Annotated in this window: 59 protein-coding genes (2 of these 59 only partly in view); 30 read left to right on the top strand and 29 right to left on the bottom strand. The window is 68.9% G+C overall.

The annotated features are described in order from the left end of the window. From ACH4YL_RS35225 to ACH4YL_RS35190, 8 genes are all read right to left on the bottom strand, one after another. On the bottom strand, positions 1-1,319 hold the 5' portion of the coding sequence (locus ACH4YL_RS35225) for an ATP-binding protein (RefSeq protein ID WP_398511593.1). The gene continues 97 nt to the left of window position 1, outside the view; the window shows 1,319 of its 1,416 coding nt (coding positions 1-1,319); the start codon lies at positions 1,317-1,319; its stop codon lies off the left edge, out of view. A 23-nt stretch (positions 1,320-1,342) separates the two neighbouring features. Next, positions 1,343-2,902, bottom strand: coding sequence for an SCO6880 family protein (locus ACH4YL_RS35220; protein WP_398511592.1), 1,560 nt, complete (start codon positions 2,900-2,902; stop codon positions 1,343-1,345). After that, positions 2,899-4,227, bottom strand: a complete 1,329-nt coding sequence (locus ACH4YL_RS35215; protein ID WP_398511591.1) for a hypothetical protein — start codon at positions 4,225-4,227, stop codon at positions 2,899-2,901. Before ACH4YL_RS35215 ends, ACH4YL_RS35220 begins: the two co-directional genes overlap by 4 nt. Next, a complete protein-coding gene (locus tag ACH4YL_RS35210; protein WP_398511590.1) occupies positions 4,217-5,080 on the bottom strand; it encodes a hypothetical protein in 864 nt (287 codons plus the stop codon). Before ACH4YL_RS35210 ends, ACH4YL_RS35215 begins: the two co-directional genes overlap by 11 nt. Before the next feature lie 217 nt (positions 5,081-5,297). Further along, on the bottom strand, positions 5,298-5,606 hold the full coding sequence (locus ACH4YL_RS35205) for a hypothetical protein (RefSeq protein WP_005315450.1): 309 nt from the start codon (positions 5,604-5,606) through the stop codon (positions 5,298-5,300). Between the two features lie 299 nt (positions 5,607-5,905). Continuing rightward, entirely contained in the window at positions 5,906-6,463 is a 558-nt protein-coding gene (locus tag ACH4YL_RS35200) for a hypothetical protein (protein ID WP_398511589.1), read from the bottom strand. Continuing rightward, positions 6,463-8,250 carry an alpha/beta hydrolase gene (locus ACH4YL_RS35195; RefSeq protein ID WP_398511588.1) on the bottom strand — a complete coding sequence of 596 codons (1,788 nt, stop codon included), beginning with the start codon at positions 8,248-8,250 and terminating at the stop codon, positions 6,463-6,465. The genes ACH4YL_RS35200 and ACH4YL_RS35195 overlap by 1 nt, the downstream gene beginning before the upstream one ends. Next, positions 8,247-8,663, bottom strand: coding sequence for a hypothetical protein (locus tag ACH4YL_RS35190; RefSeq protein WP_398511587.1), 417 nt, complete (start codon positions 8,661-8,663; stop codon positions 8,247-8,249). Before ACH4YL_RS35190 ends, ACH4YL_RS35195 begins: the two co-directional genes overlap by 4 nt. A 150-nt stretch (positions 8,664-8,813) precedes the next feature. Here ACH4YL_RS35190 and ACH4YL_RS35185 point away from each other — a divergent pair, with 150 nt between their 5' ends. Then, positions 8,814-9,614, top strand: coding sequence for an SAM-dependent methyltransferase (locus ACH4YL_RS35185; RefSeq protein ID WP_398511586.1), 801 nt, complete (start codon positions 8,814-8,816; stop codon positions 9,612-9,614). Positions 9,615-9,725: 111 nt separating this feature from the next. On the opposite strand, the gene ACH4YL_RS35180 is transcribed toward ACH4YL_RS35185, so the two are convergent. After that, positions 9,726-9,866, bottom strand: coding sequence for a hypothetical protein (locus ACH4YL_RS35180; protein WP_398511585.1), 141 nt, complete (start codon positions 9,864-9,866; stop codon positions 9,726-9,728). Positions 9,867-9,988: 122 nt separating this feature from the next. Next, on the bottom strand, positions 9,989-10,780 hold the full coding sequence (locus tag ACH4YL_RS35175) for a thioesterase family protein (RefSeq protein ID WP_398511584.1): 792 nt from the start codon (positions 10,778-10,780) through the stop codon (positions 9,989-9,991). Positions 10,781-10,953: 173 nt separating this feature from the next. Between ACH4YL_RS35175 and ACH4YL_RS35170 the strand changes: the two genes are divergently transcribed. Beyond that, positions 10,954-11,964, top strand: a complete 1,011-nt coding sequence (locus ACH4YL_RS35170; protein ID WP_398511583.1) for an NlpC/P60 family protein — start codon at positions 10,954-10,956, stop codon at positions 11,962-11,964. Between the two features lie 246 nt (positions 11,965-12,210). Beyond that, positions 12,211-12,963, top strand: a complete 753-nt coding sequence (locus ACH4YL_RS35165) for a phosphatase PAP2 family protein (RefSeq protein ID WP_398511582.1) — start codon at positions 12,211-12,213, stop codon at positions 12,961-12,963. A 16-nt stretch (positions 12,964-12,979) separates the two neighbouring features. Here the strand turns inward: ACH4YL_RS35165 and ACH4YL_RS35160 are convergent, their stop codons facing one another. Then, positions 12,980-13,189: a hypothetical protein gene (locus ACH4YL_RS35160; RefSeq protein ID WP_398511581.1), complete on the bottom strand. Its 210-nt coding sequence runs from the start codon at positions 13,187-13,189 to the stop codon at positions 12,980-12,982. A 148-nt stretch (positions 13,190-13,337) separates the two neighbouring features. Beyond that, complete coding sequence (locus ACH4YL_RS35155; RefSeq protein ID WP_398511580.1) at positions 13,338-14,915, bottom strand: FAD-binding oxidoreductase; 1,578 nt, start codon at positions 14,913-14,915, stop codon at positions 13,338-13,340. A gap of 363 nt (positions 14,916-15,278) precedes the next feature. On the opposite strand from ACH4YL_RS35155, the gene ACH4YL_RS35150 reads away from it, so the two are divergent. Both ACH4YL_RS35150 and ACH4YL_RS35145 read left to right on the top strand, forming a co-directional pair. Then, entirely contained in the window at positions 15,279-16,109 is an 831-nt protein-coding gene (locus ACH4YL_RS35150) for a hypothetical protein (RefSeq protein WP_398511579.1), read from the top strand. A 108-nt stretch (positions 16,110-16,217) separates the two neighbouring features. Then, the gene (locus ACH4YL_RS35145; protein WP_398511578.1) at positions 16,218-16,403 is read left to right on the top strand and encodes a hypothetical protein; all 186 of its coding nucleotides are present in this window, start codon (positions 16,218-16,220) and stop codon (positions 16,401-16,403) included. 18 nt (positions 16,404-16,421) lie between these two features. Here the strand turns inward: ACH4YL_RS35145 and ACH4YL_RS35140 are convergent, their stop codons facing one another. Beyond that, positions 16,422-16,814, bottom strand: a complete 393-nt coding sequence (locus ACH4YL_RS35140) for a metal-sensitive transcriptional regulator (RefSeq protein ID WP_398511577.1) — start codon at positions 16,812-16,814, stop codon at positions 16,422-16,424. Between the two features lie 197 nt (positions 16,815-17,011). On the opposite strand from ACH4YL_RS35140, the gene ACH4YL_RS35135 reads away from it, so the two are divergent. Both ACH4YL_RS35135 and ACH4YL_RS35130 read left to right on the top strand, forming a co-directional pair. Then, on the top strand, positions 17,012-17,632 hold the full coding sequence (locus tag ACH4YL_RS35135; RefSeq protein WP_307662564.1) for a DUF47 domain-containing protein: 621 nt from the start codon (positions 17,012-17,014) through the stop codon (positions 17,630-17,632). A gap of 5 nt (positions 17,633-17,637) precedes the next feature. Beyond that, positions 17,638-18,636 (top strand): anion permease, encoded by a 999-nt coding sequence (locus tag ACH4YL_RS35130; RefSeq protein ID WP_398511576.1) that lies wholly within the window; start codon positions 17,638-17,640, stop codon positions 18,634-18,636. 146 nt (positions 18,637-18,782) lie between these two features. Here the strand turns inward: ACH4YL_RS35130 and pstB are convergent, their stop codons facing one another. The 8 genes from pstB to mshD form a co-directional block, all read right to left on the bottom strand. After that, a complete protein-coding gene (gene pstB, locus ACH4YL_RS35125) occupies positions 18,783-19,559 on the bottom strand; it encodes a phosphate ABC transporter ATP-binding protein PstB (RefSeq protein ID WP_398511575.1) in 777 nt (258 codons plus the stop codon). A gap of 22 nt (positions 19,560-19,581) precedes the next feature. Next, a complete protein-coding gene (gene pstA / locus ACH4YL_RS35120) occupies positions 19,582-20,658 on the bottom strand; it encodes a phosphate ABC transporter permease PstA (protein ID WP_398511574.1) in 1,077 nt (358 codons plus the stop codon). Further along, positions 20,655-21,653, bottom strand: coding sequence for a phosphate ABC transporter permease subunit PstC (gene pstC / locus ACH4YL_RS35115; RefSeq protein WP_398511573.1), 999 nt, complete (start codon positions 21,651-21,653; stop codon positions 20,655-20,657). The genes pstA and pstC overlap by 4 nt, the downstream gene beginning before the upstream one ends. A 106-nt stretch (positions 21,654-21,759) precedes the next feature. After that, a complete protein-coding gene (gene pstS, locus ACH4YL_RS35110) occupies positions 21,760-22,893 on the bottom strand; it encodes a phosphate ABC transporter substrate-binding protein PstS (RefSeq protein ID WP_398511572.1) in 1,134 nt (377 codons plus the stop codon). A 223-nt stretch (positions 22,894-23,116) separates the two neighbouring features. Next, positions 23,117-23,533 carry an NUDIX hydrolase gene (locus tag ACH4YL_RS35105; RefSeq protein ID WP_398511571.1) on the bottom strand — a complete coding sequence of 139 codons (417 nt, stop codon included), beginning with the start codon at positions 23,531-23,533 and terminating at the stop codon, positions 23,117-23,119. A gap of 37 nt (positions 23,534-23,570) precedes the next feature. After that, positions 23,571-24,677: a CHAD domain-containing protein gene (locus ACH4YL_RS35100; protein WP_398511570.1), complete on the bottom strand. Its 1,107-nt coding sequence runs from the start codon at positions 24,675-24,677 to the stop codon at positions 23,571-23,573. Beyond that, the gene (locus ACH4YL_RS35095) at positions 24,664-26,892 is read right to left on the bottom strand and encodes an RNA degradosome polyphosphate kinase (protein WP_398511569.1); all 2,229 of its coding nucleotides are present in this window, start codon (positions 26,890-26,892) and stop codon (positions 24,664-24,666) included. The genes ACH4YL_RS35100 and ACH4YL_RS35095 overlap by 14 nt, the downstream gene beginning before the upstream one ends. 355 nt (positions 26,893-27,247) lie before the next feature. Continuing rightward, complete coding sequence (gene mshD, locus ACH4YL_RS35090) at positions 27,248-28,171, bottom strand: mycothiol synthase (RefSeq protein WP_398511568.1); 924 nt, start codon at positions 28,169-28,171, stop codon at positions 27,248-27,250. Between the two features lie 215 nt (positions 28,172-28,386). On the opposite strand from mshD, the gene ACH4YL_RS35085 reads away from it, so the two are divergent. Together ACH4YL_RS35085 and ACH4YL_RS35080 are read left to right on the top strand one after the other, a co-directional pair. Next, positions 28,387-30,189, top strand: a complete 1,803-nt coding sequence (locus tag ACH4YL_RS35085) for a bifunctional metallophosphatase/5'-nucleotidase (RefSeq protein WP_398511567.1) — start codon at positions 28,387-28,389, stop codon at positions 30,187-30,189. Between the two features lie 171 nt (positions 30,190-30,360). Next, complete coding sequence (locus tag ACH4YL_RS35080) at positions 30,361-31,239, top strand: phosphatidylinositol-specific phospholipase C (RefSeq protein WP_398511566.1); 879 nt, start codon at positions 30,361-30,363, stop codon at positions 31,237-31,239. 12 nt (positions 31,240-31,251) lie between these two features. Here the strand turns inward: ACH4YL_RS35080 and ACH4YL_RS35075 are convergent, their stop codons facing one another. From ACH4YL_RS35075 to ACH4YL_RS35055, 5 genes are all read right to left on the bottom strand, one after another. Then, positions 31,252-32,697, bottom strand: coding sequence for a sensor histidine kinase (locus tag ACH4YL_RS35075; RefSeq protein ID WP_398511565.1), 1,446 nt, complete (start codon positions 32,695-32,697; stop codon positions 31,252-31,254). After that, entirely contained in the window at positions 32,694-33,425 is a 732-nt protein-coding gene (locus ACH4YL_RS35070) for a response regulator transcription factor (protein WP_398511564.1), read from the bottom strand. The genes ACH4YL_RS35075 and ACH4YL_RS35070 overlap by 4 nt, the downstream gene beginning before the upstream one ends. Before the next feature lie 20 nt (positions 33,426-33,445). Beyond that, a complete protein-coding gene (locus ACH4YL_RS35065; RefSeq protein WP_398511563.1) occupies positions 33,446-34,501 on the bottom strand; it encodes a S1C family serine protease in 1,056 nt (351 codons plus the stop codon). Positions 34,502-34,613: 112 nt separating this feature from the next. Further along, the gene (locus tag ACH4YL_RS35060; RefSeq protein ID WP_398511562.1) at positions 34,614-35,636 is read right to left on the bottom strand and encodes a LacI family DNA-binding transcriptional regulator; all 1,023 of its coding nucleotides are present in this window, start codon (positions 35,634-35,636) and stop codon (positions 34,614-34,616) included. Between the two features lie 24 nt (positions 35,637-35,660). After that, positions 35,661-36,440, bottom strand: coding sequence for a response regulator transcription factor (locus tag ACH4YL_RS35055; RefSeq protein ID WP_398511561.1), 780 nt, complete (start codon positions 36,438-36,440; stop codon positions 35,661-35,663). 262 nt (positions 36,441-36,702) lie between these two features. Between ACH4YL_RS35055 and ACH4YL_RS35050 the strand changes: the two genes are divergently transcribed. The 8 genes from ACH4YL_RS35050 to ACH4YL_RS35015 all read left to right on the top strand — a co-directional run bounded on the left by ACH4YL_RS35050 (position 36,703) and on the right by ACH4YL_RS35015 (position 41,771). Further along, positions 36,703-37,518 carry an alpha/beta hydrolase family protein gene (locus ACH4YL_RS35050; protein ID WP_398511560.1) on the top strand — a complete coding sequence of 272 codons (816 nt, stop codon included), beginning with the start codon at positions 36,703-36,705 and terminating at the stop codon, positions 37,516-37,518. Positions 37,519-37,551: 33 nt separating this feature from the next. After that, entirely contained in the window at positions 37,552-37,806 is a 255-nt protein-coding gene (locus ACH4YL_RS35045; protein WP_398511559.1) for a MoaD/ThiS family protein, read from the top strand. A 10-nt stretch (positions 37,807-37,816) separates the two neighbouring features. Further along, positions 37,817-38,941, top strand: a complete 1,125-nt coding sequence (locus ACH4YL_RS35040; protein ID WP_398511558.1) for a hypothetical protein — start codon at positions 37,817-37,819, stop codon at positions 38,939-38,941. A 77-nt stretch (positions 38,942-39,018) separates the two neighbouring features. After that, positions 39,019-39,768, top strand: coding sequence for a DUF2993 domain-containing protein (locus tag ACH4YL_RS35035; protein ID WP_398511557.1), 750 nt, complete (start codon positions 39,019-39,021; stop codon positions 39,766-39,768). A 211-nt stretch (positions 39,769-39,979) separates the two neighbouring features. Then, complete coding sequence (locus ACH4YL_RS35030; RefSeq protein ID WP_350310325.1) at positions 39,980-40,060, top strand: putative leader peptide; 81 nt, start codon at positions 39,980-39,982, stop codon at positions 40,058-40,060. 139 nt (positions 40,061-40,199) lie between these two features. Next, positions 40,200-41,045: a sulfurtransferase gene (locus ACH4YL_RS35025; RefSeq protein ID WP_398511556.1), complete on the top strand. Its 846-nt coding sequence runs from the start codon at positions 40,200-40,202 to the stop codon at positions 41,043-41,045. A 30-nt stretch (positions 41,046-41,075) separates the two neighbouring features. Then, positions 41,076-41,363, top strand: a complete 288-nt coding sequence (locus ACH4YL_RS35020; RefSeq protein WP_329300438.1) for a DUF1416 domain-containing protein — start codon at positions 41,076-41,078, stop codon at positions 41,361-41,363. A 147-nt stretch (positions 41,364-41,510) separates the two neighbouring features. Next, a complete protein-coding gene (locus ACH4YL_RS35015) occupies positions 41,511-41,771 on the top strand; it encodes a DUF3099 domain-containing protein (protein ID WP_398511555.1) in 261 nt (86 codons plus the stop codon). A gap of 26 nt (positions 41,772-41,797) precedes the next feature. Here ACH4YL_RS35015 and ACH4YL_RS35010 read toward each other — a convergent pair whose 3' ends face one another. After that, complete coding sequence (locus tag ACH4YL_RS35010; protein WP_398511554.1) at positions 41,798-42,160, bottom strand: DsrE family protein; 363 nt, start codon at positions 42,158-42,160, stop codon at positions 41,798-41,800. 108 nt (positions 42,161-42,268) lie between these two features. Here ACH4YL_RS35010 and ACH4YL_RS35005 point away from each other — a divergent pair, with 108 nt between their 5' ends. From ACH4YL_RS35005 to ACH4YL_RS34980, 6 genes are all read left to right on the top strand, one after another. Further along, positions 42,269-43,117, top strand: a complete 849-nt coding sequence (locus ACH4YL_RS35005; RefSeq protein ID WP_398511553.1) for a hypothetical protein — start codon at positions 42,269-42,271, stop codon at positions 43,115-43,117. Continuing rightward, positions 43,114-43,890, top strand: a complete 777-nt coding sequence (locus tag ACH4YL_RS35000) for a hypothetical protein (RefSeq protein ID WP_398511552.1) — start codon at positions 43,114-43,116, stop codon at positions 43,888-43,890. Before ACH4YL_RS35005 ends, ACH4YL_RS35000 begins: the two co-directional genes overlap by 4 nt. After that, positions 43,887-44,768: a hypothetical protein gene (locus ACH4YL_RS34995; protein ID WP_398511551.1), complete on the top strand. Its 882-nt coding sequence runs from the start codon at positions 43,887-43,889 to the stop codon at positions 44,766-44,768. Before ACH4YL_RS35000 ends, ACH4YL_RS34995 begins: the two co-directional genes overlap by 4 nt. 230 nt (positions 44,769-44,998) lie before the next feature. Next, complete coding sequence (locus ACH4YL_RS34990) at positions 44,999-45,571, top strand: FABP family protein (protein ID WP_398511550.1); 573 nt, start codon at positions 44,999-45,001, stop codon at positions 45,569-45,571. A 145-nt stretch (positions 45,572-45,716) separates the two neighbouring features. Further along, a complete protein-coding gene (locus ACH4YL_RS34985) occupies positions 45,717-46,154 on the top strand; it encodes a Fur family transcriptional regulator (protein ID WP_398511549.1) in 438 nt (145 codons plus the stop codon). Between the two features lie 9 nt (positions 46,155-46,163). Then, positions 46,164-47,129 (top strand): YgfZ/GcvT domain-containing protein, encoded by a 966-nt coding sequence (locus ACH4YL_RS34980; RefSeq protein WP_398511548.1) that lies wholly within the window; start codon positions 46,164-46,166, stop codon positions 47,127-47,129. A gap of 35 nt (positions 47,130-47,164) precedes the next feature. On the opposite strand, the gene dtd is transcribed toward ACH4YL_RS34980, so the two are convergent. Then, positions 47,165-47,602, bottom strand: a complete 438-nt coding sequence (gene dtd, locus ACH4YL_RS34975; protein WP_398511547.1) for a D-aminoacyl-tRNA deacylase — start codon at positions 47,600-47,602, stop codon at positions 47,165-47,167. Positions 47,603-47,747: 145 nt separating this feature from the next. On the opposite strand from dtd, the gene ACH4YL_RS34970 reads away from it, so the two are divergent. The 3 genes from ACH4YL_RS34970 to ACH4YL_RS34960 are packed head-to-tail and all read left to right on the top strand — an operon-like array spanning position 47,748 to position 50,783. Then, complete coding sequence (locus tag ACH4YL_RS34970) at positions 47,748-48,470, top strand: hypothetical protein (RefSeq protein ID WP_398511546.1); 723 nt, start codon at positions 47,748-47,750, stop codon at positions 48,468-48,470. A gap of 54 nt (positions 48,471-48,524) precedes the next feature. Continuing rightward, complete coding sequence (locus ACH4YL_RS34965; RefSeq protein ID WP_398511545.1) at positions 48,525-49,517, top strand: asparaginase; 993 nt, start codon at positions 48,525-48,527, stop codon at positions 49,515-49,517. 24 nt (positions 49,518-49,541) lie between these two features. Beyond that, complete coding sequence (locus ACH4YL_RS34960; protein WP_398511544.1) at positions 49,542-50,783, top strand: GNAT family N-acetyltransferase; 1,242 nt, start codon at positions 49,542-49,544, stop codon at positions 50,781-50,783. 106 nt (positions 50,784-50,889) lie between these two features. On the opposite strand, the gene ACH4YL_RS34955 is transcribed toward ACH4YL_RS34960, so the two are convergent. After that, positions 50,890-51,057, bottom strand: coding sequence for a hypothetical protein (locus tag ACH4YL_RS34955; RefSeq protein WP_398511543.1), 168 nt, complete (start codon positions 51,055-51,057; stop codon positions 50,890-50,892). 252 nt (positions 51,058-51,309) lie between these two features. On the opposite strand from ACH4YL_RS34955, the gene ACH4YL_RS34950 reads away from it, so the two are divergent. From ACH4YL_RS34950 to ACH4YL_RS34935, 4 genes are all read left to right on the top strand, one after another. After that, complete coding sequence (locus ACH4YL_RS34950) at positions 51,310-52,230, top strand: GntR family transcriptional regulator (protein WP_398511542.1); 921 nt, start codon at positions 51,310-51,312, stop codon at positions 52,228-52,230. Between the two features lie 294 nt (positions 52,231-52,524). Next, entirely contained in the window at positions 52,525-53,241 is a 717-nt protein-coding gene (locus tag ACH4YL_RS34945; RefSeq protein WP_398511541.1) for an HAD family hydrolase, read from the top strand. A 191-nt stretch (positions 53,242-53,432) separates the two neighbouring features. Then, positions 53,433-54,377 (top strand): GntR family transcriptional regulator, encoded by a 945-nt coding sequence (locus ACH4YL_RS34940; RefSeq protein ID WP_398511540.1) that lies wholly within the window; start codon positions 53,433-53,435, stop codon positions 54,375-54,377. 28 nt (positions 54,378-54,405) lie between these two features. Further along, positions 54,406-55,389 carry the 5' portion of a phosphotransferase gene (locus ACH4YL_RS34935; RefSeq protein ID WP_398511539.1) on the top strand. 129 nt of this gene lie beyond the right edge of the window, so only the first 984 of its 1,113 coding nucleotides appear in the window; it begins with the start codon at positions 54,406-54,408; its stop codon lies beyond the right edge, outside the window.

Genomic DNA, 55,389 nt, shown 5'->3' with positions numbered 1-55,389 from the left:
TCGGGCAGTGCGGGCCCCGAGGATTCCGTCATGGCCCGGTCGGTGAAGACGAGTGGTCTCTCCGCCTCCGTCACCAGGTGTTTGACCACCTGCACATTGCCGTTGACGTCCCAGACCGCGATGCCCGGTGTGAGCGTCGGGATGATCTCGACCGCCCATCTGGGCAGGCCGAGCACCCGGCCCGTGGCACGGGCCTCGTCCGCCTTCTGGGCGTAGATCGTGCGCGTCGACGCCATCTTCAGGATCGCCGCCGCCTCCCGCGCCGCCGCTCCGTCCACGACGTCGGACAGGTGGTGGACCACGGCGACAAAGGAGAGACCCAGACGGCGGCCGAACTTCAGCAGTCGCTGGAACAGCTGGGCCACGAACGGGCTGTTGATGATGTGCCAGGCTTCTTCGACCAGGAAGATCCGTTTCTTCCGGTCCGGGCGGATCCAGGTGTGCTCCAGCCACACACCCACGATCGCCATCAGGATCGGCATCGCGATCGAGTTACGGTCGATGTGCGACAGGTCGAAGACGATCAGCGGTGCGTCGAGGTCGATGCCGACCGTCGTCGGGCCGTCGAACATGCCCCTCAGGTCACCGTCGACCAGACGGTCCAGTACCAGCGCGACATCCAGGCCCCAGGCCCGTACATCGTCGATGTCGACGTTCATGGACTCCGCCGACTCCGGCTCCGGGTGCCGCAACTGGTCCACGATGTCGGTCAGCACCGGCTGACGGTCGATGATCGTCTCGTTGACATACGCGTGCGCGACCTTGAGCGCGAAGCCGGAACGCTCGTCCAGGCCGTGGCCCATCGCCACCTCGATGATCGTCCTCAGCAGCGCCAGCTGGCCCGTCGAGGTGATCGCCGGGTCCAGCGGGTTCAGCCGGATGCCGCCGTCCAGTGCCGTCATCGGGTCGAGCCGGATGGGGGTTATGCCCAGCTCCTGCGCGATCAGGTTCCACTCGCCGACGCCGTCCTCGCCCTGCGCGTCCAGGACGACGACCTGCCGGTCCCGGAAGCGGAGCTGACGCAGTACATAGGTCTTCTCCAGCGCCGACTTGCCGTTGCCCGACTCGCCGAGCACCAGCCAGTGCGGGGCCGGCAGTTGCTGCCCGTACAGCTGGAAGGGGTCGTAGATATAGCCCTTTCCGCTGTACACCTCGCGGCCGATGATCACGCCCGAGTCGCCGAGGCCCGGCGCGGCGGTGGGCAGATAGACCGCCTGCGCCTGGCCCGTGGACGTACGCACGGGCAGCCGGGTCGTCTCCACCTTCCCGAACAGGAAGGAGGTGAACGCCTCGGTGAGGACGGACAGCGGATCTCGCATCAGGATCAGGGCCCCTATCAGCGCTAGCGGCGGATGCCGGTCGCGAACGGCAAGGTGTTCACAAAGGCCCGGTGGTGCTCGCGGTCGCACCACTCCAGCTTGAGGTACGACTTGCCGGCCGAGGCCCTGATCGTGCGCTTGTCCCTGGCCAGGGCCTCGGGCGAACGCGACGACACAGTGATGTACCCGACAAGATTGACACCTGCCGCACCGCTTGCGAGATCTTCACCCCGCTGGTCGAGCCGTCCGTGCGCGGCGATGTCGCGCGGGTCGACGGTGCGGTTCATCTTCGCCGCGCGTGAGGCGTCGGCCTCGTCGTTCGTCTTCTCCGTGAGCATCCGCTCGATGGCGACCTCGGTGGGCTCCAGGTCCATGGTGACCGCCACCGTACGGATCACATCCGGGGTGTGGACGAGCAGCGGGGCCAGGAAGTTGACGCCCACCGGGGTCATCGGCCATTCCTTCACCCATGCGGTGGAGTGGCACCACGGCGCGCGGGTGGATGACTCGCGGGTCTTCGCCTGGAGGAAGGTGGGCTGCAGGGCGTCCAGCTCGGCCGGCCAGGCGTTGCGTTTGGTCATCGCCTGGATGTGGTCGATGGGGTGGTCGGGGTCGTACATCGAATGCACGAGAGAGGCGAGCCGGCCCTGGCCGAGCGGCTGGCGGACCCGGATGTCGGCCTCGGCGAGGCGGGCGCAGATGTCCGTGAGCTCGCGGGCCATGACGACGGCGAGGCCCGCGTCCTTGTCGATTCTGCGCGCCTTCGCGCCGGTGGAGTGGCGGGCGGCGCGGGCCATGGCGTTGGCCTCGGCGGCCAGTTCGCGCGAGTAGTGCATGCAGGCGACGAGATACGCGCGGTGCTGCTCGCTGGAGGTGGAGACCATCGACTGGAGCTGCTCGTACGAGTCGCGCAGCCAGACCGGTGCCTGCTGGTCGCCGCGCTGGGCGACGTCCTTGGCGTGCGCGTCGGGGTCGGCGGGCAGCGTACGGGCCAGCATCTGAAGGCGCGTCACAAAGCCGTCGCCGTTGGCCACATGCTTGAGCAGGGTGCCGAAACGGTCGACGAGGGCTTCCTGGTCCTCGCTGTCGCGCAGTCCGACGCCGGGGCCCTCGATCTCGATGGCGGCAGTGACGGTGCGGCGGTCGGCGTGCAGCAGTACGGCGATCTCGTCGGGGCCGAAGGGTGCGGCGAGCCAGTTGATCCGCCCGATGCCGGGCGGCGGGCCGACCTCGACCTCACGTCCGTCGAGCCGGGTGCCGGCCTCGGCGACGACGGAGCGGTAGGTGGTGCCGCTGCGCAGGGTGCGCTTGTAGCTGCGGTTGATCTCGAACCAGCGGTAGATGGTGCGGTGTTTGTACGGGACGTACACGGCGGCGAGCGCGAGCAGCGGGAAGCCCATCAGCAGCACGATCCGCAGGGACAGGACGGGTACGAGCAGCCCGCTCATCATGCCGAAAAACGCGCCGGCGATGATCAGCGCGATCTCGCCGGTCTCGCGGTTCTTGCCGACGATCGCGTTCGGCCGGGCCCGGCCGATGAGATACGTACGGCGGGGCGCGATGGGATGGGACTGGGTCGTCAACGCCCTCCACCTCCTGTGCTCTTGCGGTTGCTGTGCGGGGTGCCGGAGCCGGGATTGCCGCTACGGGGCGGCGGAGCGGCGGACTGGCCGCCGGCGTTGCCCCCTCCCGGGTTGCGGGTGCTGTGCGCGGCGACGCCGCCGCTGATCGGGTTGGCGGGGCGGGGAGCGGCGCCGTTGCCGTCGCCGCCGGCGTTGCCGCGGCTGCTGTGGGTCTTGATGCCCTGGGAGACGAGAGCGGCGGGCGAGCTGATGACGGCGGCGGCCTTGCTCTCGGCGCTGTTCTGTATGCGGTTGTTGCGGGAGTTGGCGATCTCGTCGCCGAAGCCGGGGACAAAACGGTAGATCATCGCGGAGGCGAAGATGGCGAGCAGGATGATCGCGAGTCCCGTGACGATGGCCGAGAAGGAGTCCGGACCGTCGTCGCCGGCGAGTGCGCCCGCGAGGCCGAGGACGATGACGATGACGGGCTTGACGAGAATCACCGCGATCATGATCCCGGCCCAGCGGCGTACGTGACCCCAGAGGTTCTTGTCGACGAGCCCGGCGTAGACGACGACGCCGAGGAGGGCGCCGACGTACAGGAGAACGGCGCGGATGAAGAGCTCGAGATAGAGAATCCCCGCGGCGAGAACGGTCACGAGGGAAACGATGATCAGCATGATGGGCCCGCCGCTGATCTGATCGCCCTTCTGCAGGGCCTGTTTGAAGCTGCCGAAGAAGACATCGGTCTGACTGCCGGTGCCTTGCGCGATCACATCGGTGATCGCGTCGGTTGCGGAGACGAGGGTGTAGAGGATCAGCGGGGTGAAGGCGGACGCGAGGACGGTCAGCCAGAGGAACCCGATGGCCTCGGAGATGGCGGTCATGAGGGGCACACCGCGGATGGCGCGCTTGGCGACGGCGAGCAGCCAGAGGAGGAGGGTGAGGAAGGTGGCGGCGGCGAAGACGATGGCGTACTGGCCGAGGAAGGTGCCGTTGGTGAAGTCGACCTTGGCGGTGGATTTCACGGCCTTCGAGAGCTCGTCGATGATGGATACGGCGGCGTCGGCGCAGCCGCGGGCGAGGGAGGCGAGGGGGTCGAGGGCGTCGGTGGGGTTGTCCAGCCCCGGGGCGCGGCGTGAGGAGCCGCCGGGCTCGCCGGAGTCGCAGTAGTCACGGGCGGGGCCTGCGATCAGCCCGCACGGGTCATTGCTCTTGGTCGGCGCAGGCGACGGCGGAGGTGTCGGCGCTGCGGCAGCCCGGGCCGCGAACAGCAACGCCGCCGTGTGGACGGCAGCCACGGCGGTGAGGATGGAGCGAGCGCGAGAGGGAGGGCTAACGGGCATACGTGAACCCTCCGAATTCCTTGACCGCGTCGGCGATTTCGTCGGACCCGGAGACCGCGTTGTCGCCGGTGACCGGTGTCGGGCCGGTTTTCTGGGTGGTTTCCAGGACCTTCCAGTCGGATCCGTTCCACTTCAGCTTGACGCTCAGCGTGAACCAGCCGCTCGTCACCGGCTTGGTCGACTTCTCGCCCGTCAGCCCGAACAGGCCAAGGCACCAAACGTCGACGTCGGCGCTGTCGTTCGAGAATCTCTTGACCTTGGAACCGGCGGGCAGCGTGCGATTGACGAACGTCGAGCCGGCCGGGGCGCCGCCATCGGCGCTGAGCCCGATCTGCGCCAGGAACGCCGGGGAGTAGTCGGCGTCGAATCCGGACTGGAGCTTGTTGAGCGTGCTGGAGTCGGCGATGGCCTTCACGATTTCCTGGCGGCGCGCCTTGTTGAACATGCCGTCAGAACCCAGCGCCACCGCATAATTCGCCGCCGCGCTCTGCGCCCCCTGCTCATCCCTCGCAAACCCCGACGCCACCAGCCCCGTCTTCCCCTTCACCGGCGCAACCCCCGTCGCCGCCGTCGGTTCCGCCCCCGCCCCCTTCGCCGTTTGGCCGGAGGAAGCGTCACCGTCCCCGTCCCCGCCGCCTCCCCGGTTCGCGAAGGCGATCGCGGCGATCAGCAGTACCACCACACCGACCACCGTGATCAGTGAGCGCGAGCTGCGCACCGGGCGGCGGGCGCCGCCGTAGACGTCGGCGTCCGTGCCGGGGAGGCGTGTGCGTGTCTGGCCCGTGCCGCCGAAGCCGTCGTCCACGCGGCCGCCCGATTCGCCGCCGTAGCCGTGCTCGTCCCCGAGGCTCATGTCGCGTACTTCTCCTCGCTCCGCTGGGGGAGACGCCATCCCTCAACCGTTGGCAGTTCCGCCGACTCCGTGTAGTACGACGGTAGTCGTGCTGCTTCCCGCGCGGGCGCGGTGTGGTGACTCGACATCAGGGGGACGCAACCTCAAGGGGTGGGCCGGGCACTCGGGGAGAGGAGGATCGGAGGAAATCTGGGACCAGGGAACTGCGGCGGTCGGGTCAGACGGCCATCCCGTACACGATGGTGAACAGGGTTCCCAGTGACCCGATGATGAAGACTCCGGTCAGTCCGGCGACGATCAGGCCCTTGCCCTGTTCGGCGCTGAACGTGTCGCGCAGTGCCGTCGCTCCGATGCGCTGTTTGGCCGCGCCCCAGATCGCGATGCCGAGGCAGAGCAGGATGGCAATGGCCATCACCACCTCGATCATCACTCGTGCTTCGTTCCCCAGGCTCCCGAAAGGCCCCCAGTTGGGGGCGATTCCGCCGATGATGGTGGTGATGTCGCCCTTTTCGGCTGCCAGGATCATGTGTAACTCACCGCCCCTGTCGGGTTGTTCGGTGCCCATGCCCCTCGGCATGGGCCATCGCTCTATCTTCGCTGATGAAACCGCCCGCGTATGCCGACTTCGAGGGTCTCTTTACCCGATCTCCGCACGTATGACCGATCGCGCCGCCCTGACCTGCGTCGGCGCGGAGCCGGTGCGGTGCAAGAAGCGCGTATGGTTACTCTGTGTATCACGGAGGGTGACTCCGGGCAATGACTGTCGTTGTTCCACCTTTGGGGCGGTGCGAGGCGGTATGGACACGCCTCGCACACGGCCCGGCGTCAGTAGATGCCGTTGAGGTCGGTTCCCTCCGGCGCCCGGTAGCAGCCGGAGACCACGTTCACCAGGATCAGCGGCTGCTTCTCGTCCGCGCCGACGCGCAGCTCCGCGTTGACCGAGAAGTGTTCCTTCTCCGAGTCCGCCGTCAGCTCCAGGGTCTTCGCGGCGCTTTTGTTCGGGCCGTATTCGACGACCTTCCAGCCCTTCTTGGGGAGCGTCTCCCGCAGGCGCTGGAAGCCCTGCTCCAGTTCCGCGGCCGGGACGCCGTAGAGCGACCACGGGTGGCGGGAGAGGAAGAGGTGGTCCGGGTCCTGTTCGCAGGTGGAGACTCCGGGGCCGGGTTCCGTTGTCCTGGCCTGGCCGAGGCCGATCATGTCGAAGATCTGGCCGGAGACGGACTTGGTCTTCGCCCGCGCCTCGTCGACGCCGAGCGTGGTGGGTGTGTAGCCGAGATCGTCCATGTCCTTCGAGCATCCCGTCGCGATGGTTGCCAGGGCGAGGGCCGAGGCGACCGCGCCGATGGCGCGCCCCGCCCGGCCTCCGCTGCTGGTGCTGGTCACTAATCGTCCTCTTCCACACGGTGGTAGTCGCCGACGACGACAGCGGCCTGGTTCTTCAGGCTCTGCGAGCCACGGTTCCAGTAGTCGCTGTGTCCGCTGGTGTCGACGTCCATCCGGTGCGCCCCGAACGTCTCGTCCGACGGCACGACCTGGATGTATCCGGCGTCGTAGGGAATGCCGTTCCAGTACTGGACGCCCCACTTGTACCCGCCGAGTCCCGCGAGCTTGCCGCCGGCCGGCACCAGGTCGTCGCCGGCGGCCTCGGACCAGACGTGGCCCTTCGGGACGTCGAGGTCTTTCGCCTCGCCGACCATCATGCCGGGGCTGCCCGCCACCACGATGTCGTCGGCGGACAGGTCGCCCTTGTTCGAGGCGTCGCCGACGACCGTGGAGCCGTAACTGTGGCCGATGATGGTCGTGTGGCTCTTGTCCGCGCCGCCCTGGGCCGTTTCGAGGCCGTCCATGAAGTTGTTCAGCTTCGGTGAGCCGTTGTAGGCCCAGTCCTTCTCCATTGCTTCGGGCACGATGCTCTGCGGCGCGTCGTAGCCGAGCCAGGTGATCGTCGAGGTGGTCTCGCCCGGGGCCTGGGCGTTGGCCTCGCGCCACATCTCCGTCATCCGGTTGATGTCGCCGCCGATGCTCTCCAGCTTGGACGTGGTGCCGGGGACGTACACCGCCGTGTTGGTGGCCGTGTCCGGGTTGCCGTTGGCGATGATCGCCCGGCCGGTGCCCTTCTCGTCGAAGCTGAGCAGGTACGCCTCGGGAAGGCCTTCCGACGGCGGCGCGTCGAACCGTTTCTGGATCGCGTCCATGCCCTTGATCTGGGCCTGCAGCCGCGGGCCGCCGCCGTCGCTCCACTTGCGCCACTCGGGGTTGACGATGGCCGCGGGGTAGTTGCCGCTGGGGTTCTGGATGTACTTCTGCGGTTCCGGGCCCAGCTTGTTCAGGTCCAGCCGGTTCTGGGCGCGGGTCTCCGCGAGCACCATGCGGTTGGCGTCGTCGCGTACGTCGGACGGGAGGCCGTCCAGGCGGCCGATGGAGGCGGGGTAGAGGGTCGCGTACTCGTCGCGCTCCTGCCGGCTGAGCGAGTTCCACCACTTGGCGTTGTCCGCGGGCGACTTGTCCTTGGGGATCCGGTTCTCGTCCGCGTACTTGCCGGCCGCCTTCTGTACGTCCCGGGTGTCCTGCGCCGCGTCGGCGAGCATCGCGTCGGTGACATCGAGGCCGTCGGTGGTCTTGAGCTTGCGCAGCACACCGGCGTACCGGCCGTCGATCTCGGCCGCTTCGCGCAGCGCGGCGGCGATGTCCTCGGCGATGTGCTCCGCCTCGGCCTTGTTGGAGTTGCCGGCGCCCTCGGGCGTGCCGGGCACGAGAGGGATGGGCGCGCCGGGGACCGCCCTGGCCTGTCCTGGGGCGAGCGGCACCTGGTCGTTGGGGTACTCCACCGAGCCGTCGGCATGGACGGTGAACTTGTGTTCCCTGGCCGACTGCAGCGCCCGCAGCAGTTTGCCCTGCGGCCCGGCGAGCTCGGACGCCAGCCCGTTCAGCGCCGTACGGATCAGTCCGCACTCGGTGTGGATGTACTGGTAGTTGCGGCTGAGCCGGCTCAGATCGGCGATGGCGGCGCCGGCCGTGTCGCCCTTCTGCGTTTCGCGCAGCTTGCCGAGCATCTCGCGGTCGACCCGGTCCTTGGCGGCGTTCGCGCGGCTGGAGACCTTGCCCCAGCCGATGGCCGCCTCCGTGTACTCGACGAGGTTGACGTTCTCCAACTGCTGCCAGGTGGTCACTTCGGTCCCCCGATCCTGCCCTCGAAGCGCCGCCGGTTCTCGATCTCCTGCTCGCCGAACTCCTTGCCCGCCGACCTGAGACTGCCCTCCAGGCGGGTGCACTCGTCGCGTACGGAGGTCAGCCGGCCCTTCCAGGAGGTGAGGACCTCGGCCATCGCGGCCGTGCTGTCGAAGCCTTCGGTCCGCTTCGCGTCGACCTTGGCGGCCTCCTCCAGCTCGGTGAGCGCGGAGGCGGACGAGGTGTGCAGCGCGTTCGCGACGGAAGACGCCGTCGTCCACGGGCCGCTGCTGACCTTCAGGTCGGGCTCGCCGCCGTTGCCTGAGCCGCCCCCCGGGTCGGCGTGTGCCAGCTTCATTCCCGTGCCGGAGCTGTCGTTGCCGAACAGACCGCTCCACTTCTCGTTGAGCGTCATGCGTCGTCCCCCGTGACAGACGTGTCCCACCCTTGTGGTGACTGAGGACGGCGTACGGGCGGTGTCGGTTCCGCAGGGCGGACGTGCGCCACGGGCGGAAGTGCCCCGTCAACCTCCCTGTCCGGATGCCGAGTTGGATATTGTGGCCGCGTGACCGACGACGCGCAGGGCCTCGACCGGATCGACACGACCCGCCCCCATACCGCCCGTATCTGGAACTACTGGCTCGGCGGCAAGGACAACTACATCGTCGACCGCGAAGCCGGCGACCAGATCCGCTCGCTCCATCCCGGCATCGGCGACTACGCGCTCGCCGACCGGCTGTTCCTCGGGCGCTCCGTGCACCATCTCACCGCCGATGTGGGCATCCGGCAGTTCCTCGACATCGGCACCGGCCTGCCGAGCGCCGACAACACCCACGAGGTCGCCCAGCGGGCCGCACCCGACGCGCGGATCGTGTACGTCGACAACGACCCGCTCGTACTGGCGCACGCCCGCGCCCTGCTGACGAGTACGCCCGAGGGCCGGACCGACTATCTCGACGCCGATCTGCGGGACATCGACACCATCCTGGAGCGCGCGGCCAAGACGCTCGACTTCAGCCGGCCCATCGCGCTGATGCTGCTCGGTGTGGTGATCTTCATCGAGGACGACGAGCAGTCGTACGCAGTCGTCCGCCGTCTCATGGACGCGCTGCCCGCCGGCAGCCATCTGGTGCTTTCCCACACCATCACCAGCCCGGCGATGCCGGACGTGGACGACGCGGTGGCCTTCTGGAACGAGCACGGGACGCCCAAGCTCACTCAGCGCACGCCCGAGCAGCTCTCCCGCTACTTCGAGGGTCTGGAGCTGCTGGAGCCGGGTGTCGTCTCGTGTTCGCGCTGGCGGCCGGAGGAGGACGGTTCGGTGGACGAGGTCGCCATGTTCGGCGGCGTCGGCCGCAAGGCGTAGAGCAAGGCGCCGAGCAAGGCGCAGCGCCGGTAAGGACGCCGGTAAGGACGCCGGTAAGGAAGAGCAGGGCGAGGCCTGGTGAGGCGTCGCCCTGCCGTTGTGGTCACCTCATCAGCCGGAGGTGACCATGTATCCGAGCAGTGCCACCGCCACGCCGATCAGCGCGATGAAGGTCAGCGCCGCGAGCGTTCCCCCGGCGTCTCGGGTCCTGCGCGATGCGTTGCCGCTGCCCGCGTTTTCTGCGTTCCCCACTGCTTCTCCTGTGGTGCTCGTCCCGCCGCGGTCGACGGCGGGCGCCGTTCACAGCCTTCCTGGCTGCGTGACACAGGGTAGTGGTAGCTGGTCCAGACCACTCGAGGGGGGTTGACCGGAGTTCAGCGGGGCGCGACGAACAGGCTCTGCGCGCTGCGGCCGATCGGGCCCTTCTCGTCGTGCAGTTGGGCGTCCGCCAGGCCGATTCCCGCCGGGTCGACGCTCGTACGGGCCTCGACGCACACCCACTCGCCGACCGGGTGCCGGTGCAGATGGACCGTCAGATCCGCGTTGATGAAGACATGGCGGCTGAAGTCGAGGACATTGCTGATGCCGTTGCCGGAGTCGGCCGCGACCAGCACGCGGTCCAGCGGCCGGGTCTCCTCGCCCGCGATGAGCGGCACGCGCATCCGCATCCAGCAGGTACCGGGGCCCAGCGCCCTGAACGAGCCCTCGGTGAACCGGGTTTCCATCGACGTGTGGTAGCCGACGTCCCACGGGATCGCGAAGAACGGGCTGTCGGCGGCTTCCCCGGGAGACGGCACCCGGGGGCCCGGGGCGACCGCCGGTCCCGGCTCCTCGGCGGTCCGGATCCGCAGCGCCCGCGCCAGCATCACCGGCGCCTGGCCCTCGGGCGAGAGCGCCGCCTCGACGAGCTCCACGCTGCGGCCGGACCGCAGCACGGTCGTGGTCACCTCCAGCGGCCGGATCGGCACCGGGCGGACGATCTCGTACGTGACGCGGGCGATCCGCATGTCCGTACGCGCACCCGGCCGATCCTCCAGCGCCCGCCCCAACAGCGCGGCCGGCGGCCCGGCGTGCTGCGAATCCGCGTCCCACGGACCCCGAGTGCCCTCGGTGGGCGCGAAGCGGCGCTCGGAGAGCCGCTCGAAGAACGCCTCGGGTTCCGCCATGGCAAGCCGCCTCTCCCTGCACAGGTGTCACAACAGATGTACGGCACACACGCTACCTACGGGTAACCGGTGAAACCAGGCCATGGCGCGTCCTCTTCGTACGCTCCCGGCGGCAAACGTCCGCACCTACACTGGCGCAGGGCGTACTGCCGTGGGTGGAAAGGTGGTTGACGGTGCGTAAGGCGTGGCTGGTCGGGGCGGCGTCCGTCGGGCTGTGTCTGAGCTTTGTCGCACTGCTCGTCGTCGGCACCTACTCCGCCGCCTCCGGGCTGTTCGGGAACGCCAAGAACGGCGCCGTCGGGCTCGCCAAGGGCGCCGTGCCCGGGCTCTACCAGCCGCTGGTGCAGAAGTGGGGCAACCTCTGCCCGGCCATCAACCCCGCGCTGCTCGCCGCCCAGCTCTACCAGGAGAGCGGCTGGAACCCGAAGGCGCGGAGTCCCGCCGCCGCGCAGGGCATCGCGCAGTTCATCCCCGGTACCTGGGCCACGCACGGCATCGACGGGGACAAGGACGGTGACCGCGACGTATGGGATCCGGCCGACGCGATTCCGTCTGCTGCGTCGTACGACTGCGAACTGGCCGGATACGTCAAGAAGGCTCCGGGCGACGCGACGAACAACATGCTGGCGGCCTACAACGCGGGCGCGTACGCGGTGATCAAACACGGCGGCGTTCCGCCGTACCGCGAGACGCAGAACTATGTGAAGGTCATCCGCACCCTGGAGAAGAGCTTCGCGCGGCCGATAGGACGGGTCGAGCCGTCGCGGCAGGCGGCGGGCGCGATCTACTTCGCGCAGCAGAAGCTCGGCACGAAATATCTCTGGGGCGGCAACGGCACTCCTGAGCAGGGCGGACGCTTCGACTGCTCCGGGCTGACACAGGCCGCGTACCGCACGGTCGACATCGAGCTGCCGCGCGTCGCCAACGACCAGTACAACGCCGGGCCGCACCCGTCCCGCGACGAACTGCTCCCCGGCGATCTCGTCTTCTTCTCCGACGACCTCACCAACTCGCGCGCGATCCGGCACGTCGGCCTCTATGTCGGCGGCGGATACATGATCAACGCGCCGTACACCGGGGCCGTGATCCGCTTCGACAAGATCGACACCCCGGACTACTTCGGAGCGACCAGGGTCACCGAGGATGGCGCAAAAGCGCTGCCGACAGTTCCTCCGGAAGCCTGACAAGGCATCCCGTATGGCTGGAACTCTCTGTTAGGCCAAGGCCCTGAGCTGCAGTGATGTGTCTCTCTTCGATAACGTCATGGTGATCGTTCGGTGGAGAGTGGAACGTACGTAGGTAGAGGGCCGTTCCCTGGACGGGAACAGCCGCACTGACCATGCAGCAGACACCACGCTTACCACGGGGGTTGGTACGAGCGGCGCGTCCACCGCGCGTCGCGCCAGGCACAAGGCAAGGGGTCGCAGGAGATGGCCGGACTCGCAGTGGGGTTGTCCCTGATGCAGTCAAGGGGCGGATCAAGCCCCGATCTCAGCCTGCTCTTCGACATCAACGGCCTGGCCAAGGACACCCCTTCATGGCTGGACCGCGCGATCTCGTTCGCCGGCGAGTACGGAATCCTGCTCGCGATGGTGCTGCTCGTGCTGTGGTGCTGGTGGAGCGTCCGGCGGCGCGGCACCGCCGCGGACTCGGTCGCGTCGGTCGCCGGGATCGTCTGGGCGCCGCTGGCCGCCGGACTCGCGCTGCTGGTCAACGTGCCCATCCGCGGCTTCGTCGAAAGACCGCGGCCGTTTGTGGACCACCGTGGCATCGAGGTCCTGGTCGCAGGGAAGACGGACTTCTCGTTCGTCAGCGATCACGCGACGCTGGCGATGGCGCTCGGCGCGGGACTCTTCGTCGCCCACCGGAAGTTCGGCTACGCGGCGCTCGGCCTCGCGCTCGCACTGGGCTTCTGCCGGGTCTTCATGGGCGTGCACTATCCGACCGATGTCATCGGCGGATTCGCGCTCGGCACGGCGGTCACGCTGCTGCTGGCGCCGCTCGCGCTCGCGCTGCTGACGCCGCTGGTGTCGGCGGCCGCCGCGTCGGACCGCGCGAAGTGGCTCGTACGGTCCAAGCGCGCGCCGGCCGGTCCCGGGGACCGGCCCGAGCCGCTCGGCCTGCCCGACCCGAGGACCGAAGGAGCCGGAACCGGGCCGGGCCGCAACGATCTCGCGGCCTGAGCACTTTCTCGCCGCTTCAGCGGCGGCCTCCGCGGGAGCGGCGCTGGTGGCGGCGGACGATCACCACGGTGCCCGCCCCGGCGATGGCACCCGTCGCGGCGACCGCCAGCGAGAGCTCGATCGGCCCCTCGTCCTTCGGCGTCGCGACCTCTGTGACCGGCGACGCGTCCGCCGCCGCAGCAGCCGCCCCTGTGCTCAAGCAGAGGGCCACTGCGGTTGCTGCCACCACTGCCGCCATTCGCTGCATGAGACGTACGCCCCTTGTGCCTCGGTACCGGAAAACCCCTATGACTCAAGGGCACAGGCCCGGCATCGCATCGGCCATCGGTGGGCATCCGTACGGGCTACAGCACCGGGAACTACAGCACCGGGAACTACAGCGCCTGCGGGAAGTCGAAGAGGCGGCCCGGGTCGTACTGCTTCTTCAGCCCGGCGAGCCGGTCCGCCGCCGGGCCGTAGTACGCCCGCCGCCAGTCCGTGAGCGTCGGGTCGACGTAGTTCTGGTACGCCGCCCCGGACGCGTGACGGCGCATCGAGGCGTGAGCGTCCTTGAGCCAGGCCCGCTGCGGAGCTCCGGACGTGTCCGGACGCCAGGCCGCGATGTACTGCGCCAGCATCCTGGACCGCCGGTGCACGAACGCGGTCGCCAGCGGGTCCACCCGGTTGATCGCGCCGCCCAGCGCCGTGAGCACCAGCGAGCCGCCGCCGCCCTGCGCCGGCGAGAGCCGGGTGAATCCCTCGGCGGCCGCGATCAGCGACTGCACACCGGCCGCGGACAGGTTCCGGTCGAAGAAGTCGGAGGCAGCGGCGTATGTCTCACGCTGGAGGACGCCCTCCTGCGTACGGCCCGGAGTGGTGCCCGGCAGATGGCACTGGGCGTCGCTGAGCGTGCCGCAGTTCGCGTAGTTGAGCATCGCGTCGCGGTAGCTGCGGCGGCGCAGTGAGACCGAGCGCGCCGACGAGCCCGCCCGGTCCGCGAGCCGGTCGAGGGCGTTCTGCAGATCGCTCTCGCTGCCGAGCGAGAACGCGGCGATCGAGAACGTCGGAGTGGAGCCGCCGGGCCCCGCCGACAGATGCGCCGACGACCAGATCTCGTCCGGCTGGCCCGGAGCCCACTGCTGCCAGGCGGTGAACACGGCCGCGGACTTCGACCACGGCCAGGTGAGATACGCGGTGACGGCCGGCGGCGTCGGATGGGTACGGAAGCGGAAGCCGGTCACCACGCCGAAGTTGCCGTTGCCCGCGCCGCGCAGGGCCCAGAACAGGTCCTTGTTCTCCTCGGCGCTCGCCGTCAGCCGCTTGCCGTCGGCCGTGACGATGGTCGCCGAGAGCAGGCTGTCGCAGGTCAGCCCGTACGCGCGCGAGCTGACGCCATGCCCGCCGCCGAGAGCGAGTCCGGAGACGCCGACGGTCGGGCAGGAGCCGGCCGGGATGGTGCGGCCCTGCCGGGCCAGGGATTCGTAGACGTCGATCAGTTTGGCTCCCGCGCCGATCGTGCCGTCGGCGGCGACGCGGTTCATGGCGGAGACGTCGATGACGAGCCGGCCGTTGCCGGAGGACCAACCCGCGTAGGAATGGCCGCCGTTGCGTATGGACACGGGCGTGCGGTGGGCCCTGGCGTAGGCGAGGCACTCCTTGATGTCGTCCTCGCCGGCGACATACGCGACGGCCGCGGGCTTCAGCGAGTCGAAGCGGGTGTTGTAGAGCTGCCGCGCGGTCGGGTACGCCGCGTCGCCGGGCCGGACGAGCTGCCCGTCGAGACCGCGGGCGAGCGCCTTCCAGTCGGGCGCGGCCGACGCGGTGGGCCCGCCCGCCGGGCCCGAGGTGCGGACCGGGGTGACCGTGCGGGTCGCCGTCGAGCCGCCGGCCGCGCTGCTGGAGCAGCCGGTGGCGGCCACAGCTGTGGTGACAGCCGTCGATACAGCGGTGGTGAGCAGCGCGCGCCGGTCCATGTGGCCTCCTGCAGGACGAGACGGCCCTGACGCGCCAGGGGTTCCGGAGGCCGGTGGGTCAACTTCGGGTCGCCGCGGCCGACGAGTGGAACTCGGCGTCCGCACGCGCCCGTTCTCTGGAACGTCTCGCGGGCCCCAGCCATCCGCAGGTACAGCGGGCGACGGCGAAGGAACCGCGCTCGCTGTTCGTGGTCCGGTGCGTTGCCGGGATCTCTCCCGGCGGGGCTTGCTCAGGCACAACTCCACGGTACTGGGGCGGCCCGCCGAATGCGCCCGGCGTGACGAGGGGACCCGGCTGTCGTTATGCGGGACGGGCGGAGGTCTCGTACAAGCAGCGGTTCCGGTGTTGGGGGTTGGCAGGCGATGGTGGTGCAGCAGCACAGGCGCAGGGGCGGGGCTTTTGCCGTCGCGGCCGCCGTACTGGGTGTGGTGGCGACCAGCGGCTGCTCCGGCGGCCCCGGCGCGGCCGCCGACGACCGGCCGGGCGGCGGGCAGGTGGACGAGGTGCTCAGAGCCGCGGACGCGCTGGTCACGAGCGGCAGCGCCCGGGCGCGTACGTCGATGGAGACGGCCACCGGCGGGACCCGGGTCACGATCAGGGGCGAGGGGGGCTATGACTTCCGGCGCCGCATGGGGCAGCTCACCGTCGTCCTGCCGAAGGACCCCGCGGGCGAGGACGAGCACCGCCCGGTGACCGAACTGCTCACGCCCGGATCCCTGTACATGAAGAACCGCGGCGCGGGCGTGCCCGCGGACAAGTGGGTACGCATCGACACCACGACCCTCGCGGACGGGAACCTGGTCACCGGCGGGGCCACCGATCCGCTCGCCGCGGCCGAACTGCTGCGCAGTGCCCGGGATGTGATCTATGTCGGGGATGAGCGGCTCGCCGGCGAGAAGGTCCGCCACTACCGCGGGAACGCGGACATCGCGCAGGCCGCGCTGGTCGCCGAGCCGCATGCCCGGGCTTCGCTGGCGGCCGCGGCGAAAGGGTTCGCCAAGGACAGCGTGCCGTTCGACGCGTATCTCGACGAGCAGGGCAGGCTGCGCAAGGTGCGCCACCGCTTCAGTTTCACCAATGAGAACGGTACGGTCGCCGTCACTTCGACGACTCTGCTGTACGACTTCGGCACGCCGGTGACCGTGCGTCTCCCCGACCAACGGGACATCTACGCCGGGAGAATCAGGGCCTAGGAGCCCGGCAAGATCCGAAAGACACCCCCCGAAATGGTCCGGACGTGCCATGCGCGGTGCGTGCATCACTCCCTACGCTAGGAAGTCGACACCGGCAGGAAGAGGTGAATGCGCGTGGCTCCGCCCAGTACGACGACCGTCCAGGACCACGTGGCCCTCGCCGAGATCGAGCTGTGTGGCGAGTTGATCATCGCGGCGTCGGCCGCTGACGAGGACCGGCTCAGCCCGGACCGTATCGACGAGGTGCTGCGAGTGGCGGCCGAGCGCTTCGAGCGGTCGGACAGTCAGGCGTAAGGGAAGGGCCTGACGGGGTCAGGTCCGCAGCAGACGGGCGATCGCCTTCGTCGCCTCCTCGACCTTCGCGTCGATCTCCTCACCGCCCTTGACGGCGGCATCGGCGACGCAGTGCCGCAGATGTTCCTCGAGCAGCTGGAGCGCGAAGGACTGCAGGGCCTTGGTGGACGCGGAGACCTGGGTGAGTATGTCGATGCAGTAGACGTCCTCGTCGACCATCCGCTGCAGTCCGCGGATCTGGCCCTCGATCCGGCGCAGCCGCTTGAGGTGTTCGTCCTTCTGCTTGTGATAGCCGTGCACACCGCGGTCGTGGTCCGTAACCGGTGCGTCCGTAATCGGTGCGTCGGTGACCGAAGTGTCCGTAACCGCAGGGTCCCCGACCGGAGGGCCGGCCGCCTCGGTGGTCGTCATCGCGTCCTCCCGTTGTCCGAAAAGGGGCTACATACCCCTCGTGGGTATATGGTAACGAATCGTGTCCGAAAGGGGGCCGGGGCCTTGTGTTGATCACCGTCCTCGATGGGCGACACTGAGGAACGCCGGTTCGCCGTGGCCGGATGAATGCGCCTAGCATCAGCCTGACCGAATCCAGAGCAGACCGAGGACCCAGCGTGCGATTTCGTCTGACCCCCAGGGAGACGAGCTTCTACGACATGTTTGCCGCATCCGCGGACAACATCGTGACGGGCTCCAAGCTCCTGATGGAACTGCTCGGGGCGGATGCTTCCGGCCGGGCCGAGATCGCGGAGCGGATGCGGGCAGCGGAACACGCGGGCGACGACGCCACACATGCGATCTTCCACCAGCTGAACTCCTCCTTCATCACGCCGTTCGACCGCGAGGACATCTACAAACTCGCTTCGTCGCTCGACGACATCATGGACTTCATGGAGGAGGCCGTCGACCTGGTCGTGCTGTACCAGGTCGAGGAGCTGCCGAAGGGCGTCGAGCAGCAGATCGAGGTGCTGGCCAGGGCCGCCGAGCTGACCGCGGAGGCCATGCCGCATCTGCGGACCATGGACAACCTCACCGAGTACTGGATCGAGGTCAACCGCCTCGAGAACCAGGCCGACCAGATCCACCGCAAGCTTCTTGCGACGCTCTTCAACGGCAAGTACGACGCCATTGAAGTACTCAAGCTCAAGCAGATCGTGGATGTGCTGGAAGAGGCGGCCGACGCCTTCGAGCATGTGGCGAACACCGTGGAGACCATCGCGGTCAAGGAGTCCTGAACTTCGTGGACACCTTTGCCCTGATCGTGACCATTGGCGTCGCGCTCGGATTCACCTACACCAATGGCTTCCACGACTCCGCGAACGCGATCGCGACCTCCGTCTCCACCCGTGCGCTGACGCCGCGGGCGGCGCTGGCGATGGCGGCGGTGATGAACCTCGCAGGCGCGTTCCTCGGACAGGGCGTGGCCAAGACGGTGAGCGAGGGGATCATCGAGACGCCGCAGGGCAGCAAGGGGATGGGCATCCTCTTCGCCGCGCTGCTCGGCGCGATCGTCTGGAACCTCGTCACCTGGTACTTCGGACTTCCGTCCTCCTCCTCCCACGCCCTGTTCGGCGGCATGGTCGGCGCCGCGCTCGCGGGCGGCACGGAGGTGATCTGGTCGGGAGTGCTCGACAAGATCGTCATCCCGATGTTCGTCTCGCCGATCGTCGGCCTGCTCGTCGGCTATCTGGTGATGGTCGCGATCCTGTGGATGTTCCGGAAGGCCAACCCGAGCAAGGCCAAGCGCGGGTTCCGGATAGCCCAGACCGTCTCGGCGGCGGGCATGGCGCTCGGTCACGGTCTGCAGGACGCGCAGAAGACCATGGGCATCGTGGTGATGGCGCTGGTCATCGCCGATGTGGAGGACCAGGGCGACGCGATCCCGGTCTGGGTCAAGATCGCCTGCGCGCTGATGCTCTCGCTCGGTACGTACGCGGGCGGCTGGCGCATCATGCGGACGCTCGGCCGCAAGATCATCGAGCTGGATCCGCCGCAGGGGTTCGCGGCGGAGACGACGGGGGCGTCGATCATGTTCGGCTCGGCGTTCCTGTTCCAGGCGCCGATCTCGACGACGCATGTGATCACCTCGGCGATCATGGGCGCGGGGGCGACGAAGCGGGTCAACGCGGTGCGCTGGGGGGTCGCGAAGAACATCGTCCTCGGATGGTTCATCACCATGCCGGCCGCCGGTCTGGTGGCGGCGCTGAGCTATGGAGTCGTGTACCTGGTCTTCGGCTGACCGGCCCGGACCCGGTGCCCGTGGAAATGGGTGGGCCCGCCCCTCTGAAGAGAGGGGCGGGCCCTTCGCCTTGCGGTGGCACCGCCATGCAGCACCGCAGGACGGCTATGGGGCCGGGCGGCCGGCTCGACCGAACCGGCCCGGGCTCAGCCGAAGCGGCCCGAGATGTAGTCCTCGGTCGCCTGGACGGACGGGTTGGCGAAGATGCGCTCCGTCTCGTCTATCTCGATCAGCTTGCCGGGCTGGCCGACCGCCGCGAGGTTGAAGAACGCCGTGCGGTCCGAGACGCGCGCCGCCTGCTGCATGTTGTGCGTCACGATGACGATCGTGAAGCGTTCCTTCAGCTCACCGATCAGGTCCTCGATCGCCAGCGTCGAGATCGGGTCCAGCGCGGAGCACGGCTCGTCCATCAGCAGCACATCCGGCTCGACCGCGATCGCGCGGGCGATGCACAGACGCTGCTGCTGACCGCCGGAGAGGCCGGAACCGGGCTTGTTCAGCCGGTCCTTGACCTCGTTCCAGAGGTTCGCGTTCTTCAGCGACTTCTCGACGATCTCCGCCAGCTGCTTCTTGTTGTACGAGCCGTTGAGCTTCAGACCGGCCGCGACATTGTCGAAGATCGACATCGTCGGGAACGGGTTCGGACGCTGGAAGACCATGCCGACCGTGCGTCGCACGGCCACCGGGTCAACACTCGATCCGTACAGGTTCTCGTCGTCCAGCAGCACCTTGCCCTCGACGCGGCCACCGGGGGTGACCTCGTGCATCCGGTTCAGAGTGCGGAGGAAGGTGGATTTGCCGCAGCCGGACGGGCCGATGAAGGCCGTCACGGAGCGGGGCTCCACGGTCATCGAGATGTCCTCGATCGCCTTGTGGGAGCCGTAGAAGGCGCTGAGCCCGCTGACGTCAATTCGCTTGGCCATATCAATTCACTTCCAGAAGGCCTTAGCGGCCGGTCTTCGGGGCCTTCCAGCGGGCGATGCCGCGGGCCACCAGGTTGAGGATCATGACGAAGGCGATCAGCACCAGCGCGGCCGCCCATGCGCGGTCGTACGAGGCCTCACTGCCCACCTTGTACTGCTCCCAGACGTAGTAGGGAAGCGAGGACTGGGCGCCTTCGAAGGGGTTGGTGTTGATCAGCTGGCTGCCGAAGACAAGCAGGATGATCGGCGCGGTCTCTCCGGCGATACGCGCGATGGCGAGCATCACACCGGTGGTGATGCCACCGAGCGCGGTCGGGACGACCACCTTCATGATTGTGCGGTACTTCGGCACACCGAGGGCGAGCGATGCCTCGCGCAGCTCGTTCGGGACGAGCTTGAGCATCTCCTCGGTGGAGCGGACCACGACGGGAATCATCAGGATCGTCAGGGCCAGCGCGCCCATCAGGCCGGACGGCTGGATGTCGGCCATCAGCATGATCGAGAGGATGAACAGGCCCGCGACGATCGACGGGATGCCCGTCATGACGTCGACGAAGAAGGTGACGGCCTTGGCCAGTGTGCCTCTGCCGTACTCAACCAGGTAGATCGCGGTCAGCAGGCCGATCGGCACCGAGAGCAGCGTGGCGATGCCGACCTGCTCCAGCGTGCCGATGATGGCGTGGTAGACACCGCCGCCGGCTTCGAAGCCGGGGACGCCGGCCATGGAGTGCGTGAGGAAGTACCCGTCGAGCGCCTTCACACCACGGCTGACGGTCACCCAGATCAGCGAGAACAGCGGGATGACGGCGAGGACGAAGCAGACCCAGACGACGCTGGTCGCCAGCCGGTCCTTGGCCTGCCGCTGGTTCTCGACCACCGAGGTCACGATGTACGAGATGACCACGAAGAACAGGGCCGAGATCAGCCCCCACTGCACACGGCTCTCCCAGCCTGCCGCGAGGCTGAGGCCGACGCCGAGAGCGATCGCGACGACGGCGAAGCCGAGCGGGGCCAAGCGTGGGAGCGAACGGGCGCTGAGCGGGCCGTTGCTGACCGGAGGCGTCGGGACGGGCCGGTCCTTGAGTGCTGTCTGGCTCATGCGTTGGCCCCCGAGTACTCCTTGCGGCGAGCGATGATCAGCCGGGCCGCACCGTTGACCAGCAGGGTGAGGATGAAGAGCACGAGACCGGAGGCGATCAGGGCGTCGCGCCCGAGCTCATTGGCCTCGTCGAACTTCGCGGCGATGTTCTGGGCGAACGTGCCGCCGCCCGGATTGAGCAGATGGAGGGAGATCAGGAAGCTCGGCGACAGGACCGTGGCGACGGCCATCGTCTCGCCGAGCGCGCGGCCCAGGCCCAGCATCGAGGCGGAGATCACGCCCGAGCGGCCGAAGGGGAGGACCGACATGCGGATGACTTCCCAGCGGGTCGCGCCGAGCGCGAGTGCCGCCTCTTCGTTCATCCGCGGGACCTGGAGGAAGACCTCGCGGCTGACGCTGGTCACGATCGGCAGAATCATGATCGCCAGCAGGATGCCCACCGTGAACAGCGAGCGGGCGACGCCGATCTCGGTCTTCTCGAAGACGTACGTCCAGCCGAAGAACTCGTCCAGCCAGAGGTTCAGGCCGTTCAGGTACGGGACGAGGAAGAGCGCGCCCCAGATGCCGTAGATGATCGACGGCACGGCGGCCAGCAGGTCGACCACGTAGGCGATGGGGGCGGCGAGCCGGCGCGGCGCGTAGTGCGAGATGAACAGCGCGATGCCGACGGCGATCGGCACGGCGATCAGCATCGCGATGATCGAGCTGACCACGGTGCCGAAGAGGAGGACCGCGATGCCGAACATCGGCGGGTCGCCCGCCGGGTTCCAGTCGAAGTAGGTGAGGAAGTTCGCCTCGTCCTTCGAGAGGGCGATCACGGAGCGGTAGGTCAGGAACGCGGCGATCGACGCCATGATCACCAGCAGCAGAATGCCCGAGCCGCGGGACAGGCCGATGAAGACCTTGTCGCCCGCGCGCCCGGTGGACGTCGCTTTCCTGGTGGACGGCGGAGCCGGCGCTGGAGGAGGTGAATCTATGGGTGTGGTGGAAGCCATGGTCTTTCCGGTCTGTGGTGGGGGAGCGAGAAGCGCCCCTGGCGGCGGTGCACCGGATGTGGCCGGCCGGCGGGGGCTTCAGGGCCCCCGCCGGCCGGTTCTGTCGTTACTTCAGACCCGCGACGGTCTCGCGGACCTTGGCGTTGATCTCAGCCGGGATCGGCGCGTAGCCGGCCTCGGAGAGGACCTTCTGGCCCTCGTCGCTGGCGGTGTAGGTCAGGAAGGACTTGACCGCGGGCAGCGACTCGGCCTTGTTGCCGGTGTCGCAGACGATCTCGTACGTCACCAGGACGATCGGGTAGGCGCCGTCGGCCTTGGTGGTGTAGTCCAGGCCCAGGGCCAGGTCCTTGCCGGTGCCCTTGACCTTGGCGGCGGCGATCGCCTTGGAGGCGTTCTCGGACGTGGCCTCGACCGGGGCGGCAGCGCCCGTCGAGATGCTCACGGTCGGGATGGACTGCGAGGTCGCGTAGGAGAGCTCGAAGTAACCGATCGAGCCGGCGACCTGCTTGACCTGCGCGGCGACACCGGAGGAACCGGACGCGGCCTGGCCACCCGGGGCCGGCCACTTCTTCTCGGCCTCGTAGGGCCACTCGGCCTTGGCGGTGGCGCCGAGGTACTTGCCGAGGTTCTGCGTGGTGCCGGAGTCCTCGGAGCGGTGGAAGGCCTGGATCGCCGTGTCGGGCAGCGTGGCGCCCTTGTTCAGCGCGGCGATCGCCGGGTCGTTCCACTTCTTGATGTCGCCCTTGAAGATCTTGGCGATGGTCGGAGCGTCCAGCACCAGCTTCTCGACGCCGGGGACGTTGTAACCGATCGCGATCGGGCCGCCGACCATGGGCAGGTTGATGCCCGAGCCGCCCTTGCAGATCTTCTTGGAGTCCTCGACCTCTTCGGGCTTGAGCGCCGAGTCGGAACCGGCGAAGCCGACGGTGCCCTGGTTGAAGGCGACGATGCCCTCACCGGAGGAGGACGACTTGTAGTTGACCTCCACGCCCGTGCACGCGGCCATGTAGTTCTTGACCCAGAGGTCCATCGCGTTCTTCTGCGCGCTGGAGCCGGAGGCCAGCAGCTTGCCCTTGGCGTCGTCGCACTTGATGTTCGACGCGGCCTTGGTGCTGTCGCCGGTGCCGCCGGTGCTGCCCGCGTTGTCGTCCGAACCACACGCCGTGAGGACCAGGGCGCCGGTCACGGCCAGGGCGCCGAGCGCGGTGGCGCGAAGCCCGTTCTTGCGCTGAAGCTTCACTTTCGGGTGTTCCTTCCAGGAGCCGCCGTGACGCTGACTGAATGTCGTAGACGTTCGTTGGCGGCGTGTGTCGGGGGTGGGGGGGAGCCGGCCCTTTGCCGTCACCCTGCAAGCCCGAAATTAGGCAGATCAGGTGAAGCGACCCGAGGGTGCGAGTGAACGGAAGGTGAACCGTGTCGGGCAGCTAGGTGCCGTGTGTCGCATGCGGCCCGAGACGGGCTTCTCAGGCCGAGTGCAGGGCTGCCACCAGGGCGTCGACGAGTGGGCGATCTCTCGGCTGGGTGAGCCGGATGCGCGCTGCGGCAGGCGTGAGCCACAGGATGCGGTCCACCTCCTCGCTCGGGGCGAAGGACCCCGTCGTCGCCTCGGCCGCCCAGTAGCTGACCTGCTTGGGACGTCCATTGGCAACGTAACGCGCGGTCGGCAGCCGGGCACCAGGAACACACCCGTACCCGGTCTCCTCCAGCACCTCGCGCACCGCGCCGGCGAGCGGGTCCTCGCCGCGTTTCAGCTTCCCCTTCGGGTGCGACCAGTCGTCGTACTTCGGACGGTGTACGAGACAGATCTCCACGCCCTCGGCCCCGTACGGCGAGCGGCGCCACAGCACGCATCCCGCGGCAAGGACGGTGTCGTCCTGCATCAGAAACCCACCTTCGGGAGCTCGCTTTCCACCGGTCTCAGATACTCACCTTCACCGTGGCCCGCTGCCACACCTGCTGGAAGGCGAACCGGGCCGCCTCGACCTCGTGCCGCTGGTCGGCGTGCAGCACACCGAGCGCGTATGCCGTGGCCGGTGCGATACGCGGCGTACGGGCCGCGGCCGCTGCCGCGGCTGCCGCCTCAGCGGCGTCCCGGTGCCGGTCCAGGACCAGGCCCGCGTGGCACAGCAGCGAGTCGGCGTCCGTGTGCAGCACCTCCTGGGCGTACCGGTGCAGCCGCAGCAGCTGGCGCACCTGGTGCCAGGGCGCGTCCTGTGCCTCGCCTGCCGATGCGGTGGCGAGGCCGTGGACCAGCGCCTCCGCGTTGTACGGGTGCGCGGCCCGGCTCAGCGGCAGCGCGGCCACGGCCTCCAGCATCCGCCGTTCGGCGAGCTCTGCGGGCAGGGACAGCGCCTCGGCGGCCGGCGCCCCGGCCAGTGGGCCGAGCGGCAGCTCCGAGGCGAGTACGGCGACGGCGTCGGCGACCGCGTGGAAGCGGGACGAGCCGAGCGCCTGGAGCGCCGCGGAGTGGGCGCGCGTCCTGGCCAGCGTGAGCTGCCGCTCCAGCAGCGCCCCGGCCCGGGCGGCGCCCACGGTCAGGCCGCCGCCGGCGGGACGCGGAGGGGCAGTGGCCTGGTCGGTCCCGGCGGGCGCGGCGGTCCCGGCGTCGGCGGGGTGGAGCTCGCCGCGCGCGGGCGGCAGCGGAGCCGCCCCGGACAGCCGCGACAGCGCGTCGAGGAGCTGGTTCAGCCGCGACGTGCAGGCGTGCTCCTGCGCCAACGTGGCCGACAGCCAGGCCAGTTCGGTGCGCAGATCGTCCGCCCAGGACGGGTCGAGCAGCGGCCGGAACGTGTGCAGCGTGCCGCTGATGCGCCGGGCGGCCATGCGCAGCGAGAGGGCGGCCTCCGCCACGCTCGCCGTGTCCGAGCCGCTCTCGCTGTACATCCGAAGACTGCGCAGGAAGTCGCCCGCCTGCGCGTTGAGATACCGGGCGAGGACGTCGCCCGCCGTTGCCTGGACCGGAGAACCGGGTGGACCGGGCGGGGCGGTGGCAGCGTCCTGCCGGGAAAGATCAGGGCTGTGCACGCCGGCGCCTCCGGGCGTCTATGAGCATCTCCTGTACGTTCCGCAGCGGCAGGCCCTCCGAGTCCGTGGAATGCCGGGTCCAGGCGCCGTCCGGGCCCAGGTGCCAGGAGGACGTGGTGTCGGACATGCCCATCTCGAGGAGCCGGGTGAGTGCCGCGCGGTGGGCCGGGTCGGTGACCCGGACCAGAGCCTCGATACGGCGGTCGAGGTTGCGGTGCATCATGTCGGCGCTGCCGAACCACACCTCGGGCTCTCCGCCGTTGCCGAAGGAGAAGATCCGCGAGTGCTCGAGGAAGCGGCCGAGGACGGAGCGCACCCGGATGTTCTCCGAGAGACCGGTCACTCCGGGCCGGATCGCGCAGATGCCGCGCACCCAGATGTCCACCGGGACTCCGGCCTGCGACGCCCGGTAGCAGGCGTCGATGACCGCCTCGTCCACCAGGGAGTTGACCTTGAGGCGGACATAGGCGGGGCGTCCGGCGCGGTGGTGCGCCACTTCCTTGTTGATGCGCGAAATGAGGCCGTCGCGCAGGGACTTGGGCGCAACCAGCAGCCGGCGGTAGGTCTCGCGGCGGGAGTATCCGGACAGCCTGTTGAACAGGTCGGAGAGGTCCGCGCCGACCTGCGGGTCCGCCGTCAGCAGGCCCAAGTCCTCATACAGCCTGGCCGTCTTCGGGTGGTAGTTGCCGGTGCCGACGTGGGAGTAGCGGCGCAGTGTCTCGCCCTCCTGGCGGACCACCAGCGACAGCTTGCAGTGCGTCTTGAGGCCGACCAGGCCGTAGACGACATGGCAGCCGGACTCCTCCAGCTTGCGCGCCCACTTGATGTTGGCCTGCTCGTCGAAGCGGGCCTTGATCTCGACGAGCACCAGGACCTGCTTGCCCGACTCGGCGGCGTCTATCAGCGCGTCCACGATCGGCGAGTCACCGGAGGTGCGGTACAGCGTCTGCTTGATCGCGAGCACGTCCGGGTCGCCCGCGGCCTGCTCCAGGAAGGCCTGCACGGAAGTGGAGAACGAGTCGTACGGGTGGTGCAGCAGGACGTCCCGCTCGCGCAGCGCCATGAAGATGTCGGGCGCGGACGCGGACTCGACCTCGGCGAGGTCACGGTGCGTGCCGGCGACGAACTTCGGGTACTTCAGCTCCGGCCGGTCCAGCTTCACGATGCCGAACAGGCCGGTCAGGTCCAGCGGCCCGGGCAGCGGATAGACCTCGGCGTCGGAGATCTTCAGCTCGCGGACCAGCAGGTCCAGGACGTACGGGTCGATGGACTCCTCGACCTCGAGGCGCACCGGCGGGCCGAAGCGGCGCCGCATGAGCTCCTTCTCCAGCGCCTGGAGGAGGTTCTCGGCGTCGTCCTCCTCGACCTCCAGGTCCTCGTTCCTGGTCACGCGGAACATGTGGTGCGCCAGCACCTCCATGCCCGGGAACAGCTCCTCCAGATGCGCCGCTATGACGTCCTCCAGCGGGACGTAGCGCTGCGGCGAGGCCTCCAGGAAGCGGGAGAGCAGCGGCGGGACCTTCACGCGGGCGAAGTGGCGGTGGCCGCTGACCGGATTGCGCACCACGACCGCGAGGTTCAGCGAGAGCCCGGAGATGTACGGGAAGGGGTGTGCCGGGTCCACGGCCAGCGGGGTCAGCACCGGGAAGATCTGCTGCCGGAAGAGCGTGAACAGGCGCGCCTGTTCCTTCTCGGTCAGATCGGGCCAGCGGATGAGGTGGATGCCGTCCTCCGCGAGCGCCGGTGCGACGTCCTGCTGGTAGCAGGCGGCGTGCCGCGCCATGATCTCGCGCGACCGGTTCCAGATCAGGTCGAGCACTTCGCGGGGCTGGAGACCTGATGCGGAGCGGGTGGCGACGCCGGTGGCGATACGGCGCTTCAGTCCGGCGACCCGGACCATGAAGAACTCGTCGAGGTTGGAGGCGAAGATCGCGAGGAAGTTGGCCCGCTCGAGGAGCGGGGTCGCGGGGTCTTCGGCGAGCTCCAGAACCCGCTCGTTGAACGCGAGCCAGCTGCGCTCGCGGTCCAGGAAGCGGCCCGCGGGCAGCTCGGTGCTGGTTCCGTCGCCCTCCTCCTCGTACGCATCGAGATCGGCGTCGAGGTCGGGCTCCAGGTCGGACACCGTGGCCGCGACGGTGTGCGGCCGGTGCGCGGCTATGGAGCCGACGGACGGCTGGGGGTGCTGGACCGGTACCTCGGCGGGCTGCTGACTCATGGACCCATTCTTCCGCGTGTTGGGGCGAACAGGCGCGTCGGAGAGTGCCGGGGTGGGTGGAAATTTCCCGTTTGGCGAAGCGGGCACAGCGGGCTGCATTGGGTGAGGGTCGCAAGAGCGTCTGAATGCCCGGTAACGACGACATGACGTGACGGATAGCGGGACGCGTCTCCCGGGGGCCCATGGCCCGGAGGTCCCGTACGTCAGGCGCCAGTCAGGATGGTGGCGCCGCGCCCAAGGGTGCAAGGGGCGTGGGATTACGATCCGGGCTCCGTCAGGGACCTCGGGCCCAAGGCCGCGACGGGCCGGCGGGCTCGCGGCCGGAGCCGTCCCGCCGATGCCGCGAAAGCCGTGGTCAGGACTCCGTGCGGTACATCAGGTCCACCTCGTGCGTGCGGAAGCCGAGGCGATCGTAGACCGTCAGGGCCGCCGGGTTGTCGGCGTCCACGTAGAGCATGGCCGTCGGGACTCCCTGGGCCGCCAGGTGGCGCAGGCCGACGGCCGTGAGCGCCTTGCCGAGGCCGCCGCCCTGGGCGTCCGGGCGGATGCCGACGACGTAGACCTCGCCCAGCTGCTCCTCGGCGTGGATCTTCGTCCAGTGGAAGCCGATCATCTCGCCGGCCCGCTCGGCCAGGAAGAAGCCCTTCGGGTCGAACCACGGCTCGGCCTTGCGGTCGTCGAGGTCGCGCTGGGTGATCGCACCCTGCTCCGGGTGATGGGCGAAGGCCGCCGCGTTCACCGCGAGCCAGGCATCGTCGTCCTGGCCGGGTACGAAGGTGCGCACCGTCACTCCGGCCGGGAAGACCGGCTCCGGGATGTCCAGCGGGCTCAGCGGCCGGCGGAGCTGGCGCAGCTCGCGGAAGAGGGTGAGGCCGAGGACCTGGGCCAGATGCCGCGCCGCGGACTTCCCGCCGTGCGCCCACATCCGCAGCCGCTTGCCGGAAAGACCGAGCAGCGCGCTGCCGAGCGCCCGGCCGTGGCCGCGCCCGCGGTGGCCGGGGTGGACGACGAGTTCCGCTGCCGGGGCCTCGATCGGGTCGGTGTCCTCCAGCTGTGCGTAGCCGACCAGCTCGCCCTCGACGGTGAGCAGCAGATGCCGTACGCCTTCCCGCGGGCCACCGCGCAGCTGGAGCCGGCCCTGTTCGGAGACGGCCTGCATCCCGTCGGAGCGGGCGGCCACGGCAAGCATGTCGAGCACGGCTTTCGCCTGCTCGGACGTGAGCTCGTCATAGGTGCTGATCTGCCGCCCGGGCTCGGGAATCACCGCGTCAGTCGTCATGGGGAGAGCGTACGGCGGGGGGCGGGACGCGAGGGATGCGCGCGGGGCGGCAATTGTCCAAAGCACCGCCAAAGGGTCGCCGGAGCGGCGCCGGAGGGACGCGGGAGAACCGCTTGGCAACCAGGTCGTAACCCTTACCCCCTGTCGCGCTACGCGCGTTGACTCTAGGATCCCGCTGGCACCCTGTAGACCACGCTGAACTGACAAGGGGACAGATGTCAGCGACACCGCACAAGAACCGCCGCCGCATACTCGCCGCGGTCGCTGGACTGACCACCGTCGGCGCACTGGTCGCCGCGATGCCCGCAGGGGCCCAGGAGCCCGCGGCCCACGGCCACGGCGGCGGCTACGGCCGCACGGTGGACGTACAGCTGCTGTCCTTCAACGACCTGCACGGAAACCTGGAGCCGCCCGCCGGCTCGGCCGGGCGCGTCACGCACACCAACGAGGACGGCACCACCAAGACCATCGACGCGGGCGGCGTCGAGTACCTCGCCACGCATCTGCGCGAGGCCCGCAAGGACAGCCGCTACTCGGTGACCGCCGCGGCCGGCGACATGATCGGCGCCTCGCCGCTGCTGTCGGGGCTCTTCCACGACGAGCCGACCATCGAGACGCTGAACAAGCTGAAGCTCGATGTGACCTCCGTCGGCAACCACGAGTTCGACGAAGGCGCCAAGGAACTCGCCCGGATGCAGAAGGGCGGCTGTCACCCGACCGACGGCTGCTACGAGGAGGGCAAGGAGTTCAAGGGCGCCGACTTCCCGTACCTCGCGGCGAACGTGACCGAGGAGAAGACCGGGAAGCCGCTGCTCGACCCGTACTTCGTCTGGAAGAAGAACGGCGTCAAGATCGGCTTCATCGGTGTGACCCTGGAGGGCACTCCGAACATCGTCAGCGCCGAGGGCATCAAGGGCCTGAAGTTCGGCGACGAGGTCGAGACGATCAACAAGTACGCCAAGATCCTTGAGCGCAAGGGCGTCAAGTCGATCGTCGCGCTGATCCACGAAGGCGGCGCCCCGGCCTCGCCCTCGTACAACTACAACTGCGACAGCCCCGGCCCCGGCGACGGTGTCTCCGGGCCGATCGCCGACATCGCCAAGAAGATCAGCCCGCAGGTCGACGCGCTGGTCACCGGCCACACGCACCAGGCGTACGCGTGCACCATCCCGGACCCGTCCGGCAAGCCGCGCACGGTCACGTCGGCGGCCTCGTTCGGCAAGCTGTACACCGACACGACGCTCACCTACGACCGTCGTACGAACGACATCGTGCGCACCGCCGTCGCCTCCGCGAACCATGTCGTCACCCGTGACGTGCCGAAGGCCGACGACATGACCAAGCTGATCGCGCGCTGGAACACGCTGGCCGCGCCGGTCGCCTCCCGTCCCGTCGGCTATATCTCCGCCGACATCGACAACCCCTTCGACGCCCCCGAGAAGCCGCTGGGCAACCTGATCGCGGACGCGCAGCTGGAAGGCACCGCGGCGGCGGACAAGGGCGGGGCGCAGCTGGCCATCATGAACCCGGGCGGCATCCGCGCGGCCCTGGTGCACAAGGCGACCGGCAGCGAGGGCGACGGCGTCGTGACGTACGGCGAGGCCTTCACCGTGCAGCCGTTCACCAACATGATGAACGTCGTCGACCTGACCGGCGCACAGCTGATCACCACGCTCAAGCAGCAGGTCAGCGGCGCGAACCAGGCCACTCCGAAGATCCTCCAGGTGTCGAAGGGCTTCACCTACACCCTGGATCTGACGAAGACCGGCGCCGACCGGATCGTGGAGAGCTCGGTCCAGCTGAACGGCGAGGCGATCGACCCGGCGAAGACCTACCGGGTCGCGATGAACGAGTTCCTGGCGGGCGGCGGCGACGGCTTCGCCGTGCTGAAGGAGCACACGAACAAGCTCGTCGGCGCCTCCGACCTGGATCTGCTGAACGCCTATATGGCCGCGCACTCCAGCGCGAGCGCCCCGCTCGCGCCGCCGGCCACCGGCCGCATCACGGTCGTCAAATAACGGCACACGAGCGGTAGTTGGGGCGGCGGGCCAGAAATGGCCCGCCGCCCTTCCGTGTGCGCCCCTTGTTCGTCCCGAGGTCTCCCAATGTCATGACCACGTCTGCCATCATCCCGGTTGCCGACCGCGGTCCACCCCCACGGACGCGGAGGTCGACGAAGGAGACGTCACATGCCCCTGAGCAGACGTGGTTTCCTGGCGGGCGCGGCCATCGCGTCCGCCGCCGCGGTCATCGGCGGCACCAGCGCCGCTGCCGCCGCGCCGCGCAGCGCACTCGGCACCCAGGACTGGCTGGCGGGCTTCGGCGACGCCACCGCACTCCAGCGCCTGACGATCCCCGGCACGCACGACTCCGGCGCCCGCTTCGGCGGACTCTGGGCCGAGTGCCAGAACACCACCATCGCCGACCAGTTGAACAGCGGCATCCGCTTCCTCGACATACGCTGCCGGGTCACCGGAGGCTCCTTCGCCATCCACCACGGAGCGGCCTTCCAGAACATCATGTTCGGCGACGTCCTGGTCTTCTGCCGCAACTTCCTGAACGCGCACCCCTCCGAGACCGTCCTCATGCGCGTCAAGCAGGAGTACTCCTCGGACAGTGACGCCACCTTCCGCGCCATCTTCGACGACTACCTCGACAACCGGGGCTGGCGCTCGCTGTTCCACATCGGCGACGGGCTTCCCTCGCTCGGCCAGGCCCGCGGCAAGGTCGTCCTCATCGCCGACAACGGCGGACTGCCCGGCGTCAAATGGTGGGACGGCGGCGTCTTCGACCTCCAGGACGACTGGAACGCCCTGCCGAACGCCAAGTACCCCAAGATCGAGGCGCACTTCCGCAAGGCCGTCCAGCAGCCCGGCAAGATGTTCATCAACTTCGTGAGCACCTCCGCGTCGCTGCCGCCGCGCTGGAACTCCGACAACCTCAACCCGAGAGTGCACGGCTTCATCGACGGCTCCGAGGCGAGCGGCTGGCGCGGCCTCGGCATCGTCCCGCTCGACTACCCCAACACCCGCGCGGGGCTGGTCGAATCACTGATCCGGCACAACTGAGGCCTTACCGGCCTACAAGTGCGCCGGGGGCGGTTCCGCCGCTCCCGGCAGCCGGATCACCGCACACGTGCCGCCGCCAGACGCCGGCTTCAGCTCGATCTCGCCACCCGACTGCTGCACCGTGCGTGCCACGATCGACAGACCGAGCCCCGACCCGGGCAGCGCACGCGCCGACGGCGAACGCCAGAACCGCTCGAAGACATGCGGCAGCTCATCGGCCGGGATGCCTGGGCCGTGGTCCCGTACGGTCAGCTCTCCGCCGCTGAGACGTACCTCGACCGCTCCGCCCGGCGGCGAGAACTTCACCGCGTTGTCCAGGACATTGACCAGCGCACGCTCCAGCGCCGCCGGCTCCGCCCGTACGTACCAGGGCGCGAGCTCCGCCGCGAAGTCCAGCTCAGGGCCGCGCAGCCGGGCCCGCTGCAGAGCGGCCTCCGCGATCTCGTGCAGCGCCACCACCTTCAGCGGCCCGTGGCCCACGGCATCGGGCCGGGAAAGTTCCTGCAAGTCGCCGATCAGCGCGGCCAGTTCGGTCATCTGCGCCTTGACCGAGGTCATCAGCGCCAGCCGGTCGGCGGGCGGGATGGCCCGGCCCGTCTGCTCGCTGCGCGCCAGCAGCTCGATATTCGTCCGCAGCGAGGTCAGCGGCGTACGCAGCTCATGGCCCGCGTCCGCGATCAGCTGCGCCTGCCGCTCGCGGGAGCTCGCGAGAGCGGCGGTCATGGAGTTGAAGGAGCGGGAGAGGCGGGCGATCTCGTCCTCGCCCTCGACGGGGATGCGTACGGTCAGATCCTCGGTACGGGCCACATGCTCGACGGCGCCGGTGAGCCGGTCGACGGGCTTGAGCCCGGCACGCGCGACCCAGAGCCCGGCGGCGCCCGCGCCGAGCACCCCGATGCCGGACACGATGAGCAGCAGGAGGGCCAGGTCGTTGAGGGTGCTTTCGGTCTCCTTGAGCGGGTACCCGATCTGCAAAGCGGTGTCCGCGACGACCCCGCCGCCCGGAGGCAGGGCGATGGCGGCGACGGTCAGCACCCGGACGTCGTTCCCGTCGGCGTCCGTGCCGTTGCGGAACGTCCAGACCGTCGGGTCCGGGTTCCGAGCCACCTCCTGGTCGCTGCTGTCGACCTGGACGGTGCCGAGGGAGATGTCGAAGACGCACGGTTTGTCGTCGGTGGTGCGGACGAGCTGGACGTAGAAGACAGGCTTCGGGCCGCCGTATCCGGCCTGGGCCCGTGGGGCCTGGGGGCAGCTGCGCAGTGTGGCGGTGATGTCGGTGAGCCGCAGCTGAATGCTGGAGCTCGCGGACTGCAGCTTGGAGTCGACCTCGTCGTACAGCTTGCCGCGCACGAGGAACCAGCACGTGGTCGAGACGGCCGCGACCGCGACCGCAACCGCGACCGCCACGAGCAGAGCCAGCCGCGAACGCAGCGGCAGCGCGCGGAACCTTCTGATCACTCCGCGCCACCAGACCGCAGGGCGTAGCCCACGCCCCGCACCGTGTGCACGAGGCGCGGCTCGCCGCCCGCCTCCGTCTTGCGCCGCAGATACATCACATACACATCCAGCGAATTGGAACTGGGCTCGAAGTCGAAGCCCCAGACGGCCTTGAGGATCTGCTCGCGGGTGAGCACCTGGCGCGGATGCGCCAGAAACATCTCCAGCAGCGTGAACTCGGTACGGGTCAGCTCGACCGGCCGGGTGCCGCGGTGGACCTCGCGGGTCGCCAGATCCATCCGCAGATCGGCGAAGGCCAGCACATCGTCGTCGACGGCCGCGCCCGCTGCCGTGGCGTACGAACTGCGCCGCAGCAGCGCACGGATCCGCGCGAACAGTTCGTCCAGCTCGAAGGGCTTGACCAGATAGTCGTCGGCGCCCGCGTCCAGACCCGTCACCCGGTCGCCCACGGTGTCGCGCGCGGTCAGCATCAGGACCGGCACGGTCGACCCGGAGGCCCGGATGCGGCGGGCCGCGGTCAGCCCGTCCATCCGCGGCATCTGGATGTCCAGCACGATCAGATCCGGGCCGTACGCCTCCGCCTTCGCGAGCGCGTCGATGCCGTCGACGGCGACCTCGGTGCCGTACCCCTCGAAGGCCAGAGAGCGTTGCAGCGCCTCACGGACGGCGGGCTCGTCGTCGACGATGAGGATGCGTTCGCCGTCATGGAGGTCACGGGGGGTCGTCATGGCACCAGCCTCGCACGCAGTCAGCTGCCGCCGCCGTCACGCAGATCGCCGAGGTCCGCCTTGACCGTGTCGATGGGGATGGCGAAGCCGAGGCCGACGCTGCCCGCGGTCGAGCCGGTGGCGGAACTGGGCGAGTACATGGCCGAGTTGATGCCGATGATCTCGCCGTTCATGTTGATCAGAGCGCCGCCGGAGTTGCCGGGGTTGAGCGATGCGTCGGTCTGGATGGCCTTGTACGTGGTCTTCGAGTCACCGGTGTCGCCGTTGAACTGCTGCCCGCCGAACTCGAAGGGCCAGCCCTGGCCCGGGTCCTGCTGCTGTTCCTGATCCTGACCTTCGTCCTTCGCGACCGTGACATCACGGTCCAGCGCGGACACGATCCCGCTGGTGACGGTGCCGGTCAGGCCCTCGGGCGAGCCGATCGCGACGACCTCGTCACCGACCTTGACCTTGCTTGAGTCGCCGAGCGTGGCCGCCTGCAGACCGCTCGCGCCCTCCAGCTTGATCAGCGCCAGATCCTTGTCGGGGTCGGTGCCGACGACCTTGGCGGTGTACGTCTTGCCGTTGCTGAGCCGCACCTTCACGGAGTCGGCCCCGGAGACGACATGGTTGTTGGTGACGATCTCACCGTCGGCGGTGATGATCACGCCGGAGCCGGTGGCCTGTCCGGAACTGGTCGCGGCGCTGATCTCGACGATGCTCGGCGACACCGCCTGCGCGACACCGGCGACCGTGCCCTTGCTGCTCTGCGCCACCGTGGTGCCGGTGACGGGGGTACTGCCGCCGCTGCTGTTGTCGCTGGCGAGCTCCTGCACGAGCGCGGAGGTTCCGCCGCCGATCACGGCCGCGATGATGGCGACGGCGGCGATCAGGGCGACGGGCCGCTTGGCCTTGGCCCGCGAGGGAGCCGGCGGCTGCGGCGGCCCGGCCGGGGCCTGCAGGACACCGCCCGGCGGTGCGTACCCGGCCCCGCCGTCGCCCGGCCACACGGTGGCCGGTTCGGCGGGAGGCGGGGACGGGTAACCGGCCGGGTTGTAGTGCTGGTGCTGTGGCTGATCGCGGTAGTAGTCCGTCATGGAAATGACTGTCGGACCGTTGCATGAGAACGGTCTGAGGACCCACTGAGAAGCCGGACAGAACCCTGTATGCCCGATATAAAGACGGTCCGCGGTGCGGGTCCGGAGCCGCCTACTCGCAGCCGCAGGACCGGCGGATCACCAGACCCGACGGGAACTGCTTCACCCGCTCCCGGCGTGAGCCCGACACCCGCAGCCCGTCGTCCAGGACCAGGTCCACCGCCGCACGCGCCATCGCCGGACGGTCCGATGAGATCGTTGTCAGCGGGGGGTCCGTCAGCGCCGCTTCCTTTACGTCGTCGAAGCCCGCCACCGCCAGCTCCCGCGGAACGTCGATCCGCAGCTCCCGCGCCGCCCGCAGCACACCGATCGCCTGGTCGTCCGTCGAGCAGAAGATCGCCGGCGGCCGGTCCGGTCCTCCCAGCAGCTTCAGCGCGACGAGATACGCGTCGTAGCGGTTGTACGGGGCCTGGAACAGCCGGCCCTCGACCGAACGGCCGGACTCCAGCATCGCCCGCCGCCAGCCCTCGACGTGGTCCGCCACCGGGTCGCCGACCTTGGGCGTCGACTCGACGCCGCCGAGACAGGCCACGTACTCGTAGCCGTGCTCCAGGAGATGACGGGTGGCGAGCTGCGCGCCCCCTATGTCGTCGGTGACGACGGCCACGTCGTCGATGGCCTCCGGCCGCTCGTGCAGCAGCACGACCCGGGCGTCCCAGGCCTCGATCTCCTGCGCGGCACGCTCGCTCGGGCCCTGGCTGACCAGGATCAGCCCGGAGACGCGCATGCCGAGGAAGGCCCGCAGATAGTGGACCTCGCGCTCGTCGCGGTAGTCGGAGTTCCCGACGAGCACCATTTTTCCGCGCTCGGCCGCGGCCTGTTCGACCGCGTGCGCCATCTCGGCGAAGAACGGCTGCCGCGCGTCCGGGACGATCATTCCTATGAGGTCCGTGCGCCGAGACGCCATCGCCTGCGCGACCCGGTCGGGCCGGTAGCCCAGCTCCTTGATCGCTGCGAGAACCCGCTCGCGCGTGGCCGGGGCAACCGGCCTCGGTCCGTTGTTGATGACATAGCTGACGACGGCGGTTGAAGTACCCGCCAGTCGCGCCACATCGTCCCGCGTCACCTTGGCCACGCGCGGCAGTCTACGCGGGGTGACCTACCTCTGGGCAGGGCGTACGTCGGCTTCGTGCTCCTCGAGGACATCCTCCGTACGGGTGACCGAAACCGCCGCCTTTGCCTTGGCCTCCTCGGCGGCGCGTTCGACCTTCTCCGGAGCGACGAAGCGGTAGCCCACGTTCCGAACGGTTCCGATGAGCGACTCGTGCTCGGGGCCGAGCTTGGCGCGCAGCCGCCGTACGTGCACGTCCACCGTGCGCGTACCGCCGAAGTAGTCGTAGCCCCAGACCTCCTGGAGCAGCTGGGCCCGGGTGAAGACCCGGCCCGGGTGCTGCGCGAGGTACTTGAGCAGCTCGAACTCCTTGAAGGTCAGGTCCAGGACCCGGCCCTTGAGCTTGGCGCTGTACGTCGCCTCGTCCACGGAGAGATCGCCGTTGCGGATCTCCATGGGGGAGTCGTCGGCGGTGATCTGCTGGCGGCCCATCGCGAGCCGCAGCCGTGCCTCGACCTCGGCGGGGCCCGCCGTGTCCAGCAGTACGTCGTCGATGCCCCAGTCCGCGGTGACGGCCGCGAGGCCGCCCTCCGTCACGACGAGGATCAGCGGACAGCCGGGTCCGGTGGACCGCAGCAGCTGGCACAGCGACCGCACCTGCGGAAGGTCGCGGCGGCCGTCGACAAGGATCACGTCGGCACCAGGGGTGTCGACGAGAGCCGGTCCTTCGGCGGGTGCCACGCGCACGTTGTGCAGCAGCAGTCCGAGGGCGGGGAGCACCTCCGTCGACGGCTGAAGGGCATTGGTCAGGAGCAGCAGTGAACTCATCGCGCCCCACCTGCCTGGGTCGTCCTGCGGTCGTGCTCTGTTCGCTCGCCCATAACGTCGGTTCCTCCTCGGTCCCTGCGAGGACGTTTGCGGCACTGCTCTGTACTGCACTGTGCTGCGCTCTTACTGCGTTTGCGCTGCGTCGTTACCCGGCTCCCGCGCCCTGAGAGCCTTTGTTCACCTGCCTGTAACAACGGCGGTAAAACACAAAAGGACCCGGGGGCTGCGTTGCCCGGATCCTCTGCACAGCAGAATAACCCACATGAGTTCCGAGGCAGAGGGCCCATTTCACACTTCGGACGTTTCTTTGACGGCTGTCGGTCCTCGGCGCGCCATTCTCCGTACCGACGACGGGGTCCGTATCGAGGCGGTTTACGAACCGTGTACGACCGGTGTCTGTGACACCGCGATCGTCGTCGCGCACGGGTTCACGGGGTCGGTGGACCGGCCTTCCGTGCGCCGGGCGGCCGAGGTGTTTTCCCAGCGTGCGGCCGTCGTCACGTTCTCCTTCCGCGGTCACGGAGGCTCCGGCGGACGCTCCACGGTCGGCGACCGAGAGGTGCTGGATCTCGCGGCGGCGGTCGAGTGGGCACGTGGTTTCGGCCACACCCGGGTGGTGACCGTCGGGTTCTCGATGGGCGGCTCCGTCGCACTTCGGCACGCGGCGATGCACAGGGGGCGCAGAGAAGCGCGCACCGACGCGGTGGCCGCCGTCAGTGCTCCTGCCCGCTGGTACTACCGCGGCACGGCACCGATGCGACGCCTGCACTGGATCGTCACCCGCCCCATCGGCCGGCTCGTCGGCCGCTACGGACTGCACACCCGGATCCAGCCAGAAGTGTGGGACCCGGTGCCGCTGTCGCCGGTCGAGTCCGTGCCGCTGATCGCCCCGACACCGCTGCTGATCGTGCACGGCGACCGCGACCCGTACTTCCCGCTCGACCACCCCCGGATGCTGGCGGCCGCCTCAGACGCCGAACTGTGGCTGGAGCCCGGCATGGGCCACGCCGAGAACGCCGCTGACGCCGGACTTCTCGGCCGCCTGGCGGACTGGCTCGTCGAGGAAAGGTCCCGGTAGACCATCATGGATGCCGACGAAAGGAGTGGCGCTATGGCAGCGGGCACGATCCGCTACTGGGCCGCGGCGAAGGCTGCGGCCGGAATCGCGGAGGAACCGTATACGGCCGGGACGCTCGCCGAGGCGCTCGACTCGGTGCGCGAACGGCACCCGGGAGAGCTGACGCGCGTCCTGAAGCGGTGCTCGTTCCTCGTCGACGGTGACCCCGTCGGGACCCGTGGCCATGAGACCGTACGGCTTGCCGAGGGCGGCACGGTCGAGGTGCTTCCGCCGTTCGCAGGAGGGTGAACCGCACAGCATGAGCAACGATCAGCAATATCCCTACGGGCAGCAGCAGCCGTACCAGGAGCCCTATCCCGACGCGTACCAGGACGCCGCCCATCAGGGGCCGTACGCGCAGCGGCCGGCGGACTATCCGCAGCCTCAGCCGGGGGCCCATCCGCAGCAGACGTACCAGGACACCACCCAGACGTGGGAGGGCGAGACCTGGGACACGCAGTACCAGCCGATCGTGCACGCCGCTCAGCCCGGACATCTGCCGCCGCAGTCCGCGCACGGGGCCCATCCGCTGCCGCCTGAGGCTCCGGCGGCAACGCCCGCCCACGAGCCCGAGCCCGTCGCTCCCGCCGACGGCTACAGCCCGCCGACCGTCGGCGGGAACACCCGCATCACCGACGCCCAGCGCGCCCGCGCCGAGGGCCGCTCGCCGATCATCCCGCCCGGCATCCAGCCCGCCGGGCTGACCGCGGCCCTCGGCCTGCTGCTCGCCGCCGGCGCGGCCGTCGGGCCGTACGCACTGCTCGTGCCGCTCGTCCTGCTCCAGGCCGTCACCGCGGCCGGCTGGTTCCGGCTGAACGGCATGTGGCCCGCCCGCCAGGGCATCGCGCTCGCCTTCGCCGGCGGTCTCGCCGCCGACGTCGTCCTGCTCTCGGCCGGCAAGGAGAACGCGCCTGCCGCGATCGTCGGCACGCTGGGTGTGTGGGTGCTGATCACGCTCGTACTGCAGCTCCGCAGCCACGCGGGAGCGGACGAGCGGATGCAGGGACTGATGGCGACCGTCGCATCGGCAGCACTCGCGATCCTGGCGACCGGGCACCTCGCAGCCGCGGACGACGCGGTCGTGGTCGGCGGAGTCGCCGTCGCGGTGGCCGTCGTCGCCCGAGCCCTGCCGCTGCCCGGTCCCGCGTCCGTCGTGGTGTCGCTGCTTGCCGCGGCCGGCGCGGGCATCGCTGCCGGTGGTCTCACCGACCTCGGTGCGGAAGGCGCGCTGCTGGGCCTGGCGGCCGGCGGCTGCGCGCTGATCGGCCTGCGGGTGGCGAGCTACGACTACCCGTCCAGGTTCGTCCACTTCACGGCCGGTGTCGCACTGCCGCTGACGGCGGCGGCGCCCGCGGTGTATCTGATCGGCCGCGCGCTCGCGTAGTTACCCTCCAGGAACCAAAGAGGCCGCCCGAACGTCGATCAGTTCAGTCACGAACCAGGGGTGGGGGACACCGAGCAATGCGCGCACTGCGAATACTGCTGATCATCGCCGTGGTACTCGGTGGCATCTTCGTCGCCGCGGACCGGATCGCGGTGAACATGGCGGAGTCCGAGGCGGCGGACAAGATCAGGAGCAGCCAGGGGCTGCGGACGACGCCCGAGATCTCCATCAAGGGCTTCCCGTTCCTGACGCAGGTCGTGGGCAAGCAGCTGGACGAGGTCGACGTCAGCCTCGCGGGCATCACGGCCACGGCGGGCGGCCGCACGGTCAATGTCACCGAGGTCAAGGCCGAGCTGCTCGACGTGAAGATCAAGAACAACTACTCCTCGGCCGTCGCGGGCCGGGCGGACGGCTCGGCCCAGATCTCCTACGCCGACCTGACGAAGGCCGCCCCCAAGGGCGCCACGGTCAGTTACGCGGGCCCGGCCCGCGCGGCCAAGGGGCAGGTCAAGGTCACGGGACCGCTGACCGAGCTGCTCGATGGGGCGGGCATCGAGGTGCCGGGCGCGCTCAAGGGCATGATCGAGGGCCGCAAGGTCAGCACGTACAGCACGGTCACGCTGAAGGGCGGCAGCACGGTCCAGCTGAAGGCCGAGTCCCTGCCGAAGCTGCCGCTGCCGGGCTTCGACGAGAAGCTGCGCCAGGTCGTCGACTACGACCTGAAGATCGACGGAATGCCGTCGAGCATCACACTGGACAAGCTGGAGGCGACGCAGGACGGCCTCCGCTTCTCGGGCACGGGTACGGACGTCTCGCTCTCGGGCTGACGCCCGGAGGGCCGGCCGGCGGGGAAATGACCTCACCGGCCGCATAGTGAGACGCCCGCGTCCGCTGGGCAGAAGCTTCGGAGCCGCAGGCTCCCGCCGAGGCCGCCCCGGACCGCCGTCAGCCCCTTCTCGTTCCACATAGTGGATGATCGCGTCTCAGCATCCGACACGCCGGTGACAGCTCCGCCGACTCGTCCCTACGATCGGACCCATGAAGCGACAGGCGGATCTCACGAAGCGGCGGGCAGTAGACCTGTGCCGCGTCGCCGCCATGCTCTGTCGCACCTTCTGAGCGGGAGCCCGACCTCCCGTATCCCGCCGGCCCTTCGACCGTTGTCAGGGCCACCCGTGCGGACGTCCGCGCCTGACGCGTATCCGCACCTGCCTTCCTCGCTCAAACCCGCCGCACACTGCCCCGGAGGAGAAACAGCATGAGCCGCAGCGACGTCCTGGTAGACGCCGACTGGGTCGAGGCCCACATCGACGACCCGAAGGTCGCCATCGTCGAGGTCGACGAGGACACCTCGGCGTACGAGAAGAACCACATCAAGAACGCGATCCGGATCGACTGGACCAAGGACCTCCAGGACCCGGTCCGTCGTGACTTCATCGACCAGGAGGGCTTCGAGAAGCTCCTCTCGGCCAAGGGCATCGCGAACGACACGCTCGTCGTCCTCTACGGCGGCAACAACAACTGGTTCGCGTCCTACGCCTACTGGTACTTCAAGCTCTACGGCCACGAGGGCGTCAAGCTCCTCGACGGCGGCCGCAAGAAGTGGGAGCTCGACTCGCGCGACCTGGTCGACGGCGCGCAGGTGCCCGAGCGGCCGGCCACCGACTACAAGGCGAAGGCCCAGGACACCTCGATCCGCGCCTTCCGTGACGATGTCGTCGCCGCGATCGGCAGCCAGAACCTGGTCGACGTCCGCTCGCCCGACGAGTTCAGCGGCAAGCTCCTCGCCCCGGCCCACCTCCCGCAGGAGCAGTCGCAGCGCCCCGGCCACGTGCCGAGCGCGCGCAACATCCCGTGGTCGAAGAACGCCAACGACGACGGCACCTTCAAGTCGGACGACGAGCTCAAGGAGCTCTACGCCGACGAGCAGGTCGACCTCGCGACGGACACCATCGCGTACTGCCGTATCGGCGAGCGCTCGGCGCTGACCTGGTTCGTGCTGCACGAGCTGCTCGGTGTCGAGAACGTCAAGAACTACGACGGCTCGTGGACCGAGTACGGCTCCCTCGTCGGCGTGCCGATCGAGCTCGGCGCCAACAAGTAACCCTCAAGGCCTCAAGGACGGAATCGAAATATGTGTGGAGCGAAGGCCGGCGGCCCCGACGCCTCGACGATCAAGCCCGGTGAGACCACCATCCAGGGCCACGTGACCCGCGACGGCGAGCCCGTCACCGGTTATGTGCGTCTGCTGGACTCGACCGGCGAATTCACCGCGGAGGTCCCGACCTCGGCGACCGGACAGTTCCGTTTCTACGCGGCCGAGGGCACGTGGACGGTGCGCGCACTGGTCCCGGGCGGCACGGCGGACCGCACGGTCGTGGCGCAGACGGGCGGCCTCGCGGAGGTCGCGATCGCGGTCTGACGGCAGTCGGCGGTGCCATAGCCGCACCGCGCGAACACCGCACGAAAGACCGGCCGAAGGGCCGCACCCCAGGGGGTTGGACGCCTTACTGGATATGGGTGCGGCCCTTCGGTCGTACGCTGCCGGACCCGGTCGTACGCTGGAAGCATGTACGCGCGGCGTCGGCACGCCTACTTCCTGCTCATGGGCGGATGTCTCGTTCTCTTCGTCTCCGCCTGGGCTTTCGTACGGCTCTGGTCCATTCCCGTGGCCGTCGGCATGTGCTTCGTCGCCATGGTCATCCCGCCGCTCGCGGCGATGGTCGCGAACCGGCGCGGGCCCGACGACCGCTGGTGGGACGACCCGTCGGGCGACCCGAAGTCCGACGAGTGGTGGGACGAGCTCGACGGCAAACGACGTCACGAGTAGCAGGCGTCGACAGTCGTCAGCAGCCGTCAGTAGACGAGCGCCTGGACGTCGTCCGCCATCGCCTCGCTCACAAAGACCTGCGCGCCCGCGATCCGTACGCCGTCGAGCACATCCTTCTCCGTGATGTCCCGCCGTACCGCGCACTGCGTGCAGAGCGTGATCTGCCCGGCCGCCTGGATCGACTCGATCAGATCCGGCAGCGGCGCGGCATGCGGCAGTTCGAACTCCGCCGCGCGTCCCGGCAGCGCGAACCACGCGGACTCGCCGGTCAGCCAGAGCGAGACCTCCACGCCACTGGCGACGGCGACGGCCGCCACGGTGAAGGCCTGCGAGCAGCGCTCGGGTGCGTCGGATCCGGCGGTCACCTTGATCACGAGCTTCTTTGCCATATGCCGAACTGTAATGCGCGGTCCTACAACCCTGGTCAGCAGACATGGGTCGGTTGAGTGTGCACGGATCATGGAGTCCGTGCCTCCAGGTCTCGTGGGGGGACCCCTTTGGAACTGCACAGAACAGAGCCCGACGCAGCGCCCGATGACGCGGCATCACCGGAGGAGGAGCCGGTCCTGGCCGTATCCGATCCGGCGCCCGTCGCGGAGCCGGCCGCATCCGAGCCGGTGCCGCTCGCGCGACGCCGCGGCCGCACCGCCGTGCTCCTCGCCGTCGCAGCGGTGATCGGTATCAGCGCGGGGACGGCCGTCGGCTACAGGGTTCAGGCAGATCGTGCGCCGACGCCGCTGCCCGCCCTCAACCAGCCAGAACTCGGGTACCCGGCCAAGCCGCTTCCCGACGGCCAGGCCCCGGAGCCGCTCAGTGCCGCCGAGGACCGCCGGGTGAAGACCGACGGTGATCTGCGCAAGCTCCTGCTGCCCAGGCCGAAGGGAGCGCGCGCCGCCGACGAGTGGAGGGACGACGGTTGGGTGGACACCGCGACGTACGCAGCGCAGTTCGAGAAACCCGGCTCCGTGTTCGGGCAGCTCGTGCAAGACGACATCCGCCGGGTCGCCGGGGCGTCTTGGGCGCAGGGCGGGAACAAGGTCACGGACATCGTCCTCGTCCAGTTCCGGTCCGGCGGTGCCGCCATGGACCATGCCGAGGGCCAGCACGCGTACATGCCGGAAACCGAGTACGCCGGCAACGGCGGCGACCCGCTGAGCGGGAGCGGCAACGGTCGCTACTACCTCTACCCCGCCGAAGAGAGTGCCGGCTTCCTGCCGATGTACCAGGCCAGGGCCATCTTCCAGCGCGGCGACATCATGGTCGACATCAACATCTTCGACGAGAAGCGGATCAGCAAGGACGAGATCCGTTCGCTGGCCGAGCGACAACTGGAGCGCCTGTCTTGAGATCCGTACTGACCGGCGTCGTGCTGCCCGCCGTCCTCGTCCTGGGCGCCGTGGGCGGTGGCATCGCGTACACCGCCGTCACCGTCGACGGCGCGGACCGCACCGTCCCCACCACCCTGTGGACCACATCTGAGAAGGAGCCCGCCGAGGACCCGGCCGCGTATGCCTGGCGCGGACGGGCCTCCACACCTCTCAGCAAGCTGCTGCTGCCGGTTCCGGACGGCTACCGGCTCGGACCCGACGTCGGCGAATACGGCAATGACGCCGAGCTGACCGAGAAGCAGGCGGTGGCTCTGATGAAGGAGCGGGGCCGTGACCTGTCCGGCAAGCAGCGCCGGGACTACGAGAAGCAGGTGGACAAGCTGGGCCTGAAGGGCATCGGCATGCGCACGCTCGCCACGGAATTCGACGACTCTGGCGGCGTCTACGAGGACGACGTCGTCCTCACGGTGCAGATCATCCGGATGAAGAACAAGCGTCATGTCCGCGACGCGTACGAGCTTCAGACCGGGCTGGCCGATCTGTTCGAGCTCTCCGAGGGACCGAAGATCAAGGGTCACAAGAACTCTGCCTGCTTCGTGATGCCGGAGCTGGAAGAGGACCCGGACGAGAAGGACAAGAAGGAGCTCGACGGGGTGGAGTGCTTCGCGTACGACTCCGAGCTGCTCGTGAGCGTCAGGGCTCAGGGCATCAAACCGCTCGACAAGGGCTTGGTCGCCGACATGGTTCAGGAACAGCTCGATCACATCGCCTCACCGGGGGAGTACGTATGACCGAGCAGACGGAGCAGGCCGAGCAGGCTGCAGTGCCCGACGAGGCTGCCGCCGTGCGCCCCGAGCCCGAGCCCGAGCCGGACCCCGAGCCCGACGCCGCTCCGCCGGTGCCGCCGCGGGACCGGCGCGTCCTGCGGGCCGTCGCGCGTTGGACCGCTGCCGTGCTTGTATGCGGCGGGCTCGGCACCGGCACGGCTTTCGGTATCGCCTCGATGGAACGCACGGACGTCCCGGGCCTCGCCACCGAGAGCGACGGCCGCTGGGACTACCCGAGCCTTACGCTGCCCGCCCTGCCCGCAGGCAGCCCGCGCCCGTACACCATCGGCAACGAATATGAGATCCACCATGCCGATCTGCGGAAACTGCTGCTCCCCGCGCCGGCCGGAGCCACTCCCGACAAGAAGCTGAACGGTGGCTGGGTGACCAGCGCCCAGTACGTGTCGGAGTACGGGAAGGACCATCGTTCCGCCCTTCAGCAGGCGCTGGCCGATTTCGCCGTACGGCACATCGCCGCCCGTGGCTGGGTCATGCCCGACGGCACCACGTGCCGCGTCTATCTCCTCCAGTTCAACTCGGCCGACATGGCGGGGCAGTTCAAGAGCGCCGAAATCGGGACCGGGCTGTCGCCCGATGCGCTGCTGATGTCCGCACCGGGCGAGAGCGCGATCGACGAGGGGTGGGAGAGCGAAACCCCGGCGGACGGGCAGTCGGCGCTGTCGCTGTACACGGAGGTGAAGCCGTTCGGACCCGAGCACACCCGGCATGCCTACATCGCCGCCGGCGACACCATGGCGCTGATCGTCCAGTCGAAAAAGGGCACGGCCGCCGCCGTCCCCTTCCACCAGACCGTGGTCCTGCAGAATCAGCTGCTTGGCTGACCTCGCAGAGGGGGCCCGGCCGACAACCCATTAGGCTGGGCCCCGGCCCCATACTGCCCATCCGCTCATCCGAGGAGCCCCCCGTGCTTGTGGCATTCTTCGAAGCTCTGCTGGTCCTGGTCTGCGTCGGCGTCGCCGCCTTCACCGGGCTGGCCGTGAAGAAGCTGTACCAGGGTCAGCGCTAGGCACACCCGTATCAGCCGCACCTCTACAGATCGCCAGAGTCACTCATGATCGAGATTCCGTCCGACCTCACCCCGGACCTCGTCCCCCTCGCCTTCCTCCTCGGCACCTGGGAAGGGGCCGGCGTCTCCGACTTCCCCGGGGCCGAGAAGTGCAACTTCGGGCAGTCCGTCACCTTCAGCCACGACGGCCGGGACTTCCTGGAGTACGTCTCGCACTCCTGGGTTCTCGACGCCGAAGGCAACAAGGTCAGGCCGCTGGAGAGCGAGAGCGGCTACTGGCGTATCGACAAGGACCGCAAGGTCGAGGTCGTCATGGTCCGTGACCAGGGCATCGTGGAGATCTGGTACGGCGAGCTCGCCGACCAGAAGCCGCAGATCGACCTGGTGACCGACGCCGTCGCACGCACCGCGGCGTCCGGTCCTTACAGCGGCGGCAAGCGGCTCTACGGCTATGTGAAGAGCGACCTGATGTGGGTGGGCGAGAAGTCCACTCCGGAGGTTCCGCTGCGGCCGTACATGTCGGCGCATCTGAAGAAGGTCGTCTCTCCGGAGGAGGTCGCGTCGTGGGCGAAGGACCTCGGCGATCTTCCCGACGACGGCATCGCCTTCTTCAAGTAACTCCTCAATCAAGTCCTCAAGTAAGTCCCTGAGGTACGCCCGGCAGCCCTGGAACGTGTCCACGTCCAGGGCTGCTTCCGTGGACCGCTGACATCCGGCTGACAACCCATCGCCGCTCTCTTCCGCCCCTGCATACACTGGACGCGTGGTGAGCACCGACTGGAAGAGCGACCTGCGGAACCGCGGCTACCGCCTGACGCCGCAGCGTCAGCTTGTCCTGGAGGCCGTCGACACCCTTGAGCACGCGACGCCCGACGACATCCTCTCCGAGGTCCGCAGGACCGCATCCGGCGTGAACATCTCCACCGTGTACCGGACCCTGGAGCTCCTCGAAGAGCTAGGCCTCGTCTCTCACGCCCACCTCGGCCACGGTGCCCCCACCTACCACCTCGCCGACCGCCACCACCACATCCACCTGGTCTGCCGCGACTGTACGAATGTGATCGAGGCGGATGTCGAGATCGCCGCGGACTTCACCAGGAAGCTGCGCGAGACCTTCGGGTTCGAGACGGACATGAAGCACTTCGCGATCTTCGGCCGCTGCAAGAAGTGCACGGCTGAAACTTCAACTACCGAGTCGTAGGCTTACTGCATGAAGAGTCCTCTGCTGTCCCTGCCCGGCGCCGTCCCTGCCGAAGGGCATGACGAAGGAGTCGCCGCGCACTACGGCGATCTGTTCCGCGAGCAGCGCGCACTCGCGGCCGGATCCGGCCTCGTCGACCTCTCGCACCGCGGCGTCGTCACCGTCACCGGCGACGACCGGCTCAGCTGGCTGCATCTGCTGCTCACGCAGCATGTGAGCGAGCTCCCGGCGGGCCTGGCAACCGAGGCGCTGATCCTCTCCGCCCACGGCCACATCGAGCACGCGCTGTATCTCGTCGACGACGGCAAGACGACCTGGGTGCATGTCGAACCCGGCACGCAGGAGGCGCTGATCGCGTACCTGGAGTCGATGAAGTTCTTCTACCGGGTCGAAGTGGCCGACAGCACCGAGGAGTTCGCGGTGGTGCATCTGCCGGCCGGCTCCATCGCGGAGGCGCCGGAAGGCGTGGTCGTACGGGAGACCGCGCACGGCCGCGACCTGTTCCTGCCGCGCGCCGACCTCGAGTCCTACGCGGCGAAGAACGGCCCGGCGGCCGGCATCCTCGCGTACGAGGCTCTGCGTGTGGAGGCCCACCGCCCGCGGCTCGGCCAGGAGACCGACCACCGCACCATCCCGCACGAGCTGGGCTGGATCGGCAGCGCGGTCCATCTTCAGAAGGGCTGCTACCGCGGCCAGGAGACCGTGGCGCGGGTCCAGAACCTGGGGAAGCCGCCGCGCCGCCTGGTCTTTCTGCATCTGGACGGCAGTGAGGTCCATCTGCCGGGGCACGGGACGCCGGTCCGGCTTGCGGCGGACGGCGCCGACGGCCGGCAGCTGGGCTTCATCACCACTTCGGCCCGCCATCACGAGCTGGGCCCGATCGCGCTCGCCCTGGTCAAGCGGAACGTTCCGCTGGACGCCGAGCTGATGGCGGGCGACACGGCGGCCGCTCAAGAAGTGGTCGTCGAGCCCTAGAGGTTGAGCCCTTGAGGTTGAGTCCTCAAGGACGACTAGACCTCGATCAGGACCGTGAACGGGCCGTGGTTGGTGAGCGAGACCCGCATGCTCGCGCCGAACCGGCCCGTCTGGACCGTCGCACCCAGCGCCCTCAGCTGCGTCACCACCTCGTCGACCAGCGGCTCGGCCACCGGTCCCGGCGCCGCGGCGTTCCAGGTCGGGCGGCGGCCCTTGCGGGCGTCCCCGTAGAGAGTGAACTGGGAAATCACCAGCAAGGGCGCATTCACGTCCGAGCAGGACTTCTCACCCTCCAGAATCCGCAGCGACCAGAGCTTGCGGGCCAGTTGTGCCGCCTTCTCCCTGGTGTCCTCATGGGTGACTCCGACCAGCACACACAGCCCTGCGCCGATGATCTCGCCGACGGTCTCCGGCTCGGGGCCATCTGCCACGACGACGCTCGCTCCGTCGACTCTCTGCACCACTGCACGCATACAGACCAACCTATCTGCGGCTGAACGGGTGCAGTGCGCTGCGTCGGAAGGTTCGGGAGTGGCACGATGCAACTAGGCGGTGCTTCCCCTCGGCCCTTCGGGCCCGGGGAGACCCCATGCACCCGTCGAGGGGACGGATTAGCACATGAGCACATCTGGCGCTGGGCGGTCGACCGGGCACTCGACCGGCCCGGTATCGATTCCTGCTGCGATTCCCACTGCGATTCCTTCAATTCCAGCTCCGGCCTCGGCCTCGGCTCCGGCGTCGGCTCCAGCCTCGGCCTCGGTTCCCGTCCCGGCGCCCGCACCGGGGACCATGGCCCGCACCGCGCGCCCGCCTCAGCAGCGCACATCCGATGATCTGCCGGAGCCCGTACGGCACGACCTCACCACCCTGCGGCTGCCCGAGCTGCGCACCCTGCGCCGGGACGCGCACCGGGACGAGGCGGACCTCAGCTATGTGCGGCGTCTCGTACAGGGCCGGATCGACATCCTGCGGGCCGAGCTGGCGCGGCGTACGGACCCAAAGGCTCCGGTCGTCGACCGGCTGGTCGTCGACAGACTGCCGGAGATCCTGGCCGACACCCCGTCCCGGCACCGCAGCTCCGCGCGCCATGTGACGCTCTCCACGCCGCACGGCGAGGAGTACCGGAGCCTCGCCGCCGAGATGCTCGCGGATGTGGAACTCTCCGATCTCGACGCCCGTACGGACCAAGAGCTGCACGAGGCGATGGGACGGCTGATCCGCTACGAACAGCAGGTCTCGCGCCGCCGGCAGCTGCTGCAGCGCACGGCCGACGACTGCAGCGCGGAGATCGCCCGCAGGTACCGTGAAGGCGAAGCACAAGTAGACGACCTGCTCACCTGACGCGCTTGTTCCGTCGCCGTTGCGGGAGCGGGATCCCGTCCCGGAAGGCCGACGATGAGCGCCATCCCCGCCGCCCCAGCCATCCCCGCCGTACCTCCCGTGCTCCCCATACCTCCGGTCCTCGCCGAGGTCGTACGTTCCGGCTTTGTCGAGGGCCGTCACCGGGGCTCGCTCGTGGTGCTGGCGGCGGACGGCAGTGTGGAACTGGCGCTCGGGGACCCGGTCACTCCGGTCTTCCCGCGCTCCAGCAACAAGCCGCTGCAGGCCGCTGCCGTGCTGCGGGCCGGTCTCGACCTCTCCGGTGAGCGGCTTGCGCTGGCGGCCGCCAGCCACTCGGGAGAAGGCTTCCACCTCGATCTCGTACGCAAGATGCTCGCCGAGCACGGTGTAGGTGTGGACGAACTCCAGACCCCGCCGGACCTGCCGCTGGACCCGGCCGAGGCCGAGACGTATCTGGCTACCGGTCATGTGCGGGACCGGGTCACCATGAACTGCTCCGGCAAGCACGCGGCGATGCTCGCGGCCTGCGCACTGAACGGCTGGGACCGTGCGCACTACCTGGACCCGGCGCATCCGCTCCAGCGGCTGGTGCACGACGTGGTCGAGGACGCGTCCGGCGAACGGATCCAGACGGTCGGCACGGACGGCTGCGGGGCCCCGCTGATGGCGATCAGCCTGACGGGCCTGGCGCGCGCGTTCCGCGCCGTCGTACTGGCGGAACCCGGGACGGCCGAGCGCCGGGTCGCGGACGCGATGCGCGCGCACCCGGAGTATGTGGCCGGCACCCGCCGTGCCGACACCTGGCTGATGCGAGAGGTGCCGGGCGCGCTCGCCAAGATGGGCGCGGAAGCGGTCCAGGCGGTGGCGCTCGCGGACGGCCGCGCACTCGCCTTCAAGATCGACGACGGCGCGAGCCGCGCCCGCGGACCGGTGCTGGGCCGGGCGCTTGAACTCATGGGCGTGGACGCGCCGGTGGTGGCCCGGATCGGGCACCTGCCGCTGCTCGGCGGCGGCGTCGAGGTCGGCGAAATTCGCGCGACTTTCTGAGCGACCTCTGCCTAGCGTGGGCGTATGAGCGTCGAAACCCGTGTGATCACCGAGTCCGAGTACCCCGACTGGCTGCGGGCGCTGGCCACCGGATTTCTGCGGCCGCCCATGCACTCGGACGAGGAGGTCGCCGACCGCCTGGCGCACACGGACGTGGCGCGGGTGCGCGGTGCGTTCGACGACGGCCGCTGTGTGGCCACGTACCGCTCCTTCACGCAGCAGCTCACGGTGGTCGGCGGCGCGGCGATCACGGCGAACGCCGTCTCCAATGTCACCGTCTCGCCCACGCACCGCCGTCGCGGCCTGCTCAGCCGGATGATGACCGCGGACCTGACGGAGGCGAAGGACCGCGGCGACGCGGTGTCCACGCTGATTGCGGCGGAGTACCCGATCTACGGCCGGTACGGCTTCGGCCCGGCGACCTGGATGACCGAATGGTCCGTCGACGTCCCGCGCACGGGCCTCGACCCCCGCTGGTCGGGCCCGTCGGACGGCGGCCGCGTAGACCTGGTGGACGCGGAGGACATCCGCAAACTGGGCCCGGAACTGCACGGGCGTCTCGCGTCCCGGCAGCCGGGGGCGGTGACGCGCAACGATCGCTGGTGGCAGGTGAACACGGGCGAGGTGCGGTTTGCGCATGAGACCTGGACGGAGCCGTTCTACGCGGTCTACCGCTCGGCGGCGGGCGAGGTCGAGGGCCTGATCTCGTACCAGTCCGACGACAAGTGGGGCGACGCGAAACAGCCGCTGGACACGGCGACGGTGCGCGACCTGCTGGCCCTGACGCCGGCGGCGGAGCGCGCACTGTGGCACTACGTGTGCTCGATCGACTGGATCGCCACGGTCAAGTCGGGCTACCGGGCCCCGGACGACCTGCTTCCGTCGCTGCTCCCGGACGTGCGGGCGGCCAGGATCCTGACGCAGGCGGACTTTCTGTGGCTGCGGATCCTGGATGTCGTACGGGCGCTGGAGGCACGGACGTACGCGACGTCGGCGTCCCTGGTGCTGGAGATCCGTGATTCGCTGGGTTTCGCCGGCGGCCGCTTCCGCCTGGACGCGTCCCCGGAGGGCGCGTCGTGCGTCCCGTCGACCGAGTCGCCCGATGTGACGCTGGACGTCAGGGAGTTGGGGGCGCTGTATCTGGGGGACGCGTCGGCGGTGCGGCTGGCGGCGCTGGGGCTGGTCGAGGGGGCGCCGGTGGCGGTGGATGTGGCGGAGCGGCTGTTCCGGACGGCGCGGCGGCCTTGGTGCCCGGACGTTTTCTGACCTTGTCCCGGGTGGGGTCATTTCTGACCTCGTGCCGGGTGGGATCAGGTCATTCTGACCTCGTGCCGGGTGGGATCAGGTCATTCTGACCTTGTCCCGGGTGGGATCAGCTGCCGGCGGTCACGGCGGGCGCGACGAGCAGGAGTCCGCCGATGCCGGCACAGGTGGCGTTCTCGGCCTTGACGCCGATGGTGAGCAGGGCGAGTCCCAGGGTGGCCAGGAAGCCGAACCGCCACTGCACGTACTGCTCTACTACGAGGGTGAAGAGGGGCATTGGTCGTCACTCCTTCAGAGGGAGGGGCTCCGGTGCCCGCACACCGTTGTGCGGCTGGGACGAGTTGCGTGGTCGATTAGGCCCAACTGCCGTACAAATTCATCCGGTTGACCTGTTGGTGTGATGCCCGGAAGGTGAGTACCCGCAAACTTGTCTGGTTGTGCGGGTCTGTTGTTCGGTGGAATTTTCTTGCTTGATTGGGGCACGCAGGGCATCTCACCTTGCACGGAGGTGAGTTGTATGGTTTGTGGGGTGACAAGCAATGGCTCTGCGCCGAGGGATGCCACATTCAGGTACCAGTGGGTCGCGGACAAGCTCCGCCAGGAGATCAACGACGGCACCCACCGGCCAGGCGAACGGCTGCCTACGCAGGAGGAGTTGGCTGAGCGGTACCAGGTGTCCCGTGCCACGGTGATCCAGGCGCTGGACGTGCTCAGGGAGAGCGGGCTGATCGTGACCCGCCAGGGGAGCGGAACCTTTGTCACGAGCGAGCCTGATGTCCTCACGCGCCCGGCTGAGGGGGATGCCATCGGCGAGCACGTCTTCGCCAATGTGGTGCCTCAGCAGACGGCCGCGGCTCTCGGGCCTCGGATCATGGGGGCGTTCGAGGCACCCCACGTCCGTATCGACGCGATTTGTCTGACCGCGGAGTCCTTGAACCAGGCTCTCGCCGAGCCACTGCGGCTCGTACGCGCGGGCCGGATTACCCCGGAGTCGGTCAAGGTCCGGCTTCTTGTGCCTTCGCGCAACCTGGACCTGGCCTTCCCTCGCCCGACCGAGGAAGAATCCGGGGACGGCCAACGGGTCCATGAACACTGGCTGTCGCTGCGCAACAGCCATGGCCGTGTCCTGCGTTCCAGTCTCCGAGCGCTTCGCAGTACCCGCGGCATCGATGTCGAGGTGACGCTGAAGACCCTGCCGTTCACTCCGCCCGTGAAGCTGTATCTGCTGAACGGCTCCGAGTCGCTGTTCGCGTACTACACCGTCACGAAGCGGGAGGAACAGATCGACGAGATGGCGACGGAGATCTACGACGCGCTCGGCAGCGATTCCGTGCTCTTCCCGTTCGAAGTGGGTGGTGGAACCAAGGAGGAGGCCTTTGTGGCGCAGTCGCAGGCGTGGTTCGACGGTCTGTGGGGGACCATTGCCATGCAGATCATCCTCGGGGGCTGACCAGCCACCAGTTCCGGAGGAGCAGTACCAGGAGAATCCCGGCGCCACACAGCGTGCCGGTCCGCTGTGGCTCTCGGCGGGCCGCCTGGACCATCACCGTGAGCAGCAGCGAAGCGACCATCAGGCGCCACTGGATAACCTGCGGGAGCAACTTCACCACGAACGGAGCCAGGGTCCTCAACCACGTGAGCACAGTCGCGCCTCTCCAACCACGCAGCTGGTCCAGGCCGTTGCGGGCAAGATGGGTAGGGAAGGCATCGGAGACCTGCTCTCTGCCCCGACGGACGGAGCGACGTGACTGACCCGCACCCGACCGATCTGCGCGACCAGTTCGCCGCCGCCAAGTGCGTGCTCTTCGACTTCGACGGCCCCTTGTGCCGGCTCTTCGCCGGGCACACGGCGCCGATGGTGGCGGCCGAGCTCAGGGAGTGGATCGAGCAGCGTTTCCACGACGAGGTCCCGGTGCCCGAGGACTCCGCCGACGATCCGCATGCCATCCTCAGCCTCGCCGACCGGATGCACCCGGGCAGTGAGCTGGTAGGCCAGCTGGAGGCGCTGCTCACCTCGGAGGAGCTCCGGGCCTCGGCGACGGCCGAGCCGACCGAGGACGCCGACCGGCTGATACGCAGGCTCAGCGCGGCGGGTTTCCGGATGGCCATCACCACGAACAACTCCGAGAGCGCCGTGCGGCAGTATCTCGATCGCCAAGGGCTCACCAACTTCTTCGCCGGGCATGTGCACGGCCGGATGCCCGACCCACGGCTGCTCAAGCCGGATCCGGACTGTCTCAGGCGGGCTCTGGTGACCACCGGTTCGACGGCGGAGGAATCCCTGATGATCGGGGACTCTCCCGCAGACTTTCTGGCTGCGCGGGAGCTCGGGGTCCCGTTCCTCGGCTACGCGCGTAACCAGGTGAAGCTCCAACGGCTGGAGGCTGCCGGGGCGAAGGTGAACGTCTCCTCGCTCGATGTGCTCCTCGATGCTGTCGAGCCGGGCCTCCCAGTCGAGTGATGGCGACGCGCTCCTCATGACGTGACCTCCTGTGCGGGATGCGATAAGGCCGAAGCTACGCGTGCACCTTGCGGTCTTGGCAGCTCGCAAGTGCCACTGACATGACCGTCCAGTCCGCCTGAGGTTGAACACTGTTGGCTGATCTTTGCGGTCAACTGACCGACAATGGATGCCTGTTGTAACTTTCTTGAATGGCCATGACGCAGGACGGCGGGCAACATGGCGGGGGTGCCCGCCAGTACCAGTACCTGCGCGTGGCTGAGGCCCTCCGGGAAAGGATCACGGCCAAGGAATATCGCGTCGGCGATCTGATCCCCACGCAACAGTCGCTGATGGCGCACTACGACGTCTCGCGCGTCACCGCTCAGCGAGCCGTCGAGACCCTTCGCTCCTGGGGCTTGATAGACGAGGGCGGCCGTGGCAGGGGATCGCGTGTGATCGCGATGGGGGCGGCGGCGCCGCAGACACTCGCGGAACACATCGCGGAGGCATTCACCGCCGAGCATGTGTCACTGGACGTTTGGTCGCTGACCACTGAGAAGCTGAGCAAGATCGTCGCGTCGCAGGTGGAGGACATTAAGAGCGGTGCTGTGCCGCCGCCCAAGTCGATCAGTGCGAGAGTGCTGCTGCCGAGCCTTGATGTCAGGTTTCCGCTGCCACGGCTGATCAGCGATCCGGATGACCCCCGGCCGCTGCTCAGGCTCCGGCGGCTGATCAGGATGTACGCCGGGCAACTTCAGCACTCGTTGCTCGCCGCAGCGGAGGACGGCCGGGTGGCCACAGTGCGGACGGAGCTGCGCTGTGTGGCGACGCTGCCGCTCCAGAAGTGCTACATCCTCAATGGGACGGTGGCTCTCACCAGCTTGTATCGCGTCCGGGAGAAGGAAGTACTGGAGGAAGCGGGCAGCGAGCCGCTGGAGATCCTGGACCTGGAGAACGGCCCTGAGCTCTTCACCTGGGCACCTATGGCAGCCGGGAGAAGCGAGCGCGACGCGGCCCACTTCGAGGAGCTGCGACTGCTGTTCGAGTCATGCTGGTCGAAGGTTGCTGAGCCTGTGGTCCTTGAGCGAGTGACATCGTCTGAAGCTCCGACCACCACCCCTGCGGGAGCGGTAACTTCCTCAGTCAGTTCCTGATCCGGACGGACCATCGAGGGCAAGCGCAATGACAGTCGAGGCGGCATCCGAGAATCGCCGGCAAGCAGCCGGGCTGAGCCGGAACGACCAGCTGGTGGAGGGCCCGCTCAAGGGCTACCACCACGAGACGTACGCCTTCCCGCTGCCGGCGGAGAATCCGCTGGCCACGAGCTTCGAGCGGGGCAAGCTGCGGGCGCCGCGGGAGGGACTGCTCTGGTTCGACCGGCGGTGCTTCGTTTCGGAAGACCGACTTCTCGTCGCACTGGGCGGTCGGATCACGCGTATTCCGGAGTGCAGTGAGATCGCGGAGAACGTCTGGCTGCAGGGATTCATCGAAGGTCGGACCCTGGGAAGCCGTGCGCTCTCCGGCGCGAGGATGCTCTCTGACCGTCATGTCCGCCAACTCAGCCAGCTTTTTGAAGAGTTGGTGGCGATCAAGCCGGACGAGCTCGACATAAGACGGATCTGCAGTGACCACTATCGCTCGGAGGAAGGCGACTCGACCGCCTTTCTGCTCGGACTGATCCGCTTTACCGAAGAGCGGGTATACCGCAAACAGGCCGACCGCTTCGGGCAGCTCTTCAAAGAACTCGGCGTACCTGACGATGCGTTGGCGCAGTTGAAGACCGCGACGGCCGGCCTTGCGGAACGCCCGTTCAGCCTGATCCACGGCGACCTCCACCGGGAGAACTTCATCGTCGACCATGCAGGCGACCTGTGGACGATCGACTGGGAGCTCGCCATGATCGGTGATCCTCTCTACGACCTCGCGACGCACCTCCACTTGATGCGCTACTCCAAGAAGGAGGAGGAACGGATCATCGACGTCTGGCGGTCATCGGTAGAGCGAGCGCGGCCCGGCAGCTCCAACGAGTGGGAGCGGGACCTGCCCGTGCTGCTCTCGTACAAGCGGGCCCAGTCCGTCTACACGGATGTCATCCGCACGGCAGTCGCTCAGGGCCCCGGCCCGAAGCCCAACTGGCAACTGTTTCCCCGAGCCGCCTGGCGGGTC

Source organism: Streptomyces sp. NPDC020681, assembly GCF_044334895.1.
Taxonomy (GTDB): Bacteria; Actinomycetota; Actinomycetes; order Streptomycetales; family Streptomycetaceae; genus Streptomyces.
The sequence above is the reverse complement of the archived record's forward strand: the minus strand, read 5'-3'. Positions and strand labels throughout refer to the sequence as shown.

Coding starts and splice junctions, on each gene's coding strand:
- ACH4YL_RS35215 (WP_398511591.1), bottom strand. CDS start 4,227: ATGCCCGTTAGCCCTCCCTCTCGCGCTCGCTCCATCCTCACCGCCGTG.
- ACH4YL_RS35210 (WP_398511590.1), bottom strand. CDS start 5,080: ATGAGCCTCGGGGACGAGCACGGCTACGGCGGCGAATCGGGCGGCCGC.
- ACH4YL_RS35205 (WP_005315450.1), bottom strand. CDS start 5,606: ATGATCCTGGCAGCCGAAAAGGGCGACATCACCACCATCATCGGCGGA.
- ACH4YL_RS35190 (WP_398511587.1), bottom strand. CDS start 8,663: ATGACGCTCAACGAGAAGTGGAGCGGTCTGTTCGGCAACGACAGCTCC.
- ACH4YL_RS35175 (WP_398511584.1), bottom strand. CDS start 10,780: ATGGCGGAACCCGAGGCGTTCTTCGAGCGGCTCTCCGAGCGCCGCTTC.
- ACH4YL_RS35165 (WP_398511582.1), top strand. CDS start 12,211: ATGGCCGGACTCGCAGTGGGGTTGTCCCTGATGCAGTCAAGGGGCGGA.
- ACH4YL_RS35155 (WP_398511580.1), bottom strand. CDS start 14,915: ATGGACCGGCGCGCGCTGCTCACCACCGCTGTATCGACGGCTGTCACC.
- ACH4YL_RS35150 (WP_398511579.1), top strand. CDS start 15,279: ATGGTGGTGCAGCAGCACAGGCGCAGGGGCGGGGCTTTTGCCGTCGCG.
- ACH4YL_RS35145 (WP_398511578.1), top strand. CDS start 16,218: ATGCGCGTGGCTCCGCCCAGTACGACGACCGTCCAGGACCACGTGGCC.
- ACH4YL_RS35140 (WP_398511577.1), bottom strand. CDS start 16,814: ATGACGACCACCGAGGCGGCCGGCCCTCCGGTCGGGGACCCTGCGGTT.
- pstB (WP_398511575.1), bottom strand. CDS start 19,559: ATGGCCAAGCGAATTGACGTCAGCGGGCTCAGCGCCTTCTACGGCTCC.
- pstA (WP_398511574.1), bottom strand. CDS start 20,658: ATGAGCCAGACAGCACTCAAGGACCGGCCCGTCCCGACGCCTCCGGTC.
- pstC (WP_398511573.1), bottom strand. CDS start 21,653: ATGGCTTCCACCACACCCATAGATTCACCTCCTCCAGCGCCGGCTCCG.
- ACH4YL_RS35105 (WP_398511571.1), bottom strand. CDS start 23,533: ATGCAGGACGACACCGTCCTTGCCGCGGGATGCGTGCTGTGGCGCCGC.
- ACH4YL_RS35095 (WP_398511569.1), bottom strand. CDS start 26,892: ATGAGTCAGCAGCCCGCCGAGGTACCGGTCCAGCACCCCCAGCCGTCC.
- mshD (WP_398511568.1), bottom strand. CDS start 28,171: ATGACGACTGACGCGGTGATTCCCGAGCCCGGGCGGCAGATCAGCACC.
- ACH4YL_RS35085 (WP_398511567.1), top strand. CDS start 28,387: ATGTCAGCGACACCGCACAAGAACCGCCGCCGCATACTCGCCGCGGTC.
- ACH4YL_RS35080 (WP_398511566.1), top strand. CDS start 30,361: ATGCCCCTGAGCAGACGTGGTTTCCTGGCGGGCGCGGCCATCGCGTCC.
- ACH4YL_RS35070 (WP_398511564.1), bottom strand. CDS start 33,425: ATGACGACCCCCCGTGACCTCCATGACGGCGAACGCATCCTCATCGTC.
- ACH4YL_RS35065 (WP_398511563.1), bottom strand. CDS start 34,501: ATGACGGACTACTACCGCGATCAGCCACAGCACCAGCACTACAACCCG.
- ACH4YL_RS35055 (WP_398511561.1), bottom strand. CDS start 36,440: ATGAGTTCACTGCTGCTCCTGACCAATGCCCTTCAGCCGTCGACGGAG.
- ACH4YL_RS35050 (WP_398511560.1), top strand. CDS start 36,703: ATGAGTTCCGAGGCAGAGGGCCCATTTCACACTTCGGACGTTTCTTTG.
- ACH4YL_RS35045 (WP_398511559.1), top strand. CDS start 37,552: ATGGCAGCGGGCACGATCCGCTACTGGGCCGCGGCGAAGGCTGCGGCC.
- ACH4YL_RS35040 (WP_398511558.1), top strand. CDS start 37,817: ATGAGCAACGATCAGCAATATCCCTACGGGCAGCAGCAGCCGTACCAG.
- ACH4YL_RS35035 (WP_398511557.1), top strand. CDS start 39,019: ATGCGCGCACTGCGAATACTGCTGATCATCGCCGTGGTACTCGGTGGC.
- ACH4YL_RS35030 (WP_350310325.1), top strand. CDS start 39,980: ATGAAGCGACAGGCGGATCTCACGAAGCGGCGGGCAGTAGACCTGTGC.
- ACH4YL_RS35025 (WP_398511556.1), top strand. CDS start 40,200: ATGAGCCGCAGCGACGTCCTGGTAGACGCCGACTGGGTCGAGGCCCAC.
- ACH4YL_RS35020 (WP_329300438.1), top strand. CDS start 41,076: ATGTGTGGAGCGAAGGCCGGCGGCCCCGACGCCTCGACGATCAAGCCC.
- ACH4YL_RS35015 (WP_398511555.1), top strand. CDS start 41,511: ATGTACGCGCGGCGTCGGCACGCCTACTTCCTGCTCATGGGCGGATGT.
- ACH4YL_RS35010 (WP_398511554.1), bottom strand. CDS start 42,160: ATGGCAAAGAAGCTCGTGATCAAGGTGACCGCCGGATCCGACGCACCC.
- ACH4YL_RS34995 (WP_398511551.1), top strand. CDS start 43,887: ATGACCGAGCAGACGGAGCAGGCCGAGCAGGCTGCAGTGCCCGACGAG.
- ACH4YL_RS34990 (WP_398511550.1), top strand. CDS start 44,999: ATGATCGAGATTCCGTCCGACCTCACCCCGGACCTCGTCCCCCTCGCC.
- ACH4YL_RS34980 (WP_398511548.1), top strand. CDS start 46,164: ATGAAGAGTCCTCTGCTGTCCCTGCCCGGCGCCGTCCCTGCCGAAGGG.
- dtd (WP_398511547.1), bottom strand. CDS start 47,602: ATGCGTGCAGTGGTGCAGAGAGTCGACGGAGCGAGCGTCGTCGTGGCA.
- ACH4YL_RS34970 (WP_398511546.1), top strand. CDS start 47,748: ATGAGCACATCTGGCGCTGGGCGGTCGACCGGGCACTCGACCGGCCCG.
- ACH4YL_RS34965 (WP_398511545.1), top strand. CDS start 48,525: ATGAGCGCCATCCCCGCCGCCCCAGCCATCCCCGCCGTACCTCCCGTG.
- ACH4YL_RS34960 (WP_398511544.1), top strand. CDS start 49,542: ATGAGCGTCGAAACCCGTGTGATCACCGAGTCCGAGTACCCCGACTGG.
- ACH4YL_RS34955 (WP_398511543.1), bottom strand. CDS start 51,057: ATGCCCCTCTTCACCCTCGTAGTAGAGCAGTACGTGCAGTGGCGGTTC.
- ACH4YL_RS34940 (WP_398511540.1), top strand. CDS start 53,433: ATGGCCATGACGCAGGACGGCGGGCAACATGGCGGGGGTGCCCGCCAG.